36 protein-coding genes, 3 tRNA genes and 1 pseudogene are annotated in these 42075 nt (G+C 73.0%); 19 read left to right on the forward strand and 21 right to left on the reverse strand.

Annotation, left to right across the window (positions count from 1 at the left end):
- From E1287_RS23155 to E1287_RS23170, 4 genes and pseudogenes are all read left to right on the forward strand, one after another.
- A pseudogene (locus E1287_RS23155) lies at nt 1–413 on the forward strand (exopolyphosphatase); the annotation flags it as partial.
- A 56-nt stretch (nt 414–469) separates the two neighbouring features.
- Nucleotides 470–2008, forward strand: coding sequence for a carboxyl transferase domain-containing protein (locus E1287_RS23160; protein WP_131967180.1), 1539 nt, complete (start codon nt 470–472; stop codon nt 2006–2008).
- 7 nt (nt 2009–2015) lie between these two features.
- The gene (locus E1287_RS23165) at nt 2016–4001 is read left to right on the forward strand and encodes a biotin carboxylase N-terminal domain-containing protein (RefSeq protein WP_131967148.1); all 1986 of its coding nucleotides are present in this window, start codon (nt 2016–2018) and stop codon (nt 3999–4001) included.
- The gene (locus E1287_RS23170; protein ID WP_131967149.1) at nt 3998–5152 is read left to right on the forward strand and encodes an acyl-CoA dehydrogenase family protein; all 1155 of its coding nucleotides are present in this window, start codon (nt 3998–4000) and stop codon (nt 5150–5152) included. Before E1287_RS23165 ends, E1287_RS23170 begins: the two co-directional genes overlap by 4 nt.
- Before the next feature lie 62 nt (nt 5153–5214).
- On the opposite strand, the gene E1287_RS23175 is transcribed toward E1287_RS23170, so the two are convergent.
- The 6 genes from E1287_RS23175 to E1287_RS23200 form a co-directional block, all read right to left on the reverse strand.
- Nucleotides 5215–5796 carry an AAA family ATPase gene (locus E1287_RS23175; RefSeq protein WP_131967150.1) on the reverse strand — a complete coding sequence of 194 codons (582 nt, stop codon included), beginning with the start codon at nt 5794–5796 and terminating at the stop codon, nt 5215–5217.
- The gene (locus E1287_RS23180) at nt 5793–6854 is read right to left on the reverse strand and encodes an enolase C-terminal domain-like protein (RefSeq protein WP_131967151.1); all 1062 of its coding nucleotides are present in this window, start codon (nt 6852–6854) and stop codon (nt 5793–5795) included. The genes E1287_RS23175 and E1287_RS23180 overlap by 4 nt, the downstream gene beginning before the upstream one ends.
- A gap of 31 nt (nt 6855–6885) precedes the next feature.
- Nucleotides 6886–7167, reverse strand: coding sequence for a hypothetical protein (locus E1287_RS23185; RefSeq protein WP_131967152.1), 282 nt, complete (start codon nt 7165–7167; stop codon nt 6886–6888).
- Nucleotides 7168–7206: 39 nt separating this feature from the next.
- Complete coding sequence (locus tag E1287_RS23190) at nt 7207–8691, reverse strand: LCP family protein (protein WP_131967153.1); 1485 nt, start codon at nt 8689–8691, stop codon at nt 7207–7209.
- Between the two features lie 109 nt (nt 8692–8800).
- Entirely contained in the window at nt 8801–10276 is a 1476-nt protein-coding gene (locus E1287_RS23195) for an LCP family protein (RefSeq protein ID WP_131967154.1), read from the reverse strand.
- A gap of 127 nt (nt 10277–10403) precedes the next feature.
- A complete protein-coding gene (locus tag E1287_RS23200) occupies nt 10404–11840 on the reverse strand; it encodes a GuaB1 family IMP dehydrogenase-related protein (RefSeq protein ID WP_243719354.1) in 1437 nt (478 codons plus the stop codon).
- A gap of 635 nt (nt 11841–12475) precedes the next feature.
- On the opposite strand from E1287_RS23200, the gene E1287_RS23205 reads away from it, so the two are divergent.
- The gene (locus E1287_RS23205) at nt 12476–13390 is read left to right on the forward strand and encodes an Lrp/AsnC family transcriptional regulator (RefSeq protein ID WP_131967156.1); all 915 of its coding nucleotides are present in this window, start codon (nt 12476–12478) and stop codon (nt 13388–13390) included.
- Between the two features lie 90 nt (nt 13391–13480).
- Here the strand turns inward: E1287_RS23205 and E1287_RS23210 are convergent, their stop codons facing one another.
- The 5 genes from E1287_RS23210 to E1287_RS23230 all read right to left on the reverse strand — a co-directional run bounded on the left by E1287_RS23210 (nt 13481) and on the right by E1287_RS23230 (nt 19045).
- Nucleotides 13481–15076 carry a Na+/H+ antiporter gene (locus tag E1287_RS23210; RefSeq protein WP_131967157.1) on the reverse strand — a complete coding sequence of 532 codons (1596 nt, stop codon included), beginning with the start codon at nt 15074–15076 and terminating at the stop codon, nt 13481–13483.
- Nucleotides 15077–15155: 79 nt separating this feature from the next.
- The gene (locus tag E1287_RS23215) at nt 15156–16028 is read right to left on the reverse strand and encodes a LysR family transcriptional regulator (protein WP_131967158.1); all 873 of its coding nucleotides are present in this window, start codon (nt 16026–16028) and stop codon (nt 15156–15158) included.
- A gap of 83 nt (nt 16029–16111) precedes the next feature.
- A complete protein-coding gene (locus E1287_RS23220; protein ID WP_131967159.1) occupies nt 16112–17677 on the reverse strand; it encodes an MFS transporter in 1566 nt (521 codons plus the stop codon).
- Complete coding sequence (locus tag E1287_RS23225; RefSeq protein WP_131967160.1) at nt 17677–17940, reverse strand: UBP-type zinc finger domain-containing protein; 264 nt, start codon at nt 17938–17940, stop codon at nt 17677–17679. The genes E1287_RS23220 and E1287_RS23225 overlap by 1 nt, the downstream gene beginning before the upstream one ends.
- A 70-nt stretch (nt 17941–18010) precedes the next feature.
- Nucleotides 18011–19045 carry a GDP-mannose 4,6-dehydratase gene (locus E1287_RS23230; protein WP_131967181.1) on the reverse strand — a complete coding sequence of 345 codons (1035 nt, stop codon included), beginning with the start codon at nt 19043–19045 and terminating at the stop codon, nt 18011–18013.
- Between the two features lie 171 nt (nt 19046–19216).
- On the opposite strand from E1287_RS23230, the gene folP reads away from it, so the two are divergent.
- Complete coding sequence (gene folP, locus E1287_RS23235; RefSeq protein WP_131967161.1) at nt 19217–20053, forward strand: dihydropteroate synthase; 837 nt, start codon at nt 19217–19219, stop codon at nt 20051–20053.
- Nucleotides 20054–20058: 5 nt separating this feature from the next.
- Here the strand turns inward: folP and E1287_RS23240 are convergent, their stop codons facing one another.
- Together E1287_RS23240 and E1287_RS23245 are read right to left on the reverse strand one after the other, a co-directional pair.
- Nucleotides 20059–20616 carry a CGNR zinc finger domain-containing protein gene (locus tag E1287_RS23240; RefSeq protein ID WP_131967162.1) on the reverse strand — a complete coding sequence of 186 codons (558 nt, stop codon included), beginning with the start codon at nt 20614–20616 and terminating at the stop codon, nt 20059–20061.
- Between the two features lie 242 nt (nt 20617–20858).
- Nucleotides 20859–21431, reverse strand: coding sequence for a hypothetical protein (locus E1287_RS23245; protein ID WP_131967163.1), 573 nt, complete (start codon nt 21429–21431; stop codon nt 20859–20861).
- A 297-nt stretch (nt 21432–21728) separates the two neighbouring features.
- On the opposite strand from E1287_RS23245, the gene E1287_RS43920 reads away from it, so the two are divergent.
- The 3 genes from E1287_RS43920 to E1287_RS23255 all read left to right on the forward strand — a co-directional run bounded on the left by E1287_RS43920 (nt 21729) and on the right by E1287_RS23255 (nt 22024).
- Nucleotides 21729–21800 (forward strand) — tRNA-Trp (locus E1287_RS43920).
- A gap of 15 nt (nt 21801–21815) precedes the next feature.
- A tRNA-Ala gene (locus tag E1287_RS23250) sits at nt 21816–21886 on the forward strand.
- A gap of 53 nt (nt 21887–21939) precedes the next feature.
- A tRNA-Ser gene (locus E1287_RS23255) sits at nt 21940–22024 on the forward strand.
- A gap of 53 nt (nt 22025–22077) precedes the next feature.
- On the opposite strand, the gene E1287_RS23260 is transcribed toward E1287_RS23255, so the two are convergent.
- Nucleotides 22078–23415 carry a pyridoxal phosphate-dependent aminotransferase gene (locus E1287_RS23260; RefSeq protein WP_131967164.1) on the reverse strand — a complete coding sequence of 446 codons (1338 nt, stop codon included), beginning with the start codon at nt 23413–23415 and terminating at the stop codon, nt 22078–22080.
- A 140-nt stretch (nt 23416–23555) separates the two neighbouring features.
- On the opposite strand from E1287_RS23260, the gene E1287_RS23265 reads away from it, so the two are divergent.
- The 5 genes from E1287_RS23265 to E1287_RS23285 all read left to right on the forward strand — a co-directional run bounded on the left by E1287_RS23265 (nt 23556) and on the right by E1287_RS23285 (nt 29612).
- Entirely contained in the window at nt 23556–24485 is a 930-nt protein-coding gene (locus E1287_RS23265; protein ID WP_131967165.1) for a LysR family transcriptional regulator, read from the forward strand.
- 232 nt (nt 24486–24717) lie between these two features.
- Nucleotides 24718–25473 carry a DUF3159 domain-containing protein gene (locus E1287_RS23270; protein ID WP_243719356.1) on the forward strand — a complete coding sequence of 252 codons (756 nt, stop codon included), beginning with the start codon at nt 24718–24720 and terminating at the stop codon, nt 25471–25473.
- Nucleotides 25474–25662: 189 nt separating this feature from the next.
- On the forward strand, nt 25663–26814 hold the full coding sequence (locus tag E1287_RS23275; RefSeq protein ID WP_131967166.1) for an Ig-like domain-containing protein: 1152 nt from the start codon (nt 25663–25665) through the stop codon (nt 26812–26814).
- A gap of 173 nt (nt 26815–26987) precedes the next feature.
- Nucleotides 26988–28184, forward strand: a complete 1197-nt coding sequence (locus tag E1287_RS23280; RefSeq protein WP_131967167.1) for an Ig-like domain-containing protein — start codon at nt 26988–26990, stop codon at nt 28182–28184.
- 63 nt (nt 28185–28247) lie between these two features.
- Complete coding sequence (locus tag E1287_RS23285) at nt 28248–29612, forward strand: glycosyltransferase family 4 protein (RefSeq protein WP_243719357.1); 1365 nt, start codon at nt 28248–28250, stop codon at nt 29610–29612.
- Nucleotides 29613–29660: 48 nt separating this feature from the next.
- Here the strand turns inward: E1287_RS23285 and E1287_RS23290 are convergent, their stop codons facing one another.
- The 3 genes from E1287_RS23290 to E1287_RS23300 are packed head-to-tail and all read right to left on the reverse strand — an operon-like array spanning nt 29661 to nt 32093.
- On the reverse strand, nt 29661–30170 hold the full coding sequence (locus tag E1287_RS23290) for a DUF664 domain-containing protein (RefSeq protein WP_131967169.1): 510 nt from the start codon (nt 30168–30170) through the stop codon (nt 29661–29663).
- A gap of 10 nt (nt 30171–30180) precedes the next feature.
- Nucleotides 30181–31440: a HAMP domain-containing sensor histidine kinase gene (locus tag E1287_RS23295; protein ID WP_131967170.1), complete on the reverse strand. Its 1260-nt coding sequence runs from the start codon at nt 31438–31440 to the stop codon at nt 30181–30183.
- Entirely contained in the window at nt 31437–32093 is a 657-nt protein-coding gene (locus tag E1287_RS23300) for a response regulator transcription factor (protein WP_131967171.1), read from the reverse strand. Before E1287_RS23300 ends, E1287_RS23295 begins: the two co-directional genes overlap by 4 nt.
- Before the next feature lie 185 nt (nt 32094–32278).
- Between E1287_RS23300 and E1287_RS23305 the strand changes: the two genes are divergently transcribed.
- From E1287_RS23305 to E1287_RS23320, 4 genes are read left to right on the forward strand one after another with little or no spacing between them, the layout of a single operon-like run.
- Nucleotides 32279–32827, forward strand: a complete 549-nt coding sequence (locus E1287_RS23305) for a hypothetical protein (RefSeq protein ID WP_131967172.1) — start codon at nt 32279–32281, stop codon at nt 32825–32827.
- Nucleotides 32827–33873 (forward strand): peptidoglycan-binding protein, encoded by a 1047-nt coding sequence (locus E1287_RS23310; protein ID WP_131967173.1) that lies wholly within the window; start codon nt 32827–32829, stop codon nt 33871–33873. The genes E1287_RS23305 and E1287_RS23310 overlap by 1 nt, the downstream gene beginning before the upstream one ends.
- Nucleotides 33870–34559, forward strand: a complete 690-nt coding sequence (locus E1287_RS23315; RefSeq protein ID WP_131967174.1) for an ABC transporter ATP-binding protein — start codon at nt 33870–33872, stop codon at nt 34557–34559. The genes E1287_RS23310 and E1287_RS23315 overlap by 4 nt, the downstream gene beginning before the upstream one ends.
- Nucleotides 34556–35752 (forward strand): ABC transporter permease, encoded by a 1197-nt coding sequence (locus E1287_RS23320; protein WP_131967175.1) that lies wholly within the window; start codon nt 34556–34558, stop codon nt 35750–35752. The genes E1287_RS23315 and E1287_RS23320 overlap by 4 nt, the downstream gene beginning before the upstream one ends.
- Here E1287_RS23320 and xylA read toward each other — a convergent pair.
- Both xylA and xylB read right to left on the reverse strand, forming a co-directional pair.
- Nucleotides 35745–36902 carry a xylose isomerase gene (xylA, locus tag E1287_RS23325; protein ID WP_131967176.1) on the reverse strand — a complete coding sequence of 386 codons (1158 nt, stop codon included), beginning with the start codon at nt 36900–36902 and terminating at the stop codon, nt 35745–35747. The two genes, E1287_RS23320 and xylA, sit on opposite strands and share 8 nt — an antisense overlap.
- Nucleotides 36899–38305: a xylulokinase gene (gene xylB, locus E1287_RS23330; RefSeq protein WP_131967177.1), complete on the reverse strand. Its 1407-nt coding sequence runs from the start codon at nt 38303–38305 to the stop codon at nt 36899–36901. The genes xylA and xylB overlap by 4 nt, the downstream gene beginning before the upstream one ends.
- Before the next feature lie 85 nt (nt 38306–38390).
- Between xylB and dinB the strand changes: the two genes are divergently transcribed.
- Complete coding sequence (gene dinB, locus E1287_RS23335) at nt 38391–39578, forward strand: DNA polymerase IV (protein WP_243719359.1); 1188 nt, start codon at nt 38391–38393, stop codon at nt 39576–39578.
- A 9-nt stretch (nt 39579–39587) separates the two neighbouring features.
- Here the strand turns inward: dinB and hpaD are convergent, their stop codons facing one another.
- Nucleotides 39588–40604: a 3,4-dihydroxyphenylacetate 2,3-dioxygenase gene (gene hpaD, locus E1287_RS23340; protein ID WP_131967178.1), complete on the reverse strand. Its 1017-nt coding sequence runs from the start codon at nt 40602–40604 to the stop codon at nt 39588–39590.
- The coding region (gene hpaE / locus E1287_RS23345) for a 5-carboxymethyl-2-hydroxymuconate semialdehyde dehydrogenase (protein ID WP_131967179.1) at nt 40601–42075 on the reverse strand (1475 nt) is incomplete at its 5' end. The genes hpaD and hpaE, both read right to left, overlap by 4 nt.

Here is a 42075-nt window from a genome sequence, read left to right on the forward strand (position 1 = left end):
CCCGGGGGGTCCAGCCCATACCTAGTGTCGAACGCCCAGGTCATCTGGCGGGAGCGGAAACCAGCCATGTGGATAACCCCGCTACCGTCCGGGTTCCGCTGGGGCGCGTGGCCGGGGCGCGGAGCGGGGACAAGGGCGGGGACGCCAATATCGGTGTATGGGCTCGAACGGACGAACAATGGCGCTGGCTGGAACCCTTCCTCACCGTTGAAAGGTTCAGAGAACTGATGCCTGACACGCGTGAGCATGTCGTCCGGCGGTATGTATTGCCCAATCTCCGTGCGATGAATTTCGTTGTCGAGGGGCTGCTGCAGGAAGGTGTGTCCGCCTCGACCCGGTTCGATCCGCAGGGGAAGGCACTGGGGGAGTGGCTGCGGTCACGTATGGTCGACATTCCGGAGGCTGTCCTTTGACGCTGAAGAGCACCCTCGACACGCGCGGGCCGGAATACCGGGAGCGGCGCCGCGCCATGCTGGAGAAGCTGGCGGCCCTCGACGCCGAGCACGCGAAGGCGCTGGAGGGAGGGGGCGAGAAGTATGTGGCGAGGCACCGCAAGCGAGGGAAGATGCTGGCGCGGGAGCGCATCGAGCTGCTGCTCGATCCCGACTCGCCGTTCCTGGAGCTGAGCCCGCTCGCCGCGTGGGGCAGCGACTTTCCCGTCGGCGCCAGCGTCGTGACCGGGATCGGCGTGGTCGAGGGCGTCGAGTGCATGATCGTGGCGAACGACCCGACGGTGCGGGGCGGGTCGAGCAATCCGTGGACGGTGAAGAAGAGCTTCCGGGCGTCCGACATCGCGCTGGAGAACCGGCTTCCCGTCCTCAACCTCGTGGAGTCGGGCGGCGCCGATCTGCCCACCCAGAAAGAGATCTTCATTCCGGGCGGGCGGATGTTCCGCGACCTCACGCGATTGTCGGCGGCCGGGATCCCGACGATCGCGCTGGTGTTCGGGAATTCCACGGCGGGCGGCGCGTACATCCCGGGAATGTGCGATTACGTCGTCATGGTCAAGGAGCGGGCGAAAGTGTTCCTCGGCGGGCCGCCGCTGGTGAAGATGGCGACCGGGGAGGAGGCCGGCGACGAGGAACTCGGCGGCGCGGAAATGCACGCGCGGACGTCCGGCCTCGCCGATTACATGGCCGTGGACGAGGACGACGCGCTCCGCCTCGGACGACGCATCGTCAAGAACCTCAACCATCGCAAACTGGGCCCGCCGCCCGGCCCCGGCCCGGTCGAGGAACCGCTGTACGACGCCGAGGAGCTCGCCGGGATCGTCCCCGAAGATCTGAAAGTGCCGTTCGACCCGCGCGAGGTCGTCGCCCGGATCGCGGACGGGTCCCGGTTCGACGAGTTCAAGCCGCTGTACGGGACGAGCCTCGTCACCGGCTGGACGCGCGTCCACGGCTACCCGATCGGGGTCCTCGCCAACGCGCAGGGCGTCCTGTTCAGCGAGGAGGCGCAGAAGGCGGCGCAGTTCATCCAGCTCGCCAACCAGAGCGACACGCCACTGCTGTTCCTGCACAACACCACCGGATACATGGTCGGCAAGGAATACGAGCAGGCCGGGATCATCAAGCACGGCGCGCTGATGATCAACGCGGTGGCGAACAGCAAGGTCCCGCACATCTCGATCGTGATGGGCGCGTCCTACGGGGCCGGCAACTACGGCATGTGCGGCCGGGCGTACGACCCCCGGTTCCTGTTCACGTGGCCGTCCGCGAAGTCGGCGGTGATGGGGCCGCAGCAGCTCGCGGGCGTCCTGTCGATCGTGGCGCGGCAGGCCGCCGAGGCGCGCGGGCAGGCCTATGACGAGGAGCAGGACCGCGCGATGCGGGAGATGGTCGAGACGCAGATCGAGGCGGAGTCGCTGCCGTTCTTCCTGTCGGGACGGCTCTACGACGACGGCGTCATCGACCCGCGCGACACCCGTACCGTGCTCGGGCTGTGCCTGTCGGTCGTCCACAACGCGCCCGTGCGCGGGGCCGACGGCTTCGGCGTCTTCCGGATGTGAGCGAGAGATGATCAAAAACGTGCTGGTCGCGAACCGGGGTGAGATCGCGCGCCGCGTGCTGCGGGCCTGCCGGGACCTCGGCATCGGGACGGTCGCCGTCCACTCCGACCCGGACGCGGGCGCGCCGCACGTCCGGGAGGCGGACGTGGCGGGACGGCTCCCCGGCGCGTCCCCGGCGGAGACGTATTTGTCGTCCGAGCGGCTCCTGGCCGTGGCGAAGAGTGCCGGGGCCGACGCCGTCCACCCGGGCTACGGGTTCCTGTCGGAGAACGCGGAGTTCGCGCGGGCCGTCGCCGACGCGGGCCTGACCTGGATCGGTCCGCCTCCGGCGGCGATCGCCGCGATGGGCTCCAAGATCGAGGCGAAGAAGCTGATGGCCGCCGCGGACGTTCCCGTCCTGCCGGAGCTCGACGCGGCCGAGGTGAGCGGCGCCGACTTCCCGCTGCTGGTGAAGGCGTCCGCGGGCGGCGGCGGGCGCGGCATGCGGATCGTGCGCACGCCCGGTGAGCTGGACGACGCCGTCGCCGGGGCACGACGCGAGGCGGAGTCGGCGTTCGGCGACCCGACCGTGTTCTGCGAGCCGCTGCTGGAAGGCGCCCGGCACATCGAGGTGCAGATCCTCGCCGACGCGCACGGGACGGTCTGGGCGCTCGGCGAGCGCGAATGCTCGATCCAGCGCCGCCACCAGAAGATCGTCGAGGAGGCGCCGTCGCCCGCGGTCGGGCCGGGGTTGCGCGCCGAGCTGTGCGGCGCGGCGGTGAGCGCGGCCCGCGCCATCGGGTACGTCGGCGCGGGGACGGTCGAGTTCATGCTGGCGCGCGACGGCCGGTTCTTCTTCCTGGAGGTCAACACGCGCCTCCAGGTCGAGCATCCGGTCACCGAATGCGTGTACGGGGTGGACCTCGTCCGGCTGCAGATCGAGATCGCCGAAGGGGCCCGCCTGCCGGAGGTCGTGCCGGAGCCGCACGGGCACGCCATCGAGGTCCGCCTGTACGCCGAGGATCCGGCGCGCGACTGGCGTCCGGCCAGCGGCGTCCTGCACACGTTCGAGGTGCCGGGCGTGGACGTCGAGTTCGCCGTCCCCGCGTCGCCGGGGCCGGGGCTGCGACTCGACAGCGGAGTGGAGGGCGGAGGCGAGGTCGGCGTCCACTACGACCCGATGCTCGCCAAGGTGATCGCGTGGGCGCCGACCCGCGCCGCCGCGGCCCGGCGGCTGGCGGGCGGGCTGCGCGGCGCACGCGTCCACGGCCTGACGACCAACCGCGACCTGCTCGTCCGGATTCTGGAGGAGCCCGGCTTCCTGGACGGCGACACCGACACCGGCTACCTCGACCGCATCGGCTTGGACCGGCTCGCCGCGCCGCTCGCCGGGGACGCCGCCGTCCGGGCGTCGGCGCTGGCCGCCGCGCTCGCGCAGGCGGCGGCGAATCGAGTCGGGGTGCTCGGCGGGCTGCCGTCCGGGTGGCGCAACGTCCGGTCGCAGCCCCAGCGCAGGACGTTCGAGGGCCCGTCCGGGCAGGTCGTCGTCGACTACTACCTGCACAGGAACGGGCTGGTCTCCGAACTGTGCCCCGGCACGTCACTGGTCAGCGCCACGCCGGAGCAGGTCGTCCTGGAGCACGACGGGCTGCGCGAGACGTTCGCCGTCACCGTCGCCGGGGACGCGGTGCACGTCGACTCCCGCTTCGGCGCGGTGGCGCTCCGCCCGGTCCCGCGCTTCGCCGACCCGAGCGGCCGGATCGCGCCCGGCTCCCTCCTCGCCCCCATGCCCGGGACGGTCGTCCGCGTCGAGGCCGAGCCCGGCGCGGACGTCGCGGACGGGCAGACCCTCGTCGTCCTGGAGGCGATGAAGATGGAGCACCGCATCGCCGCACCGTCCGCCGGGACGGTCGCGGAACTCAACGTCGTGGCGGGGCAGCAGGTCGAATCCGGGGCCGTCCTCGCCGTCATCGAGGCCGCGACCGGGGCCGATACCGAAAGGACCGCGGAATGAGCTTCGTCGAGAGCGAGGAGCGGCGGGCGCTGCGCGCGGCCGTCGCCGAACTGGGCGCGAAGTACGGCCCGTCGTACTACGTGGAGAAGGCCAAGACCGGGCAGAAGACCGAGGAGCTGTGGGCCGAGGCCGGACGGCTCGGCTACCTCGGCGTGAACGTCCCCGAGGAGTACGGCGGCGGAGGCGGCGGCATCGGCGACCTCGCCGCCGTGTGCGAGGAGCTCGCCGCGGCGGGCTGCCCGCTGCTGCTCATGGTCGTGTCCCCGGCGATCTGCGCCACGATCATCGCGCGCTCGGGCACCGCCGACCAGAAGAAGGAATGGCTCCCGCGGTTCGCGGACGGCTCCGTCACGATGGCGTTCGCGATCACCGAGCCCGACGCCGGATCCAACTCCCACCGCATCACGACCACCGCGCGGCAGGACGGCGACGGCTGGGTGCTGAGCGGGCAGAAGACGTTCATCTCCGGGGTGGACGAGGCGGACGCCGTCCTGTTCGTCGCCCGGACGCACGACCAGAAGGGGAACCTGCGGCCGTCGCTGTTCATCGTCCCCACGGACGCGCCGGGCTTCACCTGGACGCCGATCTCCATGGAGATCGTGTCGCCGGAGAAGCAGTTCATCTGCCACCTCGACGACGTCCGGCTGCCCTACGACGCGCTCGTCGGCGACGAGGACGGCGGGCTCCTGCAGCTGTTCGCCGGCCTCAACCCCGAGCGGATCATGGCCGCCGCGATGGGCGCCGGGATCGGCCGCCTGGCCCTCGGCAAGGCGGTCGCCTACGCCAACGAGCGGCAGGTCTTCCGGACGCCGATCGGCGCGCACCAGGGCCTCGCGCACCCGCTCGCCACCGCCAAGATCGAGCTGGAGCTGGCGCGGCTGATGGCGCAGAAGGCCGCCTGGCTCTACGACGAGGGCGACGACGCGGGCGCGGGCGAGGCCGCGAACATGGCCAAGTACGCCACCGCGGAGGCCGCGATCCACTGCGTCGACCAGGCCATCCAGACCCACGGCGGCAACGGGCTCACGACCGAGTACGGCGTCGGGATGCTCGCCGGCGTCGTCCGGCTGATGCGGATCGCGCCGGTCAGCCGCGAGATGATCCTCAACTTCGTCGCGCAGCACTCCCTGGGGCTCCCCAAGTCCTATTGACCGGGCGGCCGGCACCTCATCGGACACCGGGCGAGCCGCCGTCCGGGGAACGGGTGAGCGGGTCAGGCGAGGAGATCGTCCAGCTGGGCGGCCAGGGAACGTCCGGCCGTCAGGCGGTTGTCCACGGCGGTGTGCGGGACGGGAGGCGGCTCGTCCGGGCGCATCCGGGCGGTGAACGCGTCGAACGCGGTCAGCTTTCCGGTGTCGCGGGGCGAGCCGCGCCGCTCCAGCCGGTGGCGGAGCGTGGCGGCGTCCGTCCTGATCCAGACGAGGCGGACGGGCGGGCCGCCGAGGTCGCGGGTCCACTCGCTCCAGCGGGACGGCGAGCGGATCTGGCCGGTGAACGGGCCGCTCAGCAGCACCGGGCAGCCGTGTGCGCGGACCTCCCGCGCCGCCGCCGTCATCCCCGCGTACTCGTGTCGCTTGACGTGCTCGTCGTACCAGGGGCCCTCGCGCTCGCCCGGGTCCCGGCCGGACGCCGCGAGGACCGCTTCGACGAACGGCCCGTAGATCGTGTCCTTGTCCAGCAGCGCCGGGACGGGACGCAGCCGCGCCAGCAGCAGCTCCGCCACGGTCGTCTTCCCGCAGCCGGGCGGCCCCGCCACGACCCACACCGGGGCGGGCGGCTCCGCGCCGGGCGTCACGCTGACAGGCGCATCCGGCGGGTCGCCAGCCGCTCAATGCGCTCCTCGTCGATCTCGTGGCCGAGGCCCGGCTGGGTGAGCGGCACGCCGACGACGCCGCCGGACGAGCGGACGGGCGGCGTCACGAACACCGGGCCGCCCGCCGGGTCGGACACGTCGCTCGGCAGCGTGCAGCCCGGCAGCGACGCGAGCGCGACCGCCGCCGCCTGGCCGATGCCGAACGCGCCCGACCCGCTGCACCACACGTCCCACCCGGCCGCGTACGCGAGGTCGTGGGCGCTGCGGGCCGCGGTCAGCCCGCCGAGCCGGTCGAGGCGCAGGTGCAGCGCGCGGCCCGCGTCCAGCGACAGCGCCGCGTCGAGGGTCTCCAGGTCGCCGACGGCGGGCGCGACGGCGGTGCCGACGCGGAGCTGGAGCCGGGCGTGCGCGGCCAGGTCGCCGGCCGCGAACGGACGCTCGACCGCCGCCAGCCCGTAGGAGTCCAGCCCTTCCAGGACCTCCAGGTGCTCGGGCGACTCGGTGTAGGCGTGGCCCGCGTCCGCGACGAGCGCGAGCGCCGGGTACGCCTGCCGGATCGCCCGGACGGGCTCGATGTCCCAGCCGGGGCGGATGTCCAGCGTGACGCGGGTATGGCCCGCTCCAACGGCCTGGTTGACGCGGCCCGCGATCGTGTCGAGGGTCGCCTCCGGCGAGATCCGCGCGCCGGTCACGATGGACGTGCGGGTGCCGCCGAGCGCGTGCGCGAGCGGCAGGCCCCGCGTCCGGCACCACAGGTCCCAGCAGGCGGTGTCGATCGCGGCGGCGGCCTCGCGGGCACCGAGGTCGGCGGCGGCGGACACGTCCTCCGGACGCTCCCAGTCGAGCCCGATGAGGGCGGGGCCCATGCGCTCCTCGATGTCGGCCCACGCCCCGCCCGAGCCGCCGCCGGCGGCCGCCGGGACGGCCATCTCGCCCCAGCCGACCGTGTCGCCGCAGGTCAGGCGGACGAGGATGCTCTCGGGCCGCCGTCCGCGCGGCATCGCCACGCGGTAGGCGTCGCAGCCATGGATCTGGGGCACCCGCACCCGCCTTTCGAGGAAGTCGTCCTCCCTAATTCTCCCCCCGTCGCAGAGCGCGCAGGTACGGGCGCAGCGGGCGCCGCTCGTAGCCGCCGTCGTCCAGGCCCGCGAGGCGCTCGAAGGGGTTGTAGGACGCCCAGTCCCCGCACAGCAGCATCGAAACGCCCGCGCACACCCCGTACAGCGGGATCATGACGGGACCCAGGCACCAGGCGTACTGCGTCGCATGGCGCCCCTCGTGCCGCAGCAGCCCGAGACCCGTCGAGAGGTTGACCGCGTTGACGACCTGGCGAACCCGATGAGCCCTGTTCACCTCACCAGTGTCCACCGCGGCGGCCCGGCGGGGCGGGCGTTACGACGGGCAGCTCGAATCGAGGGACACCGGCTTGCTGGGGACCTTCGGCGTCCCGCCGTCACCGCCGCCGTCAGGCTCGCCCGTCTCGGACGGCGACGCGCCCGGCGACGCGCTCGCGGACGTGCTCGGATGGCTGCTCACCTGGCGCGGATCGCTGTTGATGGCGTCGGACGTCAGCTTGCGGATCAGGTCGAGGTCCGGGCTCCCCGTGTAGATCAGCGGCGGCACGAACTGCAGGCTGTTGATCTTCGCGCCGTTCTTGACCTTGTTGGACAGCTTCACCAGCGCGGGCAGCAGCTCCTGCGGGATGTCGGTGGACAGGGTCCGCTTGGCGGCGGCGGCCAGCTTGTCGAAGCTGGTCAGGACGGTCTGCGGGTCGGCCTGCTCGGCGATCGCCCGCATCAGGCACTTCTGCCGGCCCATCCGGACGTAGTCGCTGCTGTTGGTGCGGGACCGTCCGTACCAGAGGGCCTCCTTGCCCGACAGCGTCCGGTAGCCGGGCTCCAGGACGGCGCCCTCCAGCCCGTACGGGATGGGCTGGTCGACCTTCATCCGCACGCCGCCCATCGCGTCGACGATGTCGGCGAAGCCGAACATGTCGACGAGGATGTAGTAGTCGACGCGCAGGCCGAGGATGCCGGCGATGGTGGCCTTCAGCAGTTCCGGGCCGCGCTGGTTCTTCGGGACGCCGGGCACCACGTCCGGGTGCTCCTCGGCGTACTGGTACACCTCGTTCAGCAGGCCGGGCGTCCCCGCGCCGTCGCCGGTGAAGCCGTACGGGAAGCGGTCGCGGGCCGGGCCCGCCGGGAACGGGACGTTCTCCAGGTTGCGGGGCAGGCTGAGCAGCACCGTGTCGCCGGTCTCGGTGTCGACGCTGGCCACCGTCATGCTGTCGGTGCGCACGCCGGTGCGGTTCTCGGCGGCGTCGCCGCCGATGAGCAGGATGTTGACGCGCGGCTGCCCGTCGAACGGGTCGTCGGTGTCGACGTGCCTGCCGTTCTCGTCGCCGGTGCGGAAGATGCTGGTCAGCGCGTCCCTGGCGACATAGCTCTTGTGCGCCGACCAGGCCGCGGGGACGGCGACGGCGAGGCACATCACGGCCACCGCCGCCGCGCCCAGCGACTGGGCGCCGCCCGTCATGCTGATCGGGCGCAGCACCAGGTAGGACCAGACGACGACGAACATCCACAGCACGCCGAGCGCGACGAGCGCGGCGGTCAGCCGCTGCAGCATGTCCGGCTGGACGGCGAGCGTCGGCAGCTCGGAGCGGTAGAGCGTGGCGGCGCCCGCGAGGGCGGCGGCGACCACGAGGTACAGGGCCAGCAGCACGCCGCCCGCGACGCGGCGTCCGGCGATGAAGTGGGCCACGCCCCAGACCAGGGCGGACGCGAGCGTCAGCGCCAGCGCACGGGGAAGCCCCTCGCCGCCGGACGGACGCTCTTCGCCGCTCGCCCGGGCACGCCGACTCGCCGATCGCCCCATGTACGCTCCGATTCCCACCCACACTGGAATAAGCCCTGGCTCACTTTAAGGACGCTCGGAACCGGGCAAAGGTTGCGTAGGAGACGACCTCGGGCGGGCGATTGGGGCGTCAGGTGCAGCTGTTGCTCAAAAGGTGCAGCCCGCCCGCGCTCCCGGCGCCCGCGGCGGAGTCCCGGACGGCCCGCGCCGCCATCCTCCTGATCTCGGCATAGTCCGGGCGGCCGGTCGAGACGGCCGGCGGCACGAACTGCAGGCTGGAGATCTCGGCGTTCCTGATCTTTGCGGCGAGGCCGACGAGCGGCGGGAGCAGCCGCCGCGGCAGGTCGGTGCTGACGGAGTCCTTGAAGACCCGGGTGAGGTGCTGGAAGCTGCGCAGCACGGTCAGCGGCCCGGCCTGGCGGGCCAGCGCCCACATCAGGCATTTCTGGCGGCTCATGCGGGAGTAGTCGCTGCTGCCGGTGCGGGACCGTCCGTACCAGAGGGCCTCCCGCCCGCTGAGCTTGCGGCAGCCCGGCTTCAGCACCCCCGACGGCACCTGCTGCTTCGGGACGGGAACGGCGCCGGCAACGCAGACCCGGACGCCGCCGACCGCGTCCACGATCTGCCGGAAGCTCCGCATGTCGACCATCGCGTAGTACGGGACGGGTCGGCCGAGGATGTGCGAGACCGTCCGTTTCAGCAGCTCGGCGCCGGGATTGCGGACGCGTCCGCCGCCCGCCAGCACACCAGGATGGCGGCTGCCGGTCTCGTACACCTCGTTCAGCAACTCCTTCGGCGGGTACGGGACGCGCTTCGTCCCCGACCACACCGGCACGTGCTGCAGATTGCGCGGCAGGCTCATCAGCAGCGTGTTCCCCGTCGCGGTGTCGATGCTGGCCAGCGTCATGCTGTCGGTGCGGACACCGGGACGGCCCACGTCGGCGTCGCCGCCGATGAGCAGGATGTCGAGGCGCGGCGTGCCCGCCCACGGGTCCGCGGCGTCCGCCGCCGGGGCGCTCGCCCGCGCGGCCGGCGCCGCTCCCTCGGCGAACAGGCTGTCGACCAGGTCGCGCTGCAGGTAGCCGTAGTGGGCGACGGTCAGCGGCGGGACGACGACGAGCAGGCACAGCACAGACACGGAGGTCCCCCCGGCGAGCCGCCACAGCGGAGACAGCCCGTCCGGGACCAGCACGGCGTAGGAGTGGACGATCAGCGCGGTCCACAGACCCGCCAGCACGACCGCGCCGACCGCCACGGCCAGCAGCCAGCCGGGCCGCACCGACAACTCCAGGAACAGCGACTGCCCCTCGCCCACGGCGGCCGCGGCGCCCGTGATGAGCAGCGCCTGCGCGAACACCAGCGCCCCGCCGAGCCGGACCCGTCCGGCCCGGAGGTGCGCGATGCCCGGCAGCGCCGGGGACACCGCGGCGATCAGCAGCGCCTGGACAAGGCCCCGCAGCGCCGCGTCCCGCCCGTGGGCCTGGTCCCGCCCGTGCGTGTCGTTCCGCTCGGGCCGGACGTCCCGGCCGCCGTCGTCCTCGCCCGCCGGCCGCGGCGGGTCGTCCGGCAGCAGCCGCGTCCCGTCGCCGATCGGCCCGTCGACCATGCTCCGCCCCCTTCGGGGACGAAGACCCCCTTCTCCGCCCCTCTCCCAGAGCGTGCAGGTCAGAGCGGGGAAAGATCAGCGGCGGAAGCGGCGTGTCGCGAATGCCACGCTGATCATGGAGAAGACTTCACCAACTGCTGGACAGCGGCATGCCTTCGACGAACCCGGACGAGCCCTGGACGCCGACGGTCGCCCGCTCGTGGAACTCCTCCAGCGTCCGGGCGCCCGCGTAGGTGCAGGAGCTGCGCAGCCCCGCCACGATCGAGTCGATCAGGTCCTCCACGCCGGGGCGCCGCGGGTCCAGGAACATCCGGGACGTGGAGATGCCCTCCTCGAACAGCGCCTTGCGGGCCCGGTCGAACGGCGAGTCCTCGGCGGTGCGCAGCCGCACGGCCCGCGCGGACGCCATCCCGAAGCTCTCCTTGTACGGCCGCCCGTCCGCGGTCCGCTGCAGGTCGCCCGGCGACTCGTACGTCCCGGCGAACCAGGACCCGACCATCACGTTCGCCGCGCCCGCCGCGAGCGCCAGCGCCACGTCGCGGGGGTGCCGGACGCCGCCGTCCGCCCACACGTGCCGGCCGAGCCGGCGGGCCTCGGCGGCGCACTCCAGGACGGCGGAGAACTGCGGCCGCCCGACCCCCGTCATCATCCGCGTCGTGCACATCGCGCCGGGCCCCACGCCGACCTTGACGATGTCGGCCCCGGCCTCGATCAGGTCGCGGGTGCCCTCGGCGGTCACCACGTTCCCGGCCACCACCGGGACGGCGGGGTCCAGCGCCCGGACGGCGGCCAGCGCGCTGATCATCTTGTCCTGGTGGCCGTGCGCGGTGTCGACCACGATCAGGTCGGCGCCCGCCTCCAGCAGCGCCTTCGCCTTGCCCGCGACGTCGCCGTTCACGCCGACGGCCGCGCCGATGCGCAGGCGTCCGGCGCCGTCCACGGCGGGCTTGTAGAGGGTGGCGCGGAGCGCGCCGGTGCGGGTGAGGACGCCCGCGAGCCGCCCGGAGGCGTCCACGACGGGCGCGAGGCGGTGCCCGCGCTCGTGCAGCCGGTCGAACGCCTCGCGCGGGTCGACGCCGTCCGGCACCGTGACCAGGTCGCGGGACATGATGTCGCGGAGCTGCGCGAACCGGTCGACGCCCTGGCAGTCGGCCTCGGTGACGACGCCGACGGGACGGTCGTCCTCGACGACGATCACGGCGTTGTGGGCGCGCTTGGGCAGCAGCGCGAGCGCGTCCCCGGCCGTGCTGGACGGCCCGAGCCGGATCGCGGTGTCGACGACCAGGTCGCGTGCCTTGACCCAGCCGATCACCTCGGCGACCACGTCCACCGGGATGTCCTGCGGGAGCACCGCGAGCGCGCCGCGCCGCGCGACGGTCTCGGCCATCCGGCGGCCGGAGACGGCGGTCATGTTGGCCACGACGAGGGGGATGGTCGTCCCGCTCCCGTCCACGGTGGACAGGTCGACCTCCAGGCGGGACCCGACCGACGAGCGGCGCGGGACCATGAAGACGTCGTTATAGGTGAGGTCGTGAGCGGAATGCTCACCGTTCAGCAGGCGCACGGCTGTACTACACACCAATCGCGGGTCAGGGTGGCTGGGCCACCGTCCATTGTCGGCCATACCCGGCCGTGCCCCGAACACGCCGCCGGCGGGCCCGCCCCCGGCCCGCTGAGCGAAGCGAACTCCGCGACGTGGTGAAAACGGTGCAACGTGAGGCTTGGCTCTCTGTAAAGTTACCTCTTGACGTAACTGCGCCCTCGATGCACTTTTCTTACATGTGCCTCACGCGGACGGCGGAACCGCCGTAGGGGGCGTGACAGCAGAACACCGGGAGAAGCGCATGCAGGTCACGCACTTGGGCCCGGTCAGCCGCGCTCGTCCGCGCCGCGGGCCGTCCTGGCCGCGCGGCGGTCATCGCAGTGATCAACGGAGCGATCCTTGCCACCGTGCGCGCCCGCCGCCGCCCCTCCGCCGTGCCCGGTGCGCGTTGTGAGCCGGCCGCGTTGTGCTTTCGGACGGGATTATCCGGCGCCGGAAACGTCGCCGCGCGCAGCCCGCCGCAGACGCTTCGACGGCCGCCGGGCACGGTGAACACGAGCAAGATCAATATTTGACGTCATACCGTCCTGAAATGGAATGATCTTGCAGTTGTCGACAAACCGATTCATCTCCATCACATGTCGAGGAGGACAGCCGTGCTGGATGCGGTCGACGCCGTGCTCGTCCGCGAGCTCCAGCGGGATGGCAGGGCGACGTTCCAGGCGCTCGCCGACCGCGTCGGGCTTTCCCGCACGGCCGTGCGGGCACGGGTGCAGCACCTTCTCGAAACGCAGGTCGTCCGCGTCGTCGGCATCGTGCACGCCGCCGTCGTCGGCGCCGAGGCGATCGGGCACCTCTCGGTCACCGTGGACGGCTCGGCGCGGAAGGTGGCCGCTGCCGTCGCCGAGCGGACCGCCGTCAGCTTCGCCGCCCTGACCGCCGGCCCGTACGACCTGGTCGCGCAGGTGCGCACCCGCGACGACGCCGCGCTCGCCGCCGAGGTGGACCAGATCAGGTCCGTCCCCGGCGTCCGCGCGGCGGAGGTGTTCCGGTCGGTGGCCACCGTGCGCGACACGCACGCGGTGGTGCGCGAGCTCGGCGAGGTCACCCTCGACGGCATCGACTGGCGGCTCCTGCAGGAGCTGCAGCGCGACGGGCGCGCCCCTTACACCCGTCTCGCGCACATCATCGGCCTGTCGCAGGCCGCCACCCGGGCCCGGGTGGTCAGGCTGATGCGCTCGGGCGTCATCCAGGTCACCGGCCTGGCCGACCCGCTGGCCCTCGGTGCGGCCGAGCTCGGCGGGTTCGGGCTGGTGGTCACCGGCGGGCTGCGGAAGGCGGCCGACGCGGTCGCCGCGCAGGACGGCATCCGCTACCTGGCGACCGGCTTCGGCCGCTACGACATCGTCGGGCAGGCCGAGGCGGCCTCGCGCAGCGAGCTGGTCGCCGTGCTGGACGCCATCCGCGCCGTGCCCGGCGTGACGGTCAAGGAGTCCTGGCACCACCTGGACGTGGTGAAGGAGTCCTACACCGTCGAGCTGCCCGACCAGCCCCTCAACGGGTCGTCCTGACCCCGCAGCCGCACCCGGCCGCCCCGGCTACGGCGCCCAGCCGTGGCCGGGGGCACGGGCCTGCCCGCGTGCCTGCCCGCGGACGCGGGCCTACTCGCGGTTGAGGGCCGCCTCCTCCAGGTCCAGCTCGTGCATGACGCGGGTCAGCACCTCGTCGTCGATGCGGCGCTCGTCCCGCATCCGGACGAACACCCGCCGCTCCGCCGCGAGCATCTCCCGGCGCAGCCGCCGGTACGCCGCCGTCGGCACCTCCTCGCCCTCCGGGCCCGTCCCGCCGCCGAGCCGCTCCCAGGCGCGCAGCTGCCGGTGCTCGGCCAGCTGCCGGAGCCGCTCCACGACCGCGGCGTCCAGCTCCTGCTCGGCGGTCAGCTCGTCCAGGCGCGCCAGCGCCGCCTGGGCGGCGGCGTGCTGCGCGCCCGCCTCCGCGACGGTGTCGGCGTAGCGCTCGCGGTCGCCGCCGACGCCGAGCGCGCGGATCAGCGCCGGGAACGTCAGCCCCTGCACCAGCAACGTCCCGAGGACGGTCGTGAACGTCAGGAACAGGATCAGGTCGCGTCCGGGGAACGGTTCGTCCGCAGAGGTGGCGAACGGGACCGCGAACGCGGCGGCCAGCGACACCACGCCGCGCATGCCCGCCCAGGAGGCGATCGTCCGGCCGCGCCACCCCGGGTCCTCGCGCTCCCGCTGCCGCTTCGACAGCAGCCGCGGGACGTACGAGGCCGGGAACACCCACACGAAACGCGCGACGACCGTGACCGTGAAGATCGCCAGCGCCCACCAGACCAGCTGCGGCGTGCTCCGGTCCGACAGCCCGTCGATCACCGGCGGCAGCTGCAGGCCGATGAGCAGGAACACCACGGACTCCAGGATGAAGACCATGACCTTCCAGAACGACTGCCCGATCAGCCGGGTCACGGCGGTCGACTCGGTCGCCCGGTGCCCCAGGTACAGCCCGCTGACCACCACCGCGATGACCCCGGACGCGTGCACGCTCTCGGCGATCAGGTACGCGCCGAACGGCGTCACGACCGCGACGGCGTTCTCCACCAGCGGATCGTTCAGCCGCGTCCGCAGCCAGTGCAGCGGCGGCCCGAGCAGCAGCCCGACCGCCGCCCCGACGGCGGCGGCGAACAGGAAGCGCCACACGCCGTCCACGAGCGTGAAGCCCGCACCGGTCGCCGCGATCAGCGCGACGCGGAACGCCGTCAGCGCCGTCGCGTCGTTGAACAGGCTCTCGCCGACCAGGATCGTCACCGTCCGGCGCGGCAGGCCGAGGCGCTGCGCGACGCTCACCGCCGCGACCGCGTCCGGCGGCGCCACGATCGCGCCGAGCACGAACGCCGCCGGCAGCGGCAGGCCCGGGACCAGCAGGTACGCCGCGTACCCCACCGCGAACGTGGTGAACAGCACCAGCCCGACCGACAGGAACCCGATCGACCATGCGTTCTCGCGCAGGCCCACGTAGGAGCTCTTCCAGGCCGCCGCGAACAGCAGCGGCGGCAGGAATACGTACAGCGCGATCTCCGGGTCGAGCTCGAACTCCGGCACCCCCGGCACGAACGAGACGGACAGCCCCGCGATCACCAGGACCAGCGGCGCCGAGAGCCCGGCCCGCCGCGCGCCCGCGGCCACGACCAGGGCGGTGACCGGAACGGCCAGCAGCCAGAGTGCGTGCGTCGTCCCCACTCACCAGATGATCGCACGCGCCCCGCGACCGCATCGCCTCCGGGGGGACGACCCCCAGGCCCCCCGGGAAGTGCGACGGTCAGTGGGGGTCGCGGGCCGTGTCCTTGGCGAAGGTGAGGAAGTCGCGGGCGGCGGGCGGCAGCTTGCGGTGCGCGTGGACGATTCCGGTCATCCGGGTGATCGGCGGCATGAACGACCGGACGGTCACGCCCTCGGTGTCGTCGAGCTGGTTGCGGTACCACAGCAGCGAGCCCATCCCGGCGCGGACCCAGCCCATCCAGGCGCCGCGCTCGTCGGACTCCACCGCGGCGACCGGGGTGGCGCCGACCCGCCGCAGCACGGTGTCGATCTCGGCGCGGCGGGCGCCGCCGCGGGCGGGCAGCACGAGGCGCATCCCGTCCAGCGCGTGCACCGGCACCGGCTCGCGCATCTTCAGCGCCGGCGGCGAGATCAGCACGACCTCCCGCTGCTCGAACGGGTGCGCGGTCATGTCGCCGGGCACGGGCAGGTCGGTCAGGGCGAGGTCGGCGCGGCCCGCGCGCAGCGCCGCCGCGACGCGGTCGCGGTCCTCGCAGCGGATCACCCGGACCCGGACGGCCGGCTGGTCGCGGGCGAAGCGGGGCAGGAGCCGTCCGGTCAGCTCGGGCTCCAGCGTGGAGGTGACGGCGATGCGCAGGTCGGCGCCGCGCCCGTTGGACCGGGTCACCGCCAGGCCCTCGATCGCGTCGACGGCGTCCAGCGCGACCCTGGCCTGCCGGACCACCTGCTCGCCGACCGGCGTGAGGACGACGCCGCGGCCGGAACGCGCGAACAGTTCGACGCCGAGCTCGCGCTCCAGCTCGCGGACCGCCCGCGAGAGCGCGGGCTGAGCCACGTAGAGAGCCTGGGCCGCCGACGTCATCGTGCCGTGGTCGGCGGTCGCCACGACATAGCGCAGCTGCCGCAGATTCATGCACCGACCGTATGCCAATGAACCCATTCGGTCTTGGACATAGCCGGAATCGGACCGAGATTGAACCCGCCCCGACCTGGTGATCAAGGCGGCGGGCCCCCGGCGGCCTTGGCCGGGGCGGGCTCCGGCTCGGGCTGCAGCTGCGGCGCGCCGACCCCGCAGTGGCTCCGGCACTCCGGCTCGACCGCCTCGCCGGACGGGGCGCGCAGCGCGTCGTCGTCGACCGTCAGGAAGCTCAGCACCGCGCCGGCGGCGAGCATCGCGGCGCACACGACCATCGCGATCCGGAACCCGTCCGAGAACGCGGCCGGGTCGTCGTAGGCGTCGCCGGTCAGCCCGGCCAGCGGCGGGATCGCCGCCACCGTCAGCAGCCCCGCCGCCCGCGCCACCGCGTTGTTGACGCCGCTGGCCACGCCCGCGTGGTTGACGTCCGCGGTGGCAAGGACGGTCGCGGTGAGCGGCGCGACCACCGCCGCCAGGCCGAGCCCGAACACGATCACGGCGGGCAGGACGTCCCGCACGTAGGACGAGTCCGCGTCGATCCGGCCGACCAGCAGCATTCCGACCGCCGCGACCACGAGCCCGGCCGTCATCGGGATCCGCGGGCCGATCTTCTGCGCGAGCGCGCCCGCCCGCGCGGACAGCAGCAGCATCAGCACCGTGACGGGCAGCAGCGCCGTGCCCGCCGCGATCGGCGAGAAGCCGCCGACGACCTGCAGGTTCAGCACGAACAGGAAGAACATCACGCCCATCCCGCCGTACATGATGAACGTGACGACGTTGATGGCGGTGAACTGCCGGGAGGCGAACACGTCCAGCGGCAGCATCGGGCGCGGTGCCTCGCGTCCGGCCCGCCCGGCGGCTTTCGCCCCTCTTCTGCCGCCTTTGCCGCGGATCTTCTCGACCAGCACGAACGCGACGGCCGCGGCGGCGCCCGCCCCGGCCGTGGCGGCGATGACCACCGGGGACGCGTTGCCGCCCGGCGCCTCGGTCAGCGCGTACGTCGTCCCGGCCAGCGCGAGCGCCGCCAGCGCCGCGCCGAGCACGTCGAAGCGCCCGCGCGCCTCCGGGTCGACGCTCTCCGGGACGTGCCGCACCGCGACCAGCACCACCACGGCGGTCAGCGGCACGTTCAGCAGGAACACCCACCGCCAGCCCGCCGCCTCCACCAGCCAGCCGCCCGCGAACGGCCCGATCGCGCCCGCCACGCCGCCGAGCCCCGACCAGGCCCCGACCGCGCGCGGCCGGTCGTCGGCGGCGAACGACGCCTGGATGATCGCCAGCGAGCCCGGGGTGAGCAGCGCCCCGCCCACGCCCTGCAGCGCCCGCGACACGATCAGCATCTCGATGTTCAGCGCCAGCCCGCACAGCACCGACGCGACCGCGAACCACACGACGCCGACGAGGAAGATCCGGCGCCGCCCGTACCGGTCGCCGAGGGAGCCGCCGAGCAGGATGAACCCGGCGAGCGTCAGCGTGTAGGCGTTCACCGTCCACTGCAGCCCGGCCATGTCGGCGTCCAGGTCGCGCGCCAGCCTGGGCAGCGCGACGTTCACGACCGTGGAGTCGAGCATCGCCACGCTCGACCCCAGCACCGTCGCGAGCAGGATCCAGCGGCCAGGTCCGGTGCCCAGCCGGACGTCCGGCATCAGACGATCAGTTCATCGACGAAGCACCAGCGCCAGTCCTCGCCCGGCTCGAACGACCGGACGATCGGGTGCCCTTCCTTCTCGAAGTGCGCCGTGGCGTGCCTCATGGGGGAGGAGTCGCAGCAGCCCACGTGCCCGCAGCCCAGGCAGAGCCGCAGATGGACCCACCTGGTGCCCTCTGCCAGGCACTCCTCGCAGCCCTGCGGCGTGTTGGGCGACGGATCCTCCGCCGGAATGCTCCGCACATGTTCGCAAGTGGCCATATCTGAATCGTGCCACGGCCCGGGTCACAGGATCACCAATGGCCCTCGCCGCGGAACACCGAACGGCCGTTCACCAATGGTCGGGGCTGAACGGCTCGTCCTCGGGGCGCGCCGATTCCGACAGCAGCCGCAGGTCCGACTCGACCATCATCGTGACGAGCTCCTCGAACGTCACCGCGGGCTCCCAGCCGAGCTGCTCGCGGGCCTTCTTCGGGTCGGCGCACAGCAGGTCGACCTCCGCGGGGCGCGTGTACTTCGCGTCCAGGACGACGTGGTCCTCCCAGTTCAGGCCCGCCGTGCGGAACGCGAACTCCACCAGCTCCCGGACCGACTGGGTGTGGCCCGTCCCGATGACGAAGTCCTCCGGGGCGTCCTGGGCCAGCATCAGCCGCATCGCGCGGGCGTAGTCGCCCGCGAAACCCCAGTCGCGGCGCGCGTCGAGGTTCCCCAGCCGCAGCTCGGACGCCAGGCCCAGCTTGATGCGGGCCGCGCCGAGCGACACCTTCCGGGTGACGAACTCGGCGCCCCGGCGCGGCGACTCGTGGTTGAACAGGATCCCGCTGACCGCGAACATCCCGTACGACTCGCGGTAGTTCTGCGTGATGTAGTGCCCGTAGCTCTTCGCCACCCCGTACGGGCTGCGCGGGTGGAACGGCGTCGCCTCGTTCTGCGGCGTCTCCCGGACCATCCCGAACATCTCCGACGACGACGCCTGGTAGAAGCGGATCTGCTCGCGGCCCGGCGTCCGGGACGGGCTGATGCCCGACACCACGCGGATCGCCTCCAGCATCCGCAGCACGCCCATGCCGGTGACCTCGGCGGTCAGCTCGGCCTGCTGCCACGACATCGGCACGTAGGAGATCGCGCCGAGGTTGTAGACCTCGTCCGGCCGGACGTGCTCCACCGCCGAGATCAGGCTGCCCTGGTCGAGCAGGTCGCCGGTGGTGATCTGCACGTCGCCGATGTGCTTGCGGAGCCGCGACACATGGGGGTTCGCCTGCCCCCGCACCAGGCCCCAGACCTCGTACCCCAGCGCGAGCAGATGCTCGGCGAGATACGAGCCGTCCTGTCCGGTGATGCCGGTGATGAGTGCTCGCCTGGACAGCGGATCCTCCACTGATTAGGTCCGATGCTGGCCCACCACGGGTGGACCCGCGACGAGCGTGAAATATGAGGTTAGCGACCCTGCCGCGATGCTGACGAGGGAGGGCGGCCTTTGAACCGAATTCGCTTCTGTTCGCGAGGCCGGGCCCCGATGTGCCACGGTGAGACCATCATGAGCCCTCCAGAGACGCCGCTGCGGCTGAACGGGCGCGAACTCGGCCCGCACGCGATCATGGCCGTGGTGAACCGCACGCCCGACTCGTTCTTCGACAAGGGCGCCACCTACGGCTTCGACGCCGCGCTCGCCGCCGTGGACCGCGCGGTCGCGGAGGGCGCCGACATCGTCGACATCGGCGGCGTGAAGGCGGGCCCCGGCGAGGACGTCGGCGTCGCCGAGGAACTGCGCCGCGTCGTCGGGCTCGTCGCCGCCGTCCGCGCGCGCCATCCCGGCGTCGTGATCAGCGTCGACACCTGGCGGGCCGAGGTCGGCGAGGCGGTGGCGCGGGCGGGCGCCGACCTGCTCAACGACACCTGGGGCGGGCCCGACCGGCGGCTGGCCGAGGTCGCCGCCGACCATGGCATCGGCCTCGTCTGCGCGCACGCCGGCGCCCTCGCGCCCCGCACCCGCCCGCACCGCGTCGCCTACGACGACGTCGTCAGCGACGTGATCGCCCACGTGACGACCGAGGCGAAGCGCGCGGCGGCGCTGGGCGTCCGCCGGGACGCCATCCTCATCGACCCCGCGCACGACTTCGGCAAGAACACCCGCCAGTCTCTGGAGATCACCCGCCGGCTCGGCGAGCTGACCGCCACCGGCTGGCCGGTACTGGTCGCGGTGTCCAACAAGGACTTCATCGGGGAGACGCTCGGCCGCCCCGTCGACAAGCGCGGCGTCGGCACCCTGGCCGTCCTCGGCGTCTCCGCCCTGCTGGGCGCCCGCGTGTTCCGCGTCCACGACGTCAAGGCCGCCCGCCAGGCCCTTTCCGCCGTTACCGCCCTGCGGGACTGAACGCCCTACAGCGCGGCCTCGCGTTGGCGGGCGCGGTAGGCCGCGACGTGCATGCGGTTGCCGCAGGTGCGGCTGTCGCAGTAGCGGCGGCAGCGGTTGCGGGACAGGTCCACCAGGACGCGTGAGCAGTCCGGGGCCTCGCAGGTGCGCAGCCGGTCCAGCTCGCCCGCCGCCACGACGTGCGCCAGCGCCATCCCGCAGTCGGCGGCCAGGTGCTCGCCGAGCGGCGCGCCCGGCGCGAAGTAGTGCACGTGCCAGCTGTAGCCGTCGTGGTCGGTCAGGTGCGGGGTGGTGCGGACCTCGCCGACGATCTCGTTGATCTTCTGGACGGCGGCCGGGACGTCCTCGGCGCGGAACACGGCGTGGAACCGCTCGCGCAGGTCCAGGACGCGGGCGAGGTCGACGCCGCCCAGCTCGCCGATGTCGCTGAAGTCGTTGCGGTCCACGAACGCGTGCAGGCCGGGCAGCCCGGCGAGCTCCTCGGCCCCGGACGCCGCCGGGCCGGTGTTGATCAGGTCGACGACGACGGCGAGCGCGTGCTCGGTGTCATGAGTGAAGATCACGATGGCTCCAGTCTCGGGGACCCGGGGCGGTCGTGTGCCCGGCCCGCCCTTTGCAGGAACGCGTGCTGCCGGGGCCGGGGACGCGGCCCGTGGTGCACAACCATATGACGAGAATCCGGCACGTCCATGCGCACCCCGTGATGCGGCGCGTACAGTTCCGCATTCCGGACAGGGTCACAACCGGGAAAGAGGACAGGCTCAGGCGACTGGAAGCTTAAAAGGCCGGGGGCCCGTGCGGTCGGTCAGCGCTCGTAGTTGGGGTCGGCGACGACGGGGTAGTAGGCGTCGGAGTGCTGGACGCGCATCGTGACGGCCGTCCCCTCCAGCGTGTAGTCCGCCTTCACCTGGCGGAACATCGAGTCGCTCGCCCACGGGTTGTAGAGGCGTCCCACGGTCGCGCCGTAGCGCAGGTGGACGACGTCGTACCCGCCCGACGGCATCGACTCCAGCGCCAGGCCGTCGGCGAGGGACACCGAGAACCGGAACTCCGAGGGGGCGTCCGGGCCGTGGATCACCGTCAGCAGCCGCACCCCGCCGGCGGTCGTCTGGGCGACGATGTCGGTGTCGACGTCCACGCCCACGAACACCCGCAGGCTGGGGCGCAGCACCTGCGCGACGGTGTCGGCCGCGGCCACGTCAATGCCGAGGTGGATGCGCTGCCCGTCCTTGGTCGGCACCCACACGCCGTCGCGGGCGCGCTGGCCCCAGGCGACGTCCGGGTTCTCCATCTCCTGGGGCTCGTTCTTGCCCCGCGCGACGAGAATCCTGGAGGCGGCGCTCATCGCCGCGGCAGCGCCGTCCCGTGCATGCCTCATGGCGGGCCCCCTCGCCTTCTTCATCACTCGCGTGACTTCGTGCCTGTCTCGGGTTTACCACGGGCAGGCCGGACCGGGCGTCCGTTGGCCTGTCCCCGGTCGATTCGTGCCGTTCGCCCCGTGCGTCGTTGGACCTTACACCACGCTTATAGGCGCGGGACGGCTCGGGTGGCGCCCATCCGCGCACCATCACGGGGTGATGACGGTGCGCATCCGAGCCTTTACGGAGAAAACAATTTGTGCGCGTCCCGGAACCTCCGCATCATTGAACACATCGAACGAATGCGAAAAGCACGAAGGGGTGAGCCACCGGTTAGGCGGCCGGTCTCCAAATCCGGCGGAAAGTGGGTTCGACTCCTACCGCCCCTGCTGAGCACGGACGATGGGCTTGTGGTGTAACGGAAGCACACCTCCTTTGCACGGAGGCGATCAGGGTTCGACTCCCTGCTGGTCCACTGGCGCCCGGCGCCGCGGGCCGTCTCGCGGCAGACGGCCCGCAGCGTGTCCCGGAGGGTTGGCCGAACGGTAAGGCAGCAGTTTCGAAAACTGACGTCGAGGTGACACTCGAAGGGGTTCGACTCCCTTACCCTCCGCAATTCCCACCGCAATTAAGGCGCGGGCCCGCTCCCGTGGGGCCCCGCTCCGCTCAGGCGGGGACCGGCTCGCCCGCGGTGACGGTCTCGGAGAGGTCGGCGAGCACGTCGCTCAGGCGGTCCAGGGCGTCCGCGATCCACGGCAGGTCCGCCGGGGCGGGCGAGGCCAGGGCCGCGAGGCGCTGCTCGTCGTCGTCGCCGTAGAGCTGGCTCGGCGCCACCCGCATCCGCAGGGCGGACGGGGCGTCCCCGAACGAGCTGCCGGGCAGGACGCCGACTCCGTAACGTTCCAATAGCAGGTCTGTGAGGTCGGCGGCCGTCCGGACGCCGTGGTTGGCGCACAGCACGTCCCGCATCGGGCCGAAGTCCGGGTAGACGTAGAACGCCGCCTCCGGACGCGTGACGCGGGCCCCCGCGGCGGCGAACCGGTCCGCGACCGCTCCCGTGACCGCGGCGTGCAGCCGCCTGCTGCGGTCGACGTGCTCCACCAGCTCGGGCGGCTCCGCGAACGCGTACGCGGCGGCGTGCTGCATCGGCGCGGGCGCGCTTGACCACACCTCGCTCGCCACGCCCAGCAGGCTGTCGCGCAGCGCGCGGCCGAAGGGGCCGTCCGGCAGCCGCGCCACGCCCAGCCGCCAGCCGCCCGCGGCCAGGCTCTTGCTCAGCGCGGTCGTCACGACGGTCCGCTCCGGCGCGTACCGGGCCGGGCTCGGCACCCGCCGTCCGGGCGCGTGCACCAGGTCGCGGTAGATCTCGTCCGAGATGATCACCAGGCCGTGCTCGCGCGCCACCGCGCACAGCCGCCGGACGGTCTCCTCGGACGCCATCGTCCCCGTCGGGTTGTCGGGAAGCGTCACCACGACGGCCCGCACCTCGCGCCCCCGCGCGCGGGCCCGCACCACGGCGTCGGCCAGCAGCGCCGGGCTCGGCACGCCGCCCTCGCCGCGCGGCGTCGCGACGCGGATCGGCTCGGCGCCCACCAGCGACGCCTGGGCGGCGTAGCTCACCCAGCTCGGCGACGCCACGACCACATCGCCGCCGATCGAGGTCAGCAGCGCGTACAGCAGCGGTTTGCTGCCCGGCCCGGCGACGATCATTGACGGGTCGGTGGGCAGCCCGCGCCGGGACCAGTAGCCCGCGGCGGCCGCGCGCAGCGCGGCCGACCCGGCGACCGGCCCGTAGCCGCCCCGCCCCGCGGCGGCGCCGAGCTCGCGGGTCAGCGCCGGGTGGATGGGTATCCCGGCCTCCCCGAAGCCGAGCGGCAGGACGCGCACGCCCTCCCTGCGCTTGCGGGCGATCGCCTCGTTCACCGCGAGCGTCGCCGACAGGGCGACGGGACGCGGCGCGAACGGCAGCGGCCGGACGGGTTCGGACTCTTTCTGGGCAGGCATGAACGCTCCAAAGGGCATGCGTGATTACGGTGGGTGAGAGCGGAGTCCCCCTGTGCGACCCGGCCGGGTTCGATTCATACTTTCCCGCTTTTAGCATCATCACAAGCGAGTCTCATCGATGCCGACCGTAAGATGGACTGATGCTAGAGCTTCGCCGCCTGCGGCTTCTCGCGGAGTTCGGCCGCCGCGGCAGCATCGCCGCGACCGCCGCCGCCCTCGGCTACACCGCCTCCGCCGTCTCCCAGCAGCTCGCCGCGCTCGAACGCGAGGCCGGCGGCGTGCCGCTGCTGGACCGCACCGCCCGCAGCGCCGAGCTGACCGACGCCGGGCGCCGTCTCGCCGACCGCGCCGAGGAGATCCTCAGCCTCGTGGAGACCGCCGAGGCGGAGCTGTCGGCGCACTCCGACACGCCGATGGGCCGGGTCGTGGTGACCGCGTTCCCCACCGCCGCCGTCGCGTTCGCGCCCGCGCTGGCGCAGAGCCTCGGCGAGCACCCCGATCTGACGTTCGTCCTGCGGCAGACCCGGCCCGGCGACGGCATCCGGCAGGTGCAGAACGGCGAGGTCGACATCGCGCTCATCGACGACTGGACGGGCAAGGTCCCCGAACAGTCGCCCGCCGCGCTGGAGTTCTTCCACCTGCGCCGCGACCCGCTGGTCCTGGTCGTCCCGGCCACGCACCCCATGTCCGAGCCCGGGCGGCGGGTCGACCTGCAGCAGCTCAGGGACGAGCCGTGGATGGCCGCGCCGCCCGGAGAGCCGTCCCGGCAGGCGCTGGAGCGGCTCATGGACACCGTCGGCGGGGCCCGTCCCGTCCCGTGGGAGTTCGAGGGCCTGCACACGATCCTGAGCCTGGTGGCGCGCGGCATCGGCATCACCGCCGTGCCCGCGCTGGCGCTCGCCGCCGGCGACCAGGACGTGGCCGTCCGGCGCATCCCCGAATGCACGCTGGCCCGCGAGGTCTACGCCGTGACCAGGGCCGCGAGCGTGCGCCGCCCGTCGGTCGCGGTGACGCTCAGGGCCATCTACGCGGCGGCTCGCGACGTCCAGCCGGCCCCGCCGGAGCGGTGAGCGGGGCACCCGCTACTGTCGGAAGTGAGGCCTGGGTCACACCGGTTCAACTCTGGCCGGATCCGGCCGCCGCCCGCACCGGACGCACGGCGAATCCGAACCAATGGGGGACCGGGGGCGCGCGGACCGGATCATTCGAAAACGGACAGACGCGTGCCGATCATCACGTACGGTGGGGCGAATCGTGACCACAACCGACTCCATGGACACCGATCGGGGAGCACAGCGCTCGATGGATCGACCGGCGAAGACTCCCGCCGCGCCCTCCCGGGCGGCGGAGACCCCCACGCCGACGGCGCAGGCCGGCGGGGCGCGGGGCGGCGCGCACGCCGCCTTCGAGAGCCCCGCCTCCGAAGGGCACCACGCCTTCGAGCTGCCCCGGGTCACGGCCCTGCTGATGCACGCGCTCCCGCGCTTCATCGAAGGGGTCATCGCCCCCGTCGCGGTCTTCTACGCCGCGCTGACTCTGCTCGGGCTGAACGGCGCGCTCGTCGCCGCCGTCGCCTGGGTGTACGGCGGCATCATCTACCGGTTCGTGCGCGGTCATCCGGTGTCGGGGATGCTGCTGCTGGCGGCGGTCGGCGTGACCGTCCGCGCGATCACGGCCGCCGCGACGCACAGCGCGGTCGTCTACTTCCTGCAGCCGACGCTCGGCACGCTGATCATCAGCCTGTCGTTCCTCGCCTCCGTCCCGCTCGGACGGCCGCTGGCCATGAAGCTGGCCAGGGACATGGCGCCGATCCCGGAGGCCTTCCTCAAGCACGCCAGGGTGCACCAGTTCTTCCTGCGCATCTCGCTGCTGTGGTCGATGGTCCTGTTCACGAACGTGGCCGTCAGCCTGTGGATGCTGTTCAACGAGTCGATCGGCATGTACCTGTGGTTCCGCACCGGCATCGTCGCGGGGCTGGGCGCGATCGGCGTCGCCGTCTCGGTGTGGGGCTTCAAGCGCGTCGTCCGCCACGTCAACCGCGAGCCGGCGGCCGCCTGACCGGTTCGTCCCGGACGGTGCCACCTGACCGGTTCCGCGTGATCCGTACCGCCTGAGCAGCGATTCTCCCGCCCGGAAGGCCGAACTTCCGGCCGGTCCGCGGCGTCTCCCTTCTTTAGAAACATTCACCAACTTGAGGTGAGATCACGGGGTTTGGGGGAGTTTGTTGTGATTCACGGTGGGCGGGGCATGCGGGTGGCGCTCACGGGCGGGGCGGGCGCGGTCGCGCTGCTCGCGGCCGGCTGCGTGTCCGGCGAGGAGGGAAGCCTGGCCTCGGGGAACTCGGCCGACGCCGTGACGATCACGCCGGCCAACGGGACCGCCCAGGTCAAGCCGGACGGGACGATCGAGGTCAAGGCCGCCGACGGCAAGCTGCAGAAGGTCACCGTCCAGGGCGGGGGCGCCACGATCACAGGGGCGTTCGGCAACGGGCATAAGACGTGGCGCTCCAACCGGACGATGACGCCCGGCACGTCCTACACCGTCACTGCGCAGGCCAGCGACGACGGGAAGACCCGCACGGCGACCAGCGCGTTCACCACCCTCAAGGCGGAGAAGACGCTCTCGATCGTGGACGTCACCCCGAACCTCAAGGGCGAGAAGGTCGGCGTCGGGATGCCGATCATGGTCCGGTTCGACCGTCCGGTCACCGACAAGGCCGCCGTGGAGCGGACGCTGCGCGTCACGCCGGACAAGCCGGTCGAGGGCGCGTGGCGCTGGGTCGCCGCCGACCAGGCCATCTACCGGACGAAGACGTACTGGCAGCCGCACCAGACCGTCCGGTTCCACGCGAGCCTCGCCGGGGTGAACGCGGGCGGCGGCGTCTACGGGGCCGAGGACGAGCAGGCCGTCCTCACCATCGGTGCGGCGCAGATCACCAAGGGCGACATCGGCGACCACCACATGACGGTCACCCGCGACGGCAAGAAGCTGCGGACCATCCCGTTCAGCGCCGGCAACGGCCAGACGCGCGAGTTCACCACCACCAGCGGCGTCCACCTGCTGATGGAGAAGGGCAACCCGGTCACGATGACGGCGCCCGGCCGCAAGCCCGGCGACCCCGGCTACTACAAGACGGTCGTCAACCACGCGGTCCGCTTCTCCAACAGCGGCGAGTACGTGCACTCGGCGCCGTGGTCGGTCGGCTCGCAGGGGTCGGCGAACGTCAGCCACGGCTGCCTGAACGTCAGCCCCGCCAACGCCAAGTGGTACTACGACACCATGCAGCGCGGCGACGTCATCGAGCTGACCGGCACCGACCGCGAGGTCGAGCCGATGAACGGCTGGAGCTTCTGGCAGCTGCCGTTCGACCAGTGGCGGCAGGGCAGCGCGCTGCGGTGAGACCGTCCCCTCCCGGCCCGCGCCGTGCAACGCTTTGATCTCGGACGCCTGCCAAAACCCCGGGTCATGACATGATCCTCTGTTTTTGTCGTTATTGTCTCCCTGGTAGACGGCGGGTTCGGGAGGTCGCAGTGCAGCGGAGGATTTCCGCAGGTGTTCGGGCTGGTGCGGGGATGGCGGGGGTCGTGCTGCTGCTCACGACGGCGGCGTGCAGCGGGGGAGAGAAGGAGGGCGGCGTCACGGTCGGCGAGAAGGCCGACGCGGGCGTTCCGCAGGTGACGATCAATCCGGGGAACGGCAACACCAAGGCCGAGCCGGAGGACGGCGTCGTGGTCACCGCCGCGGGCGGCACCCTCGAACAGGTCACGGTCATGCTCAAGGGCAAGCCGGTCGCCGGTGAGATGGCCGCCGACAAGGCCAGCTGGAAGTCGCGGACGCTGCGTCCCGGCTCCAAGTACCAGGTCACCGCCGTCGCCAGGAGCCCGCAGGGCAAGACGGCCACGGTCAACGCCGCGTTCGCCACGCTCAAGGCGGCGAAGGAACTCGACATCCTCGACGTCACCCCGAGCAACAACGAGAAGGTCGGCATCGGCATGCCGATCCAGGTCGTCTTCAACCGCGGGGTCGACGACAAGAAGGCCGTCGAGAAGGTCCTGGACGTAAAGTCGACCAAGCCCGCGACGGGCGCCTGGCACTGGGTGAACGACACCACGGTCATCTTCCGGACGAAGAACGGCCAGTACTGGCAGCCAAACCAGAGGGTCACGTTCTCGGCCAAGCTGTCCGGCGTGAAGTCGGGCAAGAAGACCTACGGCGTGGACGACTTCTCCCGCAAGTTCCGCATCGGCGACTCGCACATCGTCACCATCAGCACCAAGAAGAAGAGAGCGGTCGTCAAGAAGAACGGCAGAACGGTCCGGACCTGGCCCATCAGCGCCGGCAAGGGCGGCCGCGTCGTCAACGGCGTCGACACCTACCTCACCACCAGCGGCATCCACCTCACGATGGGCAAGGAGAATCCGGCGATCATGACGTCGGAGTGGATGGGCGTCGACCCGAAGGACAAGAAGAACGGCGGCTACCGGGAGGTCGTCCCGTTCGCGGTGCGGATCTCCAACAGCGGCGAGTACGTCCACTCGATGGCCTCCACCGTCTGGGCGCAGGGTCGGCAGAACGTCAGCCACGGCTGCGTGAACTCGCCGCCCAAGGACGCCAAGTGGTTCTACAACTGGTCCTACCGCGGCGACCCGGTCATCATCACCGGCAGCAAGCGCGGGCTCGACCCGTTCAACGGCTGGAGCTACTACGAGATGTCGTGGAGCCGCTGGGTCAAGGGAAGCGCCCTCGACCGTTCCGTGACCACCGGGTGATGTTGACCGGGCCCATCAACGGGAACAAGCCGGACACGGCCGACATCCGCGATGGGGGACCCGGTGAACGCTCCGGTGCACGACTCAGGGCGCCGTCCGCCGAGGCTCAGGCGCCGCCTCCGCCGCGCGGTGCATCGCGTCATGCGCCGCGCGGCGCTCTGGTCTCTGCGCCCGCTGCGCTGGAGGCGATGGAGCCGCGTCCCGGCGCCGGGTGAGCGGCTCCGCGTGCGCGTCCTGCTGCAGAACGCGCACGGGACGGGCGGGACGATCCGCACCGTCCTGAACCTCTGCGGGCACCTGGCCGGCGACCACGACATCGAGATCGTCAGCGCGCTCCGGCGGAGCAGGCGGCCGTTCTTCGCGATCCCGCTCGGCGCGACCGTGACGTACGCGGACGACCGCTTCGCGCCCAAGGGCAGGACGGCCCGGCTCCTGTCCCGGCTGCCGAGCGTGCTGACGCCGGTGGACGAGGCGTCCTTCCGCCTCATGAGCATGTGGACGGACGTGTGCCTCCTCCGCGCCCTGTACCGCACCCCGGCCGACGTCGTCATCGGCACCCGCCCGTCGCTGAACCTGCTCGCGGCCGAGCTCGCGCCCCGCGGCGCCGTGACGATCGGGCAGGACCACATGAGCCTGGACTCCTACCAGCCCGCCCTGCACCGGCAGGTCGTCCGCGCGTACCGGCGGCTGACCGTCGTCACCGCCCTGACCGAGGCCGCCCGCGCCGGGTACGAGCGGGCCCTCGCCGGATCCGGCGTCCGCGTCGTGCGGATCCCGAACGCCGCGCCGCCGCTGCCGGGACGCCCGTCCCGGCGCGAGCACAAGGTCGTGCTGGCCGCCGGGCGGCTCGTCGCCAACAAGCGCTTCGACCTGCTCATCCGCGCGTTCGCGCCGATCGCCGCCGAGCACCCGGACTGGACCCTGCGGATCTTCGGCCGCGGCGTGCGCCGGGATCGGCTCAACGAGCTGATCATCGAGCTGGGCCTCACGGGACGGGTCGAGCTGCGTCCCATCACCCGCGACCTGCACGGCGAGATGGCCCGCGCGTCGATCTACGCGCTGTCGTCGCGCCGCGAGGGCATGCCGATGGTGATCATCGAGGCGATGGGCATGGGGCTGGCGGTCGTGTCGTTCGACTGCCCGCACGGTCCCGCCGAGCTGATCGACCACGGTCGCGACGGGCTGCTCGTCCCCAACGGCGACGCGGACGCGCTCACCGCCGCGCTCCGCGAGCTGATCACGGACCGCGATCTCCGCGACCGGCTCGGGGAGCAGGCGGTCCTGTCCGCACGCGCCCACGACCTGGAGCACATCGGGCCGCAGTGGTCGCGGCTTCTGTCCGGGTTCCATCCGTCCGCAAAGGTGCCCCAGGGCGCTGAGCCGGTCGGGGACGGCACCGGCCTGAGCGTCTCCGGCCGGGACCGCTGACGGCCCGCTCAGGCCCGCTTAGGCCTGCTCAGGCGCCCTCAGGCCCGTTTAGGCGCGCTGGAGAATGCCGCGGATGAACGCCGCCTGGCCCGCGTGCTCCAGGCAGTCGGAGATCACGCTGATCAGCCGCACGCCCAGCGTGACCGGCGGGTCCCAGGAGCGGTCGACGATGCGGCCCAGATCGCCGTCGGTCACCGTGCCCACGTACTCGACGGTGGCGGCGTGCACGGCGTCGTGGTAGCCGATGAGCAGGTCCGGCGACTCCACCCGCACCGCCGCGACCTGGCCGGAGCTGTGGCCGTAGCCGGTGTCGGACGGGTCGAGCGGCAGTCCGAACCGGTCGGCCCAGCCGGCGTCCGTCCACGCCTGGGCTGTGCCCGCGACGTCGGAGATGTGGTCGTCCTGGACGCGGGTGAGATGCCAGAGGAGCCACGCGATCGAGTTGGCGTCGGCGTCGACGCGGTAGGCGAGCTGGTCCGGAGTGAGCCCGCCGGCCGTCCCGCGGACCTGGTCCCGGATCCGGTCGAACGCGTCGATGAGCAGGAGCGCACTGGTCATTGATCAGACGCTACCCGGATCCGGCCTCCGATCTCACGTCCGGCGTGGCGAGTCCCGCCGCGGGGGCGAGGGCGGCCTGGGGCGCGCGGGCCGGGAGGCGGACGGTGACGTCGAGGCCGCCGCCGGGGCGCGGCACGGCGGTCACCGTCCCGCCGTGCGCGCCCGCCGTGGCGCGGACGATCGACAGCCCCAGCCCCGATCCGCGGTCCGACCGCAGCCGGTCGTTGCCGAGCCGCCGGAACGGCTCGAAGATCGTCTCGACCTCGTAGGCGGGCACGACCGGCCCGGTGTTGGACACGGCGACCTCCGCCCAGCCGTCCCGGCTCCGCGTCGCGACGGACAGCTCGCCGCCCTCGCGGTTGTGCCGGACCGCGTTCTCGACCAGGTTCTGCACCAGCCGCTCGACGAGCACCGGATCGCCGGAGGTGACGGCCGGGCCCAGGGCGCGGCGGGATGTCACGCCGCGCGCCCGCGCCTCCGGGGCGGCCTGGTCCAGGACGTGGCCCGCGACGTCCGCCAGGTCGAGCGGGCCCGCGTCGACCGCGACGCCCTCGGTGCCCGCGAGGGTGAGGAGCCCGTCGATCAGCCGCTCGTGCCTGCCGTTGACGACCAGCAGCGACTCGCCGAGGCGCTTGACGTCGCCGGTGGCGTCGGCGCGGCGCACCGCCACGTCGATGAGCGTCCGGTTGATGGCGAGCGGGGTGCGCAGCTCGTGCGAGGCGTTCGCGACGAACCGCCGTTGCCCGTCGAACGCCCGCGCCAGCCGGCCGAGCATCGTGTCGAAGGTGTCGGCCAGCTCCTTGACGTCGTCGCGGGGCCCCTCGTACCCGATCCGCTCGGTGAGGTCGTGGCTGCGCGCCACCCGTCCCGCCGTCTCGGTGATCTTGTGGACGGGCCGCAGCGCCCGGTCGGCGAGCAGCCAGCCGAACCCGAGCCCCGCCGCGCCCACCAGGCCCAGCGCGATGGCGCCCTGGGTGAGCAGGGCGCTGAGCGTCTTCTGCTGGTAGTCCTCCTGGACCTTGACCAGCGCCCCCTCGAACTTCTGGTCGATGAGCGCATCGGGCCGCTCCGACGGCGGCGGGTACGTCTCCGTGACCTCGCCCACCTCGAACACCCGGTTCGCCTTCGGGACGGCCTGGTTGTCCAGGTTGTTCTTCACCAGGAAGTAGGTCAGGCCCAGCAGGAGGATCCCGGCGCCCAGGAACAGGCCCGTGTGCAGCAGCGTGAGCCGCATCCTGATCGTGGGCCGCAGCCGGTCGGTGAACGTCATGGGATCCGGTACCCCGTTCCTGGGACGGTCTCGATGACCGGGGGATCGCCGAGCTTGCGGCGCAGCTTCATCAGCGTCACCCGGACGGTGTTGGTGAACGGGTCGGTGTGCTCGTCCCACACCTTCTCCAGCAGCAGCTCCGCCGACACGATCGCCCCGTCCGCGCGGAGCAGCTCGGCGAGCAGCCCGAACTCCTTGCGCGCCAGGTGCACGTAGCGGCCGTCCCGGACGACCTCCCGGCGGGACGGGTCGAGCCGGATCCCGGCCCGCTCCAGCGTCGGCGGCGACGCGGGACGGGCGCGGCGGCCGAGCGCCTGCACCCGCGCCACCAGCTCCTCGAACGCGAACGGCTTGGTCAGGTAGTCGTCCGCGCCGAGCCGCAGGCCGTCGACCCGCGCCGGGACGGTGACGGCGGCCGTGAGCATCAGCACCCGGACGAGCGCGCCCGACTCCACCACCGCGCGGCACACGTCGTCGCCGTGCACGACGGGCAGGTCGCGGTCGAGGATCAGCACGTCGTAGTCGTTCACCCCGAGGCGCTCCAGCGCGGCGTCGCCGTCGTAGACGACGTCCACGGCCAGGGCCTCGGACCTGAGCCCGTCGGCGATCGAATCGGCGAGCATGCGCTCGTCCTCGGCGATCAGTACCCGCACCCTGCCGCTCCCTTGCCGTCCTCCGAAGCGCCCCCGAAGCGCCCCGCGCGTGCTGCCGCCTCAGCATCGGGCAGCGGGCGTAACGCCGGCGTAACGCGAACTGGTTACGCCGGGGTTACCGGCGTCCGGCTGGACTTGCGGTCGCCGCCGGCGGACCGCCGGCGGGGACGACAGGAGACCGACCGATGCGACGACGGACATTCGCGGCGCTGGCGCTCGTCCCGGCTCTCGCCCTCGGCCTGCAGGGCTGCGGGGGCGAGGGCACGGGCGCGGGGTCCAAGGGCACCGCCAAGGCCGTGAGCGACCAGCAGAAGATGCGCGACTTCGCCAAGTGCATGCGCGACAACGGGGTGGACATGGACGACCCGGCGAGCGACGGCAAGGTCACGATGCGGCACAGCGAGCCGCCGGGAAACGCCAAGGGCGGCGGCCCGAACACCAACGGGATCGACGCGGCGCAGCAGAAGTGCCGGCATCTGATGCCGAACGGCGGCAAGCCGGACAAGCCCAAGCCCGAGGAGATCGCCAAGATGCGCGCCTTCGCGAAATGCATGCGCGACAACGGCATCAGCAAGTTCCCCGATCCCAAGCCCGACGGCAGCATGCTGATCAAGGCGGGGAAGGGCACCGGGCTGGACCCGCAGAGCCAGGAGTTCAAGGACGCGCAGAAGGCCTGCGCCAAGTTCCAGCCGGACGGCGAGAAGGGCGGCCTGTCCAGCGAGGGCAAGGACTGATGGCGGGCAGGCGCGCCGCCGTCCTCGGCGCGGCGGGGGTCGTGGTGGCCGGCGGCGCGGGCCTCGCGACCGCCGGCCTGGGCGGCGGCGCCGGTGAACCCGCCGCCGCGCACAGCTCACTGCCGCCCGCGACCGCCGCGATCGAGCGGACGACGCTGGTGGAGACCCAGGACGTGGACGGCACGCTCGGCTACGGCGGCACCCGCACGGCGGTCGGCGCCGGGAACGGCACGCTCACCTGGCTGGCCGCCGCCGGGTCGGTGATCTCCAGGGGACGCCCGGTCTACCGGGTCGACGACAAGCCGGTGCCGCTGCTGTACGGCAGGCTGCCGCTGTACCGGACGCTCTCCACGGGAACCGAGGGCGACGACGTCCAGCAGTTCGAGAAGAACCTCCGGGCCCTCGGATACACGGGCTTCACCGTCGACGAGACCTACGGCGCCGCCACGGCCGCGGCGGTGAAGCGCTGGCAGGACGATCTCGGCGTCGCGGTGACCGGCCGGGTGGAGCCGGGCTCGGCCGTCATCGCGCCCGGCCGGATCCGGGTGGCGGAGCGCAAGGCCAACGTGGGCGACCGGATCGGAGGGGCCGTCCTTACCTACACGGGCACCACGCGCGTCGTGAGCGTCGACCTGGACGTGCGGTACCAGCGGCTGGCGCGGAAGGGCGCCGAGGTGGAGATCGAGCTGCCGTCCGGCGACACCACGCAGGGGCGGATCACGTCCGTCGGGAAGGTCGCCAAGGAGGGCGGCGAGGAGCAGCCGACGACGATCGAGGTCACGATCGCGGTCGGCGGGCAGAAGGCGCTCGGCTCCTACGACAAGGCGCCCGTCGAGGTGCGGCTCACCGCGAACCGGCACGGCGGCGTCCTCGCCGTGCCGGTCGGCGCGCTGCTCGCGCGGGGGGACGGCGGCTACGCGGTCCAGGTCGTCCAGGACGGGCGCGTCCGCACCGTCCCCGTGGAGACGGGCGTCTTCAGCGAAGGGCGGGTCGAGGTCTCGGGGGCCGGCCTGGCCGAGGGCATGAAGGTGGGGATCCCCAAATGAGCGCGGTGGTGGAGCTGCGGGACGTCTCTAAGACCTACCCGGGCGGGGTGACCGCGCTGGACGGCGTGTCGCTGACGGTCGCGGCGGGCGAGCTCGTCGCGATCGTCGGGCCGTCCGGCTCGGGCAAGTCGACGATGCTGCACCTGCTCGGCACCCTGGACCGGCCGAGCGCCGGCACCGTCCTCGTCGAGGGCACGGACGTGTCCCGGCTCACGGACCGGCGGCTGTCGGCGCTGCGCGCCCGCCGGATCGGGTTCGTGTTCCAGCAGTTCCACCTCGCCGCAGGGGTCAGCGCGCTGGACAACGTCGCGGACGGGCTGCTGTACGGCGGAGCGCCCCAGGCGGATCGCCGCCGCCGGGCCCGCCGCGCGCTGGAGCGCGTCGGGCTCGGGCACCGGCTCGGGCACCGTCCGCACCAGCTGTCCGGCGGCGAGCGGCAGCGGGTCGCGATCGCCCGCGCGGTGGTGGGGGAGCCGGCGCTGCTGCTGGCCGACGAGCCGACCGGCGCGCTCGACTCCGCCTCGGGCGCGGGCGTCCTGGACCTGCTGCGCGAGCTGTCCGGCGGCGGGACGACCGTCGTCCTGATCACGCACGACCGGGACATCGCCGCGCTGCTGCCCCGCCAGGTGCGGATGCGCGACGGACGGATCGTCCACGACGACGCGATGGCGGAGGCCGCACGATGAACCCCACGGAAACCCCCGCGCGGCTCGGCCCGGCGGACGTGCTGCGCGTCGGCGCCGCCGGGCTGCGCACCCGCCCCCTCCGGGTCTTCCTGTCCGCGCTGGGCATCGCGATCGGCATCGCGGCGATGATCGGCGTGGTCGGGATCTCGACGTCCAGCCGCGCCGAGCTGCAGGCCACCCTGGACCGGCTCGGCACCAACCTGCTCACGGCCGGGCCGGGGCAGGACTTCTTCGGCGAGGCCGCCAAGCTGCCGAAGGAGTCGGTCGGCATGGTGGGGCGGATGCCGGACGTCGAGTCGGCGTCCGCCACCGCGACGCTCGACGACGTCCACGTCTACCGCAACGACCGCATCCCGGAGGGGGAGAGCGGAGGCATCGGCGTCCGCGCGGCCCGCCTCGACCTGCCCCGGACGACCGGCCTCACCATGGCCGCCGGCACCTGGCTCAACGCCGGCACGGCCAGGTACCCGGCGGTCGTCCTCGGGTCCGAGACGGCGGCGCGGCTCGGCGTCGCGGCGCCGAACGTCCAGGTGTGGCTCGGCTCGCAGTGGTTCACCGTCGTCGGGATCCTGAACCCGAACCGGCTCGCGCCCGAACTGGACTCCGCGGCCCTCGTCGGCTGGGAGGCCGCGGCGGCCAGGCTCGGCTTCGACGGCCACCCGACCACCGTCTACACCCGGGCCCGCAAGGACGCGGTCGAGAAGGTGCAGGGCCTGCTCGCCGCCACCGCCAACCCGCAGGCCCCGAACGAGGTGGAGGTCAGCCGCCCGTCGGACGCGCTCGCCGCGCAGGACGCCACCGACCGCGCCTTCACCGGCCTGCTCCTCGGCCTCGGCGGCGTCGCGCTGCTGGTCGGCGGCGTCGGCGTCGCCAACACGATGGTGATCTCGGTCCTGGAGCGCCGCGCCGAGATCGGCCTGCGGCGCTCGCTCGGCGCGACCCGCGGCCAGATCAGGCTGCAGTTCCTCACCGAGTCGCAGCTCCTCGCCGCGCTCGGCGGCGTCGGCGGCGTCGGGCTCGGCATCGTCGTCACCGCGGTCTTCGCCGTGACGCAGGACTGGCCGACCGTCGTCCCCGCCTGGGCGATGGCGGGCGGGATCGTCGCGACCCTGCTCATCGGCGCCGTCGCCGGCCTCTACCCGGCCATCCGCGCCGCCCGGCTCCCCCCGACCGAGGCCCTGGCGGCTACCTGACGCCGTAGAGGTGCTCCAGGGCGAGCTGGTCGAGGTGCTCGAAGGCGGTGCGGCGGACGGAGAGCGCCTCGATGTCGGGGGACGCGTCGCGGACGTCGCGCCAGCCTTCGCCGTCGGCGAGGGTGGGGCGGGCGAGCTCGTCGAGCTTGGCCTGGGTCAGGGCGTCCCGGACGGCGGGGTCGGCGCGGAACGCGCGGACCTTCTCGCGCAGGATCAGCCAGTTGCGCATGCACGCCGCCGCCGACTCCCACACGCCCTCGTCGTCCTCGGTGCGCGGCGGCTTGAAGTCGAAGTGGATCGGGCCGTCGTAGTCGCTGTGCTCGATGAGGTCGACGACCCAGAACGCGCCGCGGGCGTTCCCGGCGCCGAACCGGAGGTCCTGGTCGTAGCGGGGGCCGTGCTGCCCGTTGAGGTCGATGTGGAACAGCTTGCCCTGCCACAGCGCCTGCGCCAGCCCGTGCGCGTAGTTCAGCCCGGCCATCTCCTCGTGCCCGACCTCGGGATTGAGGCCGACGTTGCCGGGACGCTCCAGCGTCTGGATGAAGGCGAGGGCGTGCCCGATCGTGGGCAGCAGGATGTCGCCGCGCGGCTCGTTCGGCTTCGGTTCGATCGCGAACCGCAGGTCGTAGCCCTGGTCCGCGACGTAGGCGCCGAGGACGTCGAACGCCTCCTTGTAGCGGTCCAGGGCGGCGCGGACGTCCTTCGCGGCGCCGGACTCGGCGCCCTCGCGGCCGCCCCAGCACACGTACGTGCGGGCGCCCAGCTCGGCGGCTAGATCCAAGTTGTCCATGACCTTGCGCAGCGCGAACCGGCGGACGTCGCGGTCGTTGGCGGTGAACGCGCCGTCCTTGAAGACCGGATGCGAGAACAGGTTGGTGGTCGCGGTGGTGACGACGAGGCCGGTCTCGTCCAGCGCCTTGCGGAACGCGTCGATGCTCCCCTGCCGCTCGGCGGGCGTGGCGTCGAACGCGAACACGTCGTCGTCGTGGAAGTTCACGCCGTAGGCGCCGATCTCGGCGAGCCTGCGGACGGCGCGGTCCGCGGGCATCGGCGGACGGGTGCCGGGGCCGAACACGTCGGCGCCCTGCCAGCCGACCGTCCAGACGCCGAACGAGAACCGGTCCTCGGGTACGGGCGTGTAGTCGCTCATGGGGTGCTCCCTCGGGTCTGCGGGGCGGTGTCGCGCAGCGCGGCGTATCGCTCGCGGATCTCCGTGGCGTCCGTGGCGTCGGCGGTGTGCTCGGTGGCGGGCGGTGCGGGCCAGGCGGGCGGTCCCGGCGTCCCGGCGAGCGCCCACGCGGCCTGGCGGGCGGCGCCGAGCGCGACGTACTCGGCGGGCTCGGGGACGGTCACCGGCGTCCCGAGGATCGCCGGGGCCAGCGCCCGGACGGCCGCGGACCGGGCGCCGCCGCCGATCAGCAGCGTCCGGCGCGGCCGGACCCCGCCCTGCGCGGCGAGATGGTCGACGGCGTCGGCGAGCGAGCACAGCAGCGCCTCCACCGCCGCCCGCGCCACGTTCTCCCGCCTCGCGTTGGACGTGGTCAGCCCGGCGAGCACGCCCGTCGCGTCCGGGCGGTCGGGGGTTCGCTCACCGTCGAGGTAGGGGAGCAGCGTCACGCCGCCCGAGCCGGGCTCGGCGGCGAGCGCGAGCGCGGACAGCTCGTCCAGCGCGGCCCCGGTCATCGCGGCCGCGGCGGACAGGACGCGGGCGGCGTTCAGCGTGCAGACGAGCGGCAGGAACCGGCCGGTGGCGTCCGCGAACCCGGCGACCAGCCCGGACGGGTCGGCGGCGGGCTCGTCCGCGACCGCGAACACCGTCCCGGACGTGCCGATCGACACCACGACGTCGCCCGGCTCCAGTCCGAGCCCGAGCGCCGCGCCCATGTTGTCGCCGGTGCCGGATCCGAGCGCCGCGCCCCAGGCGGTCTCGCCGACTCGCTCGCCGGGCGCGGCGACCCGGGGCGGCTCGGCGTCATGGCCGAGCGCGGTCCGCAGCAGGTCGGGGAGGTAGGCGCCGGTCGCGGGGGACCAGTAGCCCGTCCCGGACGCGTCGCCCCGGTCGGTGACGGGCTCCCGCGCGCCGAGCCGCAGTGTCAGCCAGTCGTGCGGCAGCATCACGCGCTCGGTGCGCCGCGCGTTGTCCGGCTCGTGCTCGGCCATCCAGCGCAGCTTCGCCACGGTGAAGGACGCGAGCGGCACGCTGCCCGTCCGTTCCGCCCAGCGCCGCGGGCCGCCGGACTCCTCCACGAGCGCGCGTGCCTGCGGCGCCGAGCGCGTGTCGTTCCACAGCAGGGCCGGGCGGACGACCCGTCCGGCGCCGTCGAGCGCGACCATCCCGTGCTGCTGGGCGGCGACGGCGACCGCGTCGGCCCGGCCGAGCAGCTCCCGGACCCGCTGCAGCGCGTCCCACCAGTGGTCGGGGTGGCATTCGGTGCCGTCTGGGTGCGGTGCGGACGCCTCGGCCACCACGGCGCCGTCCGCGGCCCGGCACAGGACGGCCTTGGTCGACTGCGTCGAGGAGTCGACGCCCGCGACCAGGGGGGACTCGGCCATCCGCCTTCACCTTCCGTCGAAACCCGAGACTAATTCATTGACGCCCGGCGTCGCCGCCGCGGGCCGTGTATGCGAACATATGTTCGTGTCCGGTGGCGCCACGATCCTGCATGCCGACCTGGACGCGTTCTACGCGTCGGTCGAGCAGCGCGACGATCCCGGCCTGCGGGGGCGGCCGGTGATCGTCGGCGGCGGGGTGGTGCTGGCGGCCAGCTACGAGGCCAAGGCGTACGGGGTGCGGACGGCGATGGGCGGCGGGCAGGCGCGGCGGCTCTGCCCGCGCGCGGTCGTCGTCCCGCCGCGGATGAGCGCCTACAGCGCGGCGAGCAAGGCCGTGTTCGCGGTCTTCCGTGCCACGACGCCGCTGGTGGAGGGGCTGTCGATCGACGAGGCGTTCCTCGACGTGCACGGGCTGCGCCGCTCCCCGGAGGACGTCGCCGTGCGGCTGCGGCGGGAGGTCGCCGAGGAGATCGGGCTGCCGATCACGGTGGGGGTGGCGCGCACCAAGTTCCTCGCCAAGGTCGCCAGCGGCGTCGCCAAGCCCGACGGGCTCCTGGTGGTGCCGCCGGACGGCGAGCTGGAGTTCCTGCGCCCGCTGCCGGTGCGGCGGCTGTGGGGGGTCGGGCGGGCCACCGCCGAGAAGCTCGCGCGCTTCGGCGTCACGACGGTCGGGGACGTGGCGGACATGCCGGAGTCCACGCTGGTGACGCTGCTCGGCCCCGGCGCCGGCCGCCACCTGCACGCCCTGGCCCGCAACCGCGACCCGCGCCCGGTCCGCACCGGCGTGCGGCGCCGCTCGATGGGCTCGCAGCGCGCGCTGGGCCGGCGCCGCCGCTCGCCCGCGGAGCTGGACGCCATGCTCGTCGGGATCGTCGACCGGCTCGGCGGGCGGCTGCGCAAGGCCCGGCGGGTGTGCCGGACGGTCACGCTCCGCCTGCGCTTCGAGGACTTCGCCCGCGCCACGCGCTCGCACACGCTCGCGCAGGCCACCGACGACACCGAGCGGATCCTGGAGACGGCCAGAGGTCTCCTCGCCGCCGCCGCGCCGATGATCGGGACCCGGGGGCTGACGCTGATCGGCCTCTCGCTCGGCAACCTCCACGACGACCGGGCGGTGCAGCTCGCGCTGCCGTTCGACGAGGACCCGTCGAAGGGCGGGGCGGTGGACGGCGCGGTCGACGGGGTCCGGGAGCGGTTCGGGTCGTCCGCGATCACCCGGGCCGTCCTGCTCGGCCGTGACCAGGGTTTGTCGGTCCCGCTGCTGCCGGACTGAGGCGCGCCGCTAGGACGGGTCGATGATGCCGAGGCCGTCGGCGCCGACCTTGACGGCGGACTCGTCCAGCGCCGACTCCGAGACCGGCTGGATGCGCCCGTCGAGGTCGAGGACGGGGCTGGCCTCCTTGTACCAGGACTCGATGACCGCGTTGCCCCAGAAGTCGCGGCGGCGGTCGTCGTGCACGTTCCACCGGTACGTCTCGTGGTCGGGGTCGCCGGTGTAGTAGTCGGACGTGTAGATCTCCACCCGGTGCCCGTCGGGGTCGCGGAGGTAGACGTAGAAGGCGTTGGACACGCCGTGCCGCCCGGGGCCCCGCTCGATGTGGTGCTCCTTGCGCAGCGACCCGAAGATGTCGGCCGTGTGCAGGACCTGGTGGGACTCGTGCGTCGCCACCCCGAGGTGGTGCAGGCGCGGCCCGGCGCCGCCGGTGAACGCGACGTCGTGGACGGTCTGCTTCCGGTACATCCACGCCGCGTACAGCTCGTGCTCGTCGCCCTCGATCGTCTCCGAGCACCCGAACCCGAGCGACTTGTAGTGGTCGTAGGCGGCGGGGATGTCGGGCGTGCAGATGTTGAAGTGGTCGAGCCGCGCGATCTGCGCGCCGCGGTGCAGGTCGTAGCGCTGGATGAGGCGCTCGCCGCGGGCGATGTCGTGGAAGAACTCCACGGTGAAGCCGAGCGGGTCGACGGCCCGCACCGCGTCGCCCACGCCGTGCGTGCCCTTCCCGGCGGGGACGCGCCGGACGGGACGGCCGAGCTCGGCGAAGAACCGCTCGGCCCGGTCGACGTCGTCCGGCGTCCGGACCCGGTAGGCGAGATGGTCGAGGGCGGCGACCGGGCCCGCGCGCAGCACCAGCGAATGGTGGGTCAGCTCGTCGGTGCCCCGCAGGTAGAGGGCGTCGGCCTCCTCGTGCTGGACGTGCAGCCCGAGCATGTCGACCCAGAACCACCGGGCCGCGCCCAGGTCGGTGACGGCCAGCTGCGCGTAGGCGGAGCGGACGACGTCGGGGGGAGGAGTGCTCATCGGTTCTCCTGAACGCCGAAGCGGGGCGTGTGCACCTCGCCGAGCATCACATGGACGATCTTGGACTCGGAGAAGAAGTCGATGCTGTGCGCGCCGCCCTCGCGGCCGACCCCCGAGTCCTTCATGCCGCCGAAGGGAGTGCGCAGGTCGCGGACGTTGTGCGAATTGACCCAGACCATACCCGAGGCCACGCCGTGGGCGATCCGGTGGCCGCGGCGCAGGTCGCTCGTCCACACGTAGGCGGCCAGGCCGTACCGGGTGGCGTTGGCGAGCTCGATCGCCTCGTCCTCGTCGTCGAACGGCGCGAGCGCCACCACCGGGCCGAAGATCTCCTCCTGGAAGATCCGGGCGTCGCGAGGGACGTCGGTGAACACGGCCGGCTGCAGGTAGTTCCCCTCGGGCAGGTGCGCGGGGCGTCCGCCGCCCGCGACCAGCTTGGCCTCCCGCTGCCCGATCTCCACGTACTCCAGGACCCGGGCGTAGTGCTCGGGGTGGACGAGCGCGCCGACCTCGGTGTCCGGGTCGGAGGGCAGCCCGACCCTGACCCGCTCGGCCCGCTCGGCGATCCGCCGCGAGAACTCCTCGTAGACGGGGCGTTCCACCAGCACGCGCGACCCGGCCGTGCAGCGCTCGCCGTTCAGGGAGAACACCCCGAACACGACCGAGTCGAGGGCCGCGTCGAGGTCGGCGTCGGCGAACACCACGACGGGCGACTTGCCGCCCAGCTCCATGGACAGCGCCTTCAGGCCGTCCGCGGAGCAGCGCATGATGTGCCGGCCGGTGTCGGTGGAGCCGGTGAACGACAGCACCGGCACGTCCGGGTGGTCGACCAGGGCCTGGCCCGCGACCTCGCCGATGCCGTGCACGATGTTGACCACCCCGGCGGGCACCCCCGCCTCGGCGAAGATCTCGGCCCACAGGTTCGCGGACAGCGGCGTCCACTCGGCGGGCTTCAGCACCAGCGTGCAGCCCGCCGCGATCGCCGGGGCGAGCTTCCAGCTCTCCAGCATGAACGGCGTGTTCCACGGGGTGATCAGCCCGGCGACGCCCGCGGGCGTCCGCACCACGTAGTTGAGCTGCTGGTCGCCGACGCGGTAGGCCTCCTCGCCGAGGGCGACGATCACGTCCGCGAAGTAGCGGAAGTTCTCGGCGGCGCGGCGGGCCTGGCCGCGCGCCTGCGTGATCGGCAGCCCGGAGTCGAACGACTCGAACGCGGAGAGCCGGTCCTCGCGCGCCTCGACGGCGTCGGCGATCCGGTTGAGGATCGTGGCCCGCTCGCGGTTGCCGATGCCGGACCAGGCGGGGAACGCCGCGCGGGCCGCCGCGACCGCGCGGTCGACGTCGGCGGGCCCGCCCGCGGCGGCGGTGGCGTAGGGGGCGTTGGAGACGGGGTCGAGGACGTCGAAGACCGCGCCGTCGGCGCTGTCGGCGAACTCGCCGCCGATCCAGTGCCGGATGCGGTCCGGGAGCC

This window comes from Actinomadura sp. KC06, from assembly GCF_004348735.1.
Taxonomy (GTDB): Bacteria; Actinomycetota; Actinomycetes; order Streptosporangiales; family Streptosporangiaceae; genus Spirillospora.

Coding starts and splice junctions, on each gene's coding strand:
- E1287_RS23170 (WP_131967149.1), top strand. CDS start 3,998: ATGAGCTTCGTCGAGAGCGAGGAGCGGCGGGCGCTGCGCGCGGCCGTC.
- E1287_RS23275 (WP_131967166.1), top strand. CDS start 25,663: ATGCGGGTGGCGCTCACGGGCGGGGCGGGCGCGGTCGCGCTGCTCGCG.
- E1287_RS23265 (WP_131967165.1), top strand. CDS start 23,556: ATGCTAGAGCTTCGCCGCCTGCGGCTTCTCGCGGAGTTCGGCCGCCGC.
- E1287_RS23220 (WP_131967159.1), bottom strand. CDS start 17,677: ATGCCGGACGTCCGGCTGGGCACCGGACCTGGCCGCTGGATCCTGCTC.
- E1287_RS23320 (WP_131967175.1), top strand. CDS start 34,556: ATGAACCCCACGGAAACCCCCGCGCGGCTCGGCCCGGCGGACGTGCTG.
- E1287_RS23190 (WP_131967153.1), bottom strand. CDS start 8,691: ATGGGGCGATCGGCGAGTCGGCGTGCCCGGGCGAGCGGCGAAGAGCGT.
- E1287_RS23310 (WP_131967173.1), top strand. CDS start 32,827: ATGGCGGGCAGGCGCGCCGCCGTCCTCGGCGCGGCGGGGGTCGTGGTG.
- E1287_RS23165 (WP_131967148.1), top strand. CDS start 2,016: ATGATCAAAAACGTGCTGGTCGCGAACCGGGGTGAGATCGCGCGCCGC.
- E1287_RS23195 (WP_131967154.1), bottom strand. CDS start 10,276: ATGGTCGACGGGCCGATCGGCGACGGGACGCGGCTGCTGCCGGACGAC.
- E1287_RS23245 (WP_131967163.1), bottom strand. CDS start 21,431: ATGAGGCATGCACGGGACGGCGCTGCCGCGGCGATGAGCGCCGCCTCC.
- E1287_RS23305 (WP_131967172.1), top strand. CDS start 32,279: ATGCGACGACGGACATTCGCGGCGCTGGCGCTCGTCCCGGCTCTCGCC.
- E1287_RS23225 (WP_131967160.1), bottom strand. CDS start 17,940: ATGGCCACTTGCGAACATGTGCGGAGCATTCCGGCGGAGGATCCGTCG.
- xylB (WP_131967177.1), bottom strand. CDS start 38,305: ATGGCCGAGTCCCCCCTGGTCGCGGGCGTCGACTCCTCGACGCAGTCG.
- xylA (WP_131967176.1), bottom strand. CDS start 36,902: ATGAGCGACTACACGCCCGTACCCGAGGACCGGTTCTCGTTCGGCGTC.
- E1287_RS23295 (WP_131967170.1), bottom strand. CDS start 31,440: ATGACGTTCACCGACCGGCTGCGGCCCACGATCAGGATGCGGCTCACG.
- E1287_RS23160 (WP_131967180.1), top strand. CDS start 470: ATGCTGGAGAAGCTGGCGGCCCTCGACGCCGAGCACGCGAAGGCGCTG.
- hpaD (WP_131967178.1), bottom strand. CDS start 40,604: ATGAGCACTCCTCCCCCCGACGTCGTCCGCTCCGCCTACGCGCAGCTG.
- folP (WP_131967161.1), top strand. CDS start 19,217: ATGAGCCCTCCAGAGACGCCGCTGCGGCTGAACGGGCGCGAACTCGGC.
- E1287_RS23215 (WP_131967158.1), bottom strand. CDS start 16,028: ATGAATCTGCGGCAGCTGCGCTATGTCGTGGCGACCGCCGACCACGGC.
- E1287_RS23260 (WP_131967164.1), bottom strand. CDS start 23,415: ATGCCTGCCCAGAAAGAGTCCGAACCCGTCCGGCCGCTGCCGTTCGCG.
- E1287_RS23270 (WP_243719356.1), top strand. CDS start 24,718: ATGGATCGACCGGCGAAGACTCCCGCCGCGCCCTCCCGGGCGGCGGAG.
- E1287_RS23290 (WP_131967169.1), bottom strand. CDS start 30,170: ATGACCAGTGCGCTCCTGCTCATCGACGCGTTCGACCGGATCCGGGAC.
- E1287_RS23280 (WP_131967167.1), top strand. CDS start 26,988: ATGGCGGGGGTCGTGCTGCTGCTCACGACGGCGGCGTGCAGCGGGGGA.
- E1287_RS23315 (WP_131967174.1), top strand. CDS start 33,870: ATGAGCGCGGTGGTGGAGCTGCGGGACGTCTCTAAGACCTACCCGGGC.